Here is a 56,393-nt window from a genome sequence, read left to right as displayed (position 1 = left end):
GTACCGATTCCTGAACTGGTGCACACCGCTCCGGCGCAATTGCTGGCGCCGCTGACAGATACGGAATTAGGCAAGCATGGTAGTGCGGCTGCGGTATCAGCAGCGGCGCCAGCAACTGATATGGATTTTGATCTGGAAGAACTCGGCAGCGAAGCTTCCTCCAACCAGAATACAGTGTTGTTGTCGGCAGCTTCCCACGAAGCCGGTAAATCCTTGCTCGATGCACTTGATTTCGAATTGGACCATAAGCCAGCGACAGCTCCAGCTCCAGCTCCAGCGGCGAAAGTCGTGGAGAAGAGTGTGCCGGCAGCGATGGAATTCAGCGCGCTGGAATTTCCGGCCGGTGGTCAGCCTTCGAACTACGAACCGGCCCACGCCCATATCGATATTCCAGCTGAAACCAAGCCTGTCAAAGTGCCGCCAGCACCTACGTACGCACAGCATGCGGAACCGATGGTTGCACCGTTGGAATTTAATCTGTCCGGCATGAATCTGGATCTGGACAGCGCACTTCAAGCGCATGCTCCTGCGGCCAGCTTCGCTGCTGCAGCCGCATCTCCAACGATAGCGGCTGAGCCTGCGGTATCAGCTACTACAGCCAATCCTGAAATGGCGACCAAGCTTGACCTGGCCGTGGCATATAAGGAGATCGGTGACAAGGAAGGCGCGCGCGAATTGCTGGAAGAAGTATTGAAGGGTGGTAGCGCGGAGCAGATCGAAGCAGCCAAGTCATTGCTGGCCAAGCTGTAACTAGTACAATACCCCTAGCATTTTGCTTTCGACGGGCGCGGCGTTATGCTGGCGCCCGTTTGTTTTTTAAATTGGAGTTAGCGCTTGAAACGTATCGTTCTGGGTGTGCAGTACGACGGCACGCCTTGGCAAGGATGGCAGACCCAGCCTAGCGGTAAAACCGTGCAGGACAGGCTTGAAGTCGCCCTGCAAAAATTCACGCAGGGCCCGGTCGCTACGACTTGTGCCGGCCGTACCGATTCTGGCGTACATGCGCTGGAGCAGGTGGTGCATTTTGATACAGCCTTGTCGCGTGAAACATTTTCCTGGGTGCGTGGCTTGAACGCTTTCCTGCCGCCATCGATTGCCGTGCGCTGGGCGCATGAGCTACCGGCATCTGCGAGTCGCGAGGCCGAGGATCACGATGCCAGAGATCAATTCCATGCACGCTTTAGCGCTACGGCGCGAACCTACCACTACCTCTTGTATAACAATCCGGTTCGTTCGCCACTGTTGGAGGGCAAGGCAGGTTGGGTATTCCGGCCGCTGGAGCTGGAGTTGATGCGCCAGGCTGCGTCGCATTTGATCGGCACTCACGATTTTTCCGCCTTCCGCGCAGTGGAGTGTCAGGCCAAATCGCCGGTGCGTAGCATGGAACAGATCCGCATCGAGCGGCGTGGCGATCTGATCGTATTCAGCTTGCGCGCCAACGCCTTCTTGCATCACATGGTACGCAATATCATCGGTTCCCTGATTTACGTCGGCAGTGCCAGCAAACCGCCGGAATGGATAGCCGAATTATTGTCGCAACGGGATCGCGGCCGCGCTGCGCCGACTTTCATGCCGGATGGCTTGTATCTGGCGCAAGTGGCCTATGATCCAAAGTGGCAGTTGCCGCAGCAGACGCCTGAGCTGTTGCCGTGGTTTTAGGCGCGTTACGGTTCTGCTGTCAATTTGTTATGTCGTCAAGATGATAATATATTGCGCTTACTGATGTTTTCCTGATTAGACTAAACCCATGAAGCACCGTACCAGAATCAAAATCTGCGGCCTGACCCGCGAGCAGGACGTGCAAGCCGCTATTGCGGCGGGCGCCGATGCGCTTGGTTTTGTGTTCTATCCTAAAAGTCCGCGTTACGTCACGCCACAGCAGGCTGCCAGCCTGATCGCCATGGTGCCGCCGTTCATCACCACGGTTGGCTTGTTTGTTAATTCCGAGCCGGGGCAATTGCAGGAGATCGTGGCACAGGCGCCGGTATCGCTACTGCAGTTCCATGGCGACGAAACCGTGCAGCAAAGCGCCGCGCTGGCGCAATCGGTAAATCGGCCATTTATTCGCGCCATGCGCATTGGTAGTGCTACGGTCGCTGCCGATTTGCTAGAATACGCTCAGGCGTATCGTACCGGCAGCCGTTTGTTTGCCGGGCTGCTGCTGGATACCCTGGTTGAAGCTTATGGCGGCAGTGGAAAGGTATTTGATTGGTCTCTCATCCCAAAAGAACTCGCGCCTCAGGTCGTTTTAAGTGGTGGCTTGAGCGTGCACAATGCGACTGACGCGGTAAAGCGCGTACGTCCCTTTGCGGTCGACATCAGCAGTGGCGTCGAGCAAGAAAAGGGTATCAAGGACGCCGCCAAGATTCGCGCATTTATTGATGCGATACGGCAGGCGGACGCTGAATCCGACGAGATCTAAAGCACTATCTGTGCTTTCAGTCGATCGGTAGCCTCAGCAAACAATACAGAGAGATACCAGAAAGATACGAGAAAGATACGCCATGAAAGAATTCACCCCCCTCGATCAATACGCCGAGCGCCAGCCGCTTGCCAACACCACTTTGCGTCAAAGCGCGCAGTACAAGCTGCCGGACGCCAAAGGCCATTTCGGCATGTACGGCGGCAGTTTTGTTTCGGAAACCCTGACCCTGGCGCTGAGCGAATTGCAGCAGGCCTACGCCAAATATCAAACCGAGCCGCAATTCCTGGCTGAATTTCACAGCGAGCTGAAGCACTATGTCGGCCGTCCCAGCCCGATTTATCACGCCAAGCGCTGGTCCGAGCAGATGGGCGGCGCGCAGATCTATTTCAAGCGCGAGGATTTGAATCACACCGGCGCCCACAAAATCAACAATGTGATTGGCCAGGCATTACTGGCAAAGCGTATGGGCAAGCCGCGTGTGATTGCTGAAACCGGCGCCGGCCAGCATGGCGTGGCAACCGCTACCATTTGCGCTCGCTTCGGTCTGGAATGCGTGGTCTATATGGGCAGCGAAGACGTCAAGCGGCAGATGCAGAACGTGTATCGCATGAATCTGCTGGGGGCCAAGGTGGTGCCGGTCGAGTCCGGTTCGAAGACCTTGAAAGACGCGCTCAACGAAGCCATGCGCGATTGGGTCACCAATGTCGAAGACACTTTCTACATCATCGGCACGGTCGCCGGCCCGCACCCATATCCGATGATGGTGCGCGATTTCCAGTCGGTGATCGGTAATGAGTGCCTGACACAAATGCCGGAAATGACCGGGCGTCAACCTGATTACGTGATTGCCTGTGTCGGCGGCGGTTCGAACGCGATGGGGATTTTTTATCCCTACATCGATCATCACGACGTCGCTCTGGTCGGGGTCGAAGCGGCCGGCGAAGGACTGACCAGCGGCAAGCACTCGGCTTCGCTGACACTTGGTTCGCCGGGCGTGTTGCATGGCAACCGCACCTATCTGCTGCAGGATGCCAATGGCCAGATCATCGAGACGCATTCGATTTCGGCCGGCCTCGATTATCCCGGTGTCGGGCCGGAACACGCATGGCTGAAGGATTCTGGCCGCGCCACTTACGAAACCGTGACCGACGATGAGGCGCTGGCGGCATTCCATACCTGTTGCCGTATCGAAGGGATCATCCCGGCCCTGGAGTCCAGCCATGCCTTGGCATATGCCGCGAAACTGGCAGCAACCCTGCCCAAGGACAAAATTGTGCTGGCCAATTTGTCTGGCCGTGGCGACAAGGACATGCATACCGTCGCCGAGCGTTTGAAACTGGCTTAAAGCCGGCTCAGGACTGGCTAAAAACGTCTAGCCGCAATCCGGCCCGCAGCGGTATCCTCGCTACGGGCCGGCAAACAAAATACAACAGACCCATTTCGATCGATCCTATGTCACGAATCCAGACTACCTTGGCAGCACTCGCCGCCAGCAATAAAAAAGGGCTGATCCCTTTCATTACCGCCGGCGATCCGGCGCCGGAACTGACCGTGCCGCTGATGCATGCGCTGGTCAGGGGCGGTGCCGATATCCTGGAACTAGGGGTGCCGTTTTCCGACCCGATGGCCGAAGGCCCGGTGATCCAGCGCGCTTGCGAGCGAGCGCTCAAATTTGGCGTCAGCTTGCATGATGTATTGGGTTACGTGCGCCAGTTCCGGCAAACCAATAGCAGCACGCCAGTGGTGTTGATGGGCTATGCCAATCCGCTGGAGCGGATGGGTGTCGATGCCTTTATTGCGGCTGCCAAAGAAGCTGGAGTCGATGGCAGCATCGTGGTCGACTATCCGCCGGAGGAGTGTGAAGAGTTTGCCCAGAAAATGCAGGCTAACGGCATGGACCCGATTTTCCTGCTGGCGCCGACCTCGACCGAAGAGCGGATCGCACAGGTGGCCAAGGTCGGCAGCGGATTCACGTATTATGTTTCATTGAAGGGCGTGACCGGCGCCGCCAATATCGATACCGGCGAAGTTGCGGCCAAGGTGGCGGCGATTCGCAAACATGTCAAATTGCCAATCGGCGTCGGTTTCGGCATCCGCGATGCAGCTACTGCCAAGGCGGTGGCGCAAGTGTCGGACGCGGTAGTGATTGGTAGCCGGATTATTCAAGAGCTGGAGAATACGCCGCGTGAGCAGGCTGTGGCTGCGGTGGAGAGCTTTCTGTCAGGGATTCGGAAAGCGCTGGACGAGTAATTTGCATATCGAAATGCCAAGTATTCCCTAAAATAACTAGATTGATTAGCTATTTCGCTGTTTTGGGGATGAAGGTACAATTCGCCAAGAAAAAAATCTGAAGGAGGTCACTCTATGAGTTGGCTAGAAAAATTACTACCCCCACGTATTCAGCGCAGCGACTCGGCAACCCGTAAATCGATCCCTGAGGGATTGTGGGTCAAATGCCCGGCTTGCGAGGCGGTTTTGTATCGCACCGATCTGGAGTCGAACATTCATGTTTGCCCGAAGTGCGATCACCATATGCGGATACGCGCACGGGAACGCCTAGACGCCTTGCTGGACGCCGGCGGACGCTACGAAATCGGCCAGGAAACCCTGCCGATCGATACCCTGAAATTCAAAGACAGTAAAAAATACCCTGATCGCCTGAAAGCGGCGATGGACGCTACCGGTGAAACCGATGCGTTGATCGTTTTGGGCGGCTCGATCATGACGCTGCCGGTGGTCGTGGCGGCGTTTGAGTTTGAGTTCATGGGCGGCTCCATGGGCTCGGTGGTGGGCGAACGTTTTGTGCGCGGCGCGCAAGTTGCGCTGGAGCAAAAAGTGCCGTTCATCTGCATCACCGCCACTGGCGGCGCACGTATGCAAGAGGGCTTGTTGTCCCTGATGCAAATGGCCAAGACCACCTCGATGCTGACCAAGCTGTCAGAGAAGAAATTGCCGTTCATCAGCGTCTTGACCGATCCGACCATGGGCGGCGTTTCTGCTTCTTTCGCTTTCATGGGTGACGTTGTGATCGCCGAACCAAAAGCATTGATCGGTTTTGCCGGACCACGCGTGATTGAAAATACCGTGCGTGAAAAGCTGCCTGAAGGTTTCCAGCGCGCCGAATTCCTGGTCACCAAGGGAGCCGTCGACATGATCGTTGACCGCCGCAAGATGCGTGAGGAAATTGCGCGTTTGCTGGCGCTGTTGCAAGATCAGCCAGTCGAATCCATCGCCTGATGTGAGTTTAGTTAGCTCGGGCCTGAACTGTTATCGGTTCGGGCCTTTTGTTTTTTTAGGTCCGCGCTAAATCTGCAGGGATTTTTGAGCCGGCCATTTTTGGACTACGAGATGCCGAATATCCCGCCTAAGCCGGTCACGCTGGCCGACTGGCTCGCCCTACTTGAGTCACGCCATTTTAAAACCATCGACATGGGCCTGGACCGGGTAGTGCAGGTCAAGGACCGGCTGCAACTGCAATTTGCCTGCCCGGTCATTATGGTTGCCGGCACCAACGGCAAAGGCTCGACCTGCGCCATGCTGGAGTCGATCCTGCTGCGCGCCGGCTACAAGGTCGGCCTGTATATCAAACCGCATTTTCTCGATTTCAATGAGCGCGCGCGCATAGGCGGCGAATCGGCGTCGGATGCCGCCCTGATTGCCAGTTTCGAGGCGGTGGAAGCACAGCGCGGCGAGATTTCCCTAACCTATTTTGAATTCACCACGCTGGCCATCATGCATTTGCTGGCAGCGGCCAAGCTGGATGTGGTGATCCTGGAAGTCGGCCTGGGCGGGCGCCTGGACGCAGTCAATATCGTCGATGCGGATGTCTCCATCGTCACCAGCATCGATATCGACCATACCGATTATCTGGGTGATACCCGCGAGAAAATAGGTTTCGAGAAGGCCGGTATTTTCCGCGCCGGCAAAGCCGCCATCTGCAGTGATCCGGTACCGCCGCAATCACTAATCGATCATGCCAATGCGATCGGCGCCGATCTCTGGTTGCTGGGCCGCGATTTCAACTATACCGGCGACAAGCAGCAATGGAATTACGGCGGCCGAGGTCAGCGTCGCAATGCCTTAGGTTATCCCAGCCTGCGCGGCGCCAACCAGTTGTTGAACGCCTCGGCGGCATTGGCCGCACTGGAGGCGCTGCGCAACCAACTGCCAGTGAGTGCGCAAGAAGTGCGCAGCGGTTTTGTCATGATGGATTTGCCTGGGCGCTTCCAGGTCTTGCCAGGACAGCCGCTGGTGATACTGGACGTCGCGCATAATCCGCATGCAGCAGCGACCCTGGCGCAAAATCTCGACAATATGGGCTTCCATCCCTATACCTATGCGGTATTCGGCGCCATGCTGGACAAGGATATCGAAGGCATTGTCGCGCAATTGAAGACCCGCATCGATCATTGGTGTCTGACGACATTGCCGCTAACGCGTGCCGCCAGTGGCGAACAGTTGAAAGAACGTTTGCTGGAAGCAGGTGTCCATCCTGAGGACGGGCCGGATGCGCAATCTAGCATTACATCCTTCGACTCTCCTGCAGAAGCTTATGCAAATGCACTGAGCAGGGCAGGTGAGAATGATAGAATTGTGGTTTTCGGATCGTTCCTGACTGTAGCTGGCGTAATGGCGGCCAGAAAGTCTGGATTTCACTGACGATTTATGCGCGGGTATAACTCGGTATGACTCGGTATGAGTTATATCCGCCGCTCACTAGCTAGCAAAATATATCGCATGGGTTTGTTCTCTTTTCTTCGCAAAAACAAGCAGCAAACCGACCCTGATCAGGGTGCTTATCGTTCAAAAGCCGATACTGGATTCAATTCCGGTTCCGAGCAAGGCGAACTGCCGCTACGTGCACGCAAAGCCAAGGCAAGCAAGGCCGCTAACCAGTCGAATGAAGCGGTGGATCCGGTCTTGCCTGAAAAGAAGCGCGCCCGGCGTCGCCTGGTGGGGGCGGTAGCCCTGGTGCTGGCGGTAGTCATTGTGTTGCCGATGATCCTCGATTCCGAGCCGAAGCCGCTGGCTGATGATATTGCGATTCAAATTCCTTCGCGGGATAAGTCTGGCAACAACGCGAGCAACAGCGCGGACGCCAGCGCCAGCGCCTCGGCCAAAGCGGCGGCATCGGTCAGCAATAGCAGCGGCCTCGATCGGCAGGAAGAAATAGTCGATCCGGCTGGCAACACCCCGGTTGCGCCTACCCCTGCGCCACCTGCAGCAGTCACCAGCAAACCAGCCGTATCCGGCAATACTGCCGTCACAGCAGCGCCGACGCCTCCGCTAGCTGCAGTTGCGCCGCCTGAGGCTGCGCCTAAATCGGAAGCTAAGCCGGAGTCTAAGCCGAAACCCGAGGCCAAACCAAAACCCGAACAGAAACCTAAGCCTAAGGCAGAGCCAAATCCGGTTGCGGATAAGCATGATGATGCCGCGCGGGCGCTGGCGATTCTGGACGGACGGACCGATACCGCGCCGGCAGCCGACAAGAAACCGGCAAAATTCGTGCTGCAGGTAGCAGCGCTGGCGTCGCAAGACAAGGTCAATGAATTGCAGGGCAAGCTGAAAGAAGCCGGCATTCATTCATATACGCAAAAAGTCCCAACCCAGGCGGGTGATCGTATCCGTATCCGTGTTGGCCCGTTCAGCAGCAAGGAAGAGGCTGAAAGAACGCGTGCCAAACTGAGCAAGCTGGGTCTGAGCGGCAGTTTGATCCCGGGTTGATAGCGAACGGCTTGATTTCGGCCGCATTGGGCGCCATATAGGTCACTGATCAGAAATATGCAAGCAGCGTGACAATTTTCGACTATCTGGTGTTATTCGTACTGATCTGCTCGGTCGTGATCAGCACTTTGCGCGGCTTGGTGAAGGAAATCCTGTCACTGGTGAGTTGGGTCGTAGCCCTGGTGGTGGCGAACGCTTACGGTGAAAATCTGGCAAAATTGCTCCCCGACGTGATTCCCGGGAATGTGGCGCGTTTAATCGTGGCTTTCCTGGCACTGTTTATTGGCGTAAGGTTATTAATGATGTTGTTGAGCATGGCGCTCAACGCCGTGATCAAGGCCAGTGGCCTGGGGCTGGTAGATCATGGGTTGGGAGTCTTGTTCGGGCTGGCGCGGGGCTTGGTGATTGTGCTGGCGGCAGTCTTGGTATGTGGTGCTACGGCAATTCCGCAACAGCCTTTCTGGCGCGATGCGATGCTGAGCCCGCTGGCGGAGACCGCTGCGCGTACCGCCATCCCTTATTTGCCGGGGGAGTTCGCCAGTCACTTGAAATTTTGAATTTGCTTTATAGGACTGTAAGTCCCATTTAATACCGGATTGTTTATTGTTTAGGAGTCCACCATGTGTGGCATAGTCGGCATCGCTTCCCACAACCCCGCCAATCAACTCATTTATGACGCTTTGTTGCTTTTGCAGCACCGCGGTCAGGATGCGGCGGGGATCGCAACCAATCACGGCAACGGCTTCTTCATGCACAAGGCCAACGGCCTGGTGCGCGACGTCTTCCGTACCCGCAACATGCGTTCCTTGCCAGGTAACTTCGGCATCGGCCAGGTGCGTTATCCAACCGCCGGCACCGCCAGCGCGGAAGAGGCGCAACCGTTTTACGTCAATGCGCCGTTCGGCATCATCCTGGCGCACAACGGCAACCTGACCAACGCCGAGCAGCTGAAAATCGAGATGTTCAAAAACGATAGACGGCATATCAACACCGATTCCGATACCGAAGTGCTGCTGAACGTATTGGCCCACGAGATCCAGCAAGCAACGATCGGATATTCGCTCGATCCTGGCGTCTTGTTCAAGGCGGTGGCCAATGTCCACAAGCGGGTGCGAGGTTCTTACGCTGTGGTGGCGCAGATTGCCGGCCACGGTTTGCTGGCTTTCCGCGATCCGTACGGGATTCGTCCGCTGTGCATTGGCCTCAACGAGACCGACAAGGGCACTGAATACGTCATCGCCAGCGAGTCGGTAGCGCTGGAGGGCCTGGGCTTCCGCTTCCTGCGCGACGTCATGCCTGGCGAAGCGATTTTCATCGACATCGATGGCCAGATGTATAACCAGCAATGTGCTGACAATCCGACCCTGAATCCTTGTGCTTTCGAATTCGTTTACCTGGCTCGCCCGGATTCGATCATCGATGGCGCATCGGTGTACGCAACCCGCCTGAAAATGGGTGAATACCTGGCCGACAAGATCAAGCGCGAGTTTTCCAGCGGCGATATCGATGTGGTCATGCCGATCCCTGATTCGTCGCGTCCAGCCGCGATTCAGCTGGCGCTCAAGCTGAATATCGAATACCGCGAAGGTTTCATCAAGAACCGTTACATCGGCCGCACTTTCCTGATGCCAGGGCAGGCGATCCGCAAGAAATCGGTACGTCAGAAACTCAACGCCATCGGCTCCGAGTTCAAGGGCAAGACTGTGTTGCTGGTCGACGACTCGATCGTGCGCGGCACCACCAGCCGTGAAATCGTGCAAATGGCGCGCGATTCCGGCGCCAAGCGCGTGATCTTTGCCTCGGCTGCGCCACCGGTCAAGTTCCCCAACGTTTACGGCATCGACATGCCGACGCGCGGCGAATTGATTGCTTACGGCCGCAGCGATGAAGAAGTCTGCCGCGAAATTACTGCCGATGCATTGGTGTATCAGGATATCGACGCCCTCAAGCGTTCGATTTCCGACGTCAATCCTTTGCTGAGAAATTTCGAAGCTTCCTGCTTTGACGGCAACTACATCACCGGCGATATTTCGCGCGACTACCTCGATCGCATCGAGTTCGCACGCAATAATCCCAAGCCTGAAAGCGAAGATGCGGTGCGTTCGCAGTTGAATCTGAGCCTGGCGCAAGTCGACTGATTGCACCGAGTTGGCTAATTGTGGGACAGGGTTCAAGCGTCGCCCTAGCGTGGCGAATTGCCCTGTCTCCAACTGACTAGAATCAAACATGACTCATAAATACGGCTTCACCACCACCATCCTGCACAGCGATCGGCAGAAAACCATCGAGCATGGCGCGCCGCACAAGCCTATCCACACCTCGGTGACCTGGGGCTATAGCGACGCGCGCCAACTGGCTGAAGTATTCCAGGGCAAGCAGTCGGGTTATCGCTATGGTCGTCAGGGCAATCCGACAGTTGCAGCCCTGGAAGATAAAGTCACCAAGATGGAAGGCGGCCTGGCTACCATCTGTTTCGCTTCTGGCATGGCGGCAATCGGCGCGGTAATACAAGCTTTGTTGCGCGAAGGCGATCACGTGGTGTCGTCGGTATTTTTGTTCGGCAATACCGCCAGCATGTGGCAAACTTTCAGCGGCCAGGGCGGTAAGGTGAGCATGGTCGATGCTACCGATGTGGCGCAGGTGGAAGCTGCATTGACGCCGGCTACGCGTATCGTGTTCGTTGAAACCATCGCCAATCCGCGTACTCAGATTGCAGATCTGAAGCGTATCGGCGAACTGTGCCACGCGCGCGGTATTTTATTCGTGGTCGACAACACCATGACTTCGCCTTATCTGTTCCAGCCCAAGCTGGTTGGCGCTGGCCTGGTAATCAATTCCCTGACCAAATCCATCGGCGGCCATGGCAATGCCTTGGGCGGCGCCGTGACCGACACCGGCCTTTATGACTGGAGCCGCTTTCCTAACATTCTCGATGCCTATAAGCGCAATCCACAGGCGCAATGGGCGTTGGCGCAGATGCGCGCCAAGGGTCTGCGCGACTTTGGCGCTTCACTCGGACCTGAAGCAGCGCATCATATTGCAGTGGGCGCTGAAACCATCGCTTTGCGCATGGAGCGTAGCAGCGCCAGTGCGCTGGCTGTGGCGCAGATGCTGGAAGCCGATCCACGAGTCGCGGCTGTGCATTACCCGGGCCTGGCGTCGCATCCGCAACATGCATTGGCGTCAGAGCTGTTTCGCTCGAACGGCTACCTGTTCAGTTTTGAGTTGAAACAGGATATCGATTGCTTTGATTATCTGAATCGGCTGAAGCTGGCGATTTCCGGCACGCATCTAGGCGACAACCGGACGTTGGTGATTGCGGTCGCGCATACCATTTTCTATGAGATGGGAGCCGAACGCCGCGCTGCCATGGGCATCAGTGAATCGTTGATCCGGGTATCGGTCGGTATCGAAGATACTGCTGACCTGGTGGAAGATTTCAGGCAGGCACTGCAAGCTTGAATTTGCAAGATATGGCGCGGGGTGGGCACTTGGTGTCCACCCCGTTTGCATTTCAGATGGTATTGCGATCCAGCCATTTCGGCACATGAGTCGGCACGAAAGACTTGAAGCGTTGCAGTAAATCTTCGGCTTGCGCTTCCGCCATCAACAACCCCGCCTGTTCGCCCTTCAGGAAACGCTGCGAGACCATGTGTTGGATAAACTGCAGCAAGCCGTCATAAAAGCCGTCGACATTGAGCAAGCCAATCGGTTTCTGGTGAAAGCCCAATTGCGCCCAGGTGAACACTTCGAACAACTCTTCCAGAGTGCCGATGCCGCCCGGCATCGCGATAAAACCGTCCGACAAATCAGCCATCATCGCCTTGCGCTCGTGCATATCCTTGACAATGTGCAATTGTGTCAATCCGTTGTGGCCGAGTTCTTTCTTCAGTAATGCTTCCGGAATCACGCCGGTAGCCTGACCGCCCAGGCGCATCATTTCATCGGCAATGATTCCCATCAGGCCGACGTTGCCGCCGCCATATACCAGCGAAATATTCTGATCAACCATGGCTTGCGCCAAGCCACGTGCTGCTAGGGCATATGCCGGTGTGGCACCGGGAGAAGAACCGCAATAAACGCAGAGGGATTTGATTTCTTGCATGGGGATGGGGAATAGGGAGGATTGATTTGACCGACGCGGTATGACGAGGCGTCGTACCGACATCGGTCAGACGTTGCTTTGCAAATATTTTGCCTTCAACTGTTCGAAGTGCAATAACGTTTCGCCGCGCAGATATGGATGCATGAGCGAGAGAACCTGGTAGCAGCCGCTAGCCAATGCGTGTTCCACCACAGCCTGCTCTGTGTACTGGCGCGGATTCAATACATACTGATATGACAACCAGTAGCTGGCTACCACCACCATATTGGAGGACAAGGCGTCGATCTCGGCCGGGCTGGCCTGCAGCGTTTGATCTTCGTGCAAACCCTGGCATAGTTCTTTGACTACAGCTATCTTGTGGCCGAAGATTTCCTTGAAATGGAGCTCCAGGGTGCGGTTGCGCGACAGCAGGTCGTTAAGGTCGCGATAGAAGAAACGATAACGCCAGATCAGCTGGAACATGTGATGCAGATAATGCCAGACGTCGTGCATGGTGGGGCGCTGCCCTTGCGTCATGGCCAGCATGCGGCTGATTTCCTCTTCAAACGTGACGAAAATCGAATTGACGATATCGTCCTTGTTCCGAAAATGGTAATACAGATTCCCCGGCGAGATTTTCATCTCGTCAGCGATGATGGTGGTGGTGATATTAGGTTCGCCGAACTCATTGAAGAGCCGCAACGACAGATCCATAATTTTTTCGCGAGTACGACGCGGCGCCTTTTGCTCCATGACTTATTTTCTTTCTGATATCCAGTCCGCAATGCTGTTTTACCGATTGGTAAATATGTTTAATGAAGATTGTATATTGCTTCGCACCGATCGTCGTAAATGCATTGCTGGAATGATAGTAATTACATTTTCTTGACAGGTCGCAGATCACTGTTTAGAGACGCACCCATCCGGCCGCTGTTATAAAATGTAGCGCCGGGCCGCGCCCGGTGTCACTCGCAGCAATGCCGTATATTTTTAAAGGTCCGCATGTCAGATTCCCCCCCGCAACGTCCCGATACCCCCTGTGTGGCGGTTTGCTCCACCACTTTTGACGACGTTTGTCGTGGCTGCGGTCGCACCGTGAATGAGGTAGCCCATTGGGTTTTCATGACCGAGGAAGAGAAAACCAAGGTGTGGCAACGAATCACCGCCGAGGGTTACCCGCGTCGGCAGGGTTGAAATAACGCTATACGGCTAACGGTATGATGTAAATCCGCCAACATCTGTTCCGCCATCATCGGCTTTTGACACTATTTTTCCTGTTTTAATGCTAAGGCATACCGTAACTTATTGTATATTCCGGCGTAAAAACTGCCATTTCATGAGAAATTGCAAGCAAAGATTAAAGATAGTAATACTGTGTGATTAAGCAAATTGCTATGTGGCATATGCCTTATAATTCCGCGCAAAATACAGAAGTTGCCGTCGGCTCAACGCCCTAGATTGCTGGCAGAACATAAAATCGATTTGATGGGTGTTGGAGAATGGTGAAATGAAACTCGGGGGAGTTAGGTTTTCAGTTGTATCTGATGCTGCATGGGCGCCAGGACTGGATACGACCGCCGCATGGCAGGCGTGGGCTGGAAAGCCATATGTCATTGAAGGCAGCGGCGATGCCGCCGTTGCCGCCATGCCTGCCATGTTGCGCCGGCGTGCCGGCTCTATGGGCAAAATGGCATTGGAAGCGGCATATCGTTGTCTCGATGGCAGGATTGATGTGCCGACCGTATTTTGTTCTCGCCACGGCGAGTGCGCCCGTTCGACGGAGCTGCTGACGGATCTCGCGCAAGGGCAACCTTTATCTCCCACGTCTTTTAGTTTGTCGGTCCACAATGCTGCTGCCGGGCTGTTTTCGATTGCCCGTCAGGATCCGGCCAGTCACACTGCCTTGGCGGCCGGGCATAGCGGCGTTGAGCATGCAGTGATTGAAGCTTGCGGTTTGCTCGCGGACGGTGCGGCTGAAGTGCTGTTGGTGGTCTATGACGGCATGTTGCCGGAGGTGTTTCACGAGTTTCAGGACTGCCAGGAGCAAGCTTTTGCCTGGGCCTGGTTAATGCGGGAAGCAAGCGCGGAATCCGGCCCCACCTCTAGCTCCACCATTTCGCTGTCCTGGAGTAGCCTGACTGGAGACGAGTCGAGCGTCATGAAACAGGAATTAGACAGTTGTCGGCAGCCAGCGGGCTTGGAAGTGCTGGCTTTTTACCTACGCCAAGATCCCGAGCTGATCCGCACGGTCGATGGGCGCCGCTGGTGCTGGGGGCGTCTTGCTTAGGCGCTTAAATAAGCGCGTAAATCGTTGTTGGCGGGTGCTGGCAACCGGTTTCAGCTTTGTATTGTTTGCACTTGGCGGCCTGATCTTGCGCGTCTTGGTTTTCCCGGTCTTGCATCTGTTTATCCGGGAACGGCAATTGCGTGTGCTGGTGGCGCGACGGGTGATTCGCGCGGCATTTCGCGGTTTTGTCGGATGCATGCGATGGCTGGGCGTACTGAACTATGAGACAAGCGGGCTGGAACGATTGGAGCGGAAAGGTTTGTTGATCCTGGCAAATCATCCGACCTTGATCGATACGGTGTTTCTGATGGCTTTTGTCGAGCGTGCCGATTGCATCGTCAAAGGGCGGCTTTGGGATAACCCGTTTACGCGCGGACCGGTCCGCGCTGCCGGTTACATCAGTAACGACCAAGGCAGCGGATTGATCGAGGATTGTATCATGTCTTTGCAAAGTGGCAACAATCTGATTATTTTCCCCGAGGGCACTCGTACTGCGAGTGATGGTCAGATTAATTTAAAGCGCGGTGCTGCCAATGTAGCTGTGCGCAGCTTGTCGAATGTGACGCCGGTAGTGATCAGTTGCTTTCCGCCAACCTTGGGCAAGGGGAGCCGGTGGTGGCAAGTGCCGCCGGTGGCAGCGCATTTCAGGATTGAAGTAAAAGAGGATATAGATGTCCAAGAGTTTCTGACAACAGCCGGTAGCGAAGTATTGGCAGCCAGGCATTTAACTGCCTATCTGCAAGATTATTTTAGGAAAGAAAGCCAGGGTTATGCAGCAGCTTGAAGAAGAAGTGAAGCAGGTCATCATCGATGTCTTGCAGTTGGAAGATATGACTACGGCCGATATCGTCACCGACGCGCCGTTGTTTGTCGACGGTCTCGGACTCGACTCGATCGACGCGCTGGAATTGGGAGTGGCGATTCAAAAGCGCTATGGCATTTCATTGTCGGCAGATTCGGCTGAGACACGTAATCATTTTGCTTCGGTGCGCACACTTGCTGCGATGATTGCCAGCAACAGAAAGAAATGACGGTGTGAAATGATATTGACCAACTCAATGGGCAAGGAAGAAATTTACCTGTGGCTGGTGAACGTGTTGCATGACATGTTCGAGATCGACAAAGACCAGATAACGCCGCAAGCCAATCTGTATACCGATCTGGATATTGATAGCATCGACGCGGTCGATCTGGTGGTCAAGCTCAAGCAATTGACCGGCAAGCGTTTGCAGCCCGATGTTTTCAAGGCAGTGCGCACGGTGCAAGATGTGGTTGATGCGCTGGCTGCTTTGCTGGCAGAGGCTGAAAAGTAAGGCGCTCAGGGATAACCACACAGGATGCAAAATATCAGGCGTCTTTTGCCCACCGTAGTGACCTCGCTGGTCACTTTGCTCTATCCGCTCGCGATCTGGCTTGGTCACGGGCGCGTCGAGCCACGCCTGCTGGCCTTGTTGCTGGTGCTGGCCGCAGCCACGCGCCTGCCGGCCCTTAAGCTGAGCCGTGCCAGCCGCTGGTGGCTGGCAGGGGCTTTATTACTTGCGGCCGTGGCGATTTGGAACAACGCCTTACTGCCTTTGAAGCTGTATCCCGTGCTGGTCAATCTCGGCATGTTGACGGTCTTTGGTTACAGCCTGTATGCGCCGCCATCGATGATTGAACGCATGGCGCGCCTGAGCGATCCGGCTCTACCTGCCTACGCGGTTGCGTACACCCGCCGGGTTACTCAGGTATGGTGCGGATTCTTTGTCATCAATGGCATGCTGGCCCTGCTGACAGCCGTCTGGGCCTCCGCTGCCGTCTGGTCGCTCTACAACGGCGTGCTGGCTTATGTACTGATGGGCTGCTTGTTTGCCGGTGAATATCTGGTGAGGATCGTCGTCAGGCGCCGCCATCGCCAACTCGCAGTACAAGCTGACGGGCAGTCGGACGGACAACATGTCTAATCCTCCTGATCTGTTGACCTTATTGAGGGAGCTGCCCGGCCAGGAGTTGGAGCGCTCATTCGCATGGCGTGACGGCAAATCTCTCAGCTATGCCTATCTGCTCGCCCAGGTTGCCGCCTGGCGGCGCTTGCTGGCGCGCCAGACCGGCTCGCGTTTCGCCTTGTATTCAAGCGACAGCGCCACCTTTGCCTGTATCTTGTTGGGCGCATGGCAGGCTGACAAGACGATCTATCTGCCGGGTGATGTGTTGCCTGCCACCTGCGCCAATCTTAGCGCGCTGGTAGACGGTTATCTGGGCGAGTTCCCGGCGCAATATGCGCCGTTGACCATCGATAGCGAAGACGGGATTCAGGCAAGCCCGGAATTCAAAGCGCTGCTGCCGGATTTTCCCGGATTGGTCATTTATACCTCAGGCAGTACAGGTGAACCACAAGCAGTACCAAAATTTCTATCTCAACTGGCCAGCGAAGTAGCGTCTTTGGAACAGTTGTTTGGCGACAGGATCGGCGACGCCGATATCGTTGCGACGGTTTCGCACCAGCATATTTACGGCTTGCTATTCAAAGTGCTGTGGCCCTTGACTAAAGGCCGTGCAATACACGCGCAGCAAATCAGTTATCTGGAACAGTTCCAGCCGCAGCGAGGCGATAAACCGGTCATCCTGATCTCCAGTCCCGCCCATCTGAGGCGGTTGCCTGCGGTGTTTGCGCGAGACCAGGCCGCTTCGATACGCGCCATATTTTCGTCCGGCGGTCCGTTGCAGGCAGAAGTAGCCTTTACCGTTGGACGTCTGCTGGGATCGGTTCCGATCGAGGTGTACGGCAGTTCTGAAACCGGCGGTGTGGCCTGGCGTCAGCGGATTGCCGATGCAGATGACAGCTGGCAGGTGATGCCAGCGATTACCTGGCGTGTCGCCTCTAACGACGAGGTACTCGAAATTCGTTCGCCCCATCTGCCGGACGCCGGCTGGCATGCGCTGGCTGATCAGATACAGGTCGTCGACCAGCAGCGTTTTTGCTTGAAGGGGCGCGTTGATCGGATTGTCAAAGTCGAAGAAAAACGTATCTCGCTGGATGCGTTGGAGCGGCAACTGAAAACAATGATGCAGGTAGCGGATGCGCGCGTGTTGTTGGTGGAACAGCCCGAGTCAGAGTTGGAATCACAGCTGAAACCACAGCTGAAACCACAGCAACGGCAGCGGCTTGCCGCTTTCGTAGTGCTATCCGCTGCCGGCTTGAAGATTCTGGCGGCGCAAGGCAAGCTGGCTTTGAATAACATGCTGCGTGACGGTATGGCGCATGCGGTGGAGACGGTTGCGTTGCCGCGCAGCTGGCGCTATCTGGAAACGATGCCGGTGAACGCGCAAGGCAAGACCACACGCGCCGCTTTGCTGGCGCTGTTGGAATCGCCGGCGTCAGGCAGTTCAGAGTTGGCCGGGCGTCCGCTCAAACCCGTCGTGCGTTTGCTGGAGCAAGACACCCATCGCGTATTGTTGGAATTGACCGTGCCGGCCGATCTCTTGTATTTCAACGGCCACTTTGATGGCGCGCCGATTTTGCCTGGCGTGGTGCAACTCGATTGGGCTATCAACTATGGACGCCAATACTTTGCATTGGCGCCGCAATTCCTGGGCATGCTTGGCTTGAAATTTCAACGTGCGATTATGCCGGGCATGGTGGTGCAGTTAGAGTTGCTGCACGAGTTGAAACATGACTCTATGCAAAATCCGCCAAAGAGCAGCTTGGTGTTTCGCATGTTCTCAACGGCAGGGCAGCACGCCAGCGGCCGCATCACGTTTGGAGCCAGCCATGCAGCAAGCTGAATTTATTCCACCATTTATCCCCGCACACAAAACCGGGCAATTCAGGCCGTGCGCAGTGATCCCGGTCTATAACCATGAACATGCCATCGGTGCGGTGCTGGCGGCGGTGCTGGCGCATGATTTGCCGTGCGTACTGGTGGATGACGCCAGTTCGGCCTCGTGCGCAGCGGTACTTGATGGATTGGCAAGCACTCATCCCGGGCAAGTCACCTTGTTGCGCCATGCCGTTAATCGCGGCAAGGGCGGTGCGGTGCTGACTGGCGCCCAGCATGCCGCCGCCGCCGGCTATACCCATGCGCTGCAGATCGATGCCGACGGCCAGCATTGCACCGACGATATTCCGCGGTTTTTGCAACAAGCCGCCGCCAAGCCGCAAAGCTTGATTGCCGGTTGTCCGCAATACGACGACAGTGTCCCGGCTGTACGTTTTTATGCCCGTTATCTGACCCATGTCTGGGTTTGGATTAACACCCTGTCGCTGGACATCAGGGATTCGATGTGCGGCTTCCGGGTCTATCCCTTGCCGTCCCTGATGCGTCTGACGCAACGCAAACAACTGGGCGAGCGGATGGATTTCGATACTGAAGTACTGGTGCGGTTGTACTGGGATGGCGTGCCCGTCGTCAATCTGCCGACCCGCGTGACTTATCCCGCGGACGGCATTTCCCATTTCCGCGCCGGTCTCGATAATCTGCTGATTTCTCGTATGCACGCCACCTTGTTCTTTGGCATGCTCTGGCGCGCGCCGCGTCTGCTGGGGCGCCGCCTGGGGTTAAGCCGAGGTCAATCTTGAGGACGGATCAGCGCCATTGGGCGCAAATCAACGAAGCCAGCTTTGTCGGCGGCATGCGGCTATTGTTCGCGATATACCGGATCGGCGGGCGCTGGCCGTTTCGCCTGGTGCTGTATCCAGTGCTAGCCTGGTATTTACTGAGCAAGCCAGCGGCGCGGCGCGCTTCCATGGCTTATTTGCAACGGCTTTGTGCTTTTAATCCGAGCGTGGCCAGGCTCAACCGGATTCGACCGGACTGGCGCGGGGTGTATCAGCATTTTGTGGCTTTTGCCGAAAATATCCTCGACAAGATGTTGTTGTGGGGCGGCATGTTCAAAACCGCCGAGGTGGTTTCGTTCGGCCGCGAACAGATGCAGGAAAACATGCAGGCGCAGCGTGGTGGCTTGTTGATTTGTGCGCATCTGGGCAATCTTGAATTATGCCGGGTGCTGTCGCGCCAGCACCGCGGACTGCGGATTACGGTGCTGGTGCATACCAAGCACGCCCAGGCGTTTAACCGGCTGCTGGCAAAACTTGATCCGGACAGCCAGTTGAACCTGATGCAAGTAAGCGAGATGACGCCTGCCACCGCCATGCTACTGGCTGAGAAGGTAGGGCGCGGCGAATTTGTGGCGATTGCCGGCGATCGCGTTCCGGTGTCGGCCACGCCACGCGTAGCGCACGCCGCATTTTTGGGGGAGGCAGCGGCCTTTCCGGTTGGCCCTTATGTACTGGCTAGCTTGCTGCAGTGCCCGGTCTACCTATTGTTTTCAATGACAAAGAACGGCCGCTCCGAGTGTCATTTCGAATTGTTTCGCGAAGCGATTCAATTGCCGCGCAAGAGTCGCGATCAAATCCTTCATGAACTGGCCACCGCCTATGCGGCAAGATTGGAGCATTTTTGCCTAAAGGCTCCGTTGCAGTGGTTCAATTTTTACGATTTCTGGCATTTATCCGGGTACCAAGATGCATCTCGCTGAACTGAAAGAGCTGTCTGCACTACCTGCGTCGCAGACACCGCAGGCGCCTCAACCACGCGCCGTCCTATTCGACCAAGGCCGCTTGACGATCGAAGACATTGTCGATATCGCGTCAGGAGCGGCGCAAGTTACCTTGTCCGATGCGCCGGCGTTCCGTGCCGTGATTAGCCGCGGCGCCGATTTCCTCGATCGCCTGCTGCGTGAGGACGGCACCATTTATGGCGTCACCACCGGATATGGCGATTCCTGCACCGTTAACGTCCCGCCCGAACTGATCGCTGAATTGCCGCATCATTTGTACACTTATCACGGCTGCGGTTTGGGCGAGTTGTTTAGTCCTGCGCAAACACGGGCCATTATGGCAGCGCGGCTGGCATCGCTCAGCAAAGGCTACTCCGGCGTTAGCGTCGGCCTGTTGGAACAGATTGCGCGCTTGCTGAAAGAGGATTTGCTGCCACTGATCCCATCCGAAGGATCGGTCGGCGCCAGCGGCGACCTGACGCCGCTTTCCTATCTGGCAGCGGTGCTGTGCGGCGAACGCGAAGTCTGGCGCGACGGTGTCAAGGTCGGCGCAGCCGAGGCTCTGGCGACAGCCGGTATCACGCCACTGCGCCTGCGGCCGAAGGAAGGGCTGGCGATCATGAACGGCACCGCGGTAATGACTGCCCTGGCCTGCCTGGCTTATGACCGCGCGCAATACCTGGTGCGTATCGCCACCCGCATTACCGCCATGGCGAGTTTCGCTCTGGATGGCAATGCTCATCATTTCGACGCCACTTTGTTTGCCGTCAAGCCGCACGCCGGCCAACAGCAAGTGGCCGCCTGGCTGCGCCAGGATTTGCCGGTGGACGACGCGCCGCGCAATCAAAAACGTCTACAGGATCGCTATTCCATCCGTTGCGCGCCGCATGTGATCGGCGTGCTGGCCGATGCCTTGCCTTGGATGCGCGAATCGATTGAAAACGAATTGAATAGCGCCAACGACAATCCGATCATCGACGCTGAAAATGAGCGGGTGCTGCATGGCGGTCATTTTTATGGCGGCCACATTGCATTCGCCATGGATAGCATGAAAAATGCGGTCGCCAATGTCGCCGATTTGCTCGATCGGCAGATGGCTTTGCTGGTCGATAGCCGTTACAACCACGGCTTGCCGGCCAATTTATCCGGCGCCGAAGGGCCCCGCGCCAGCATTAACCACGGCTTGAAGGCTCTGCAAATCAGTGCCTCCGCCTGGACCGCCGAAGCGCTCAAGCAGACCATGCCAGCCTCGGTGTTTTCGCGTTCTACCGAATGCCACAATCAAGATAAGGTCAGCATGGGGACGATTGCCGCCCGTGACTGCCTGCGAGTGCTGCAACTGACCGAACAAGTGGTAGCCGCACTGTTAATCAGCGTGCGCCAGGGTGTCTGGCTACGCAGCCGGCTTGATGGCGCAGCGCAGCCGCAACAGAATCTGCAGCAGATGATGGAATTGCTGGCGGCCGACATTGCGGTGATACAGGAAGACCGCATGCTGGAGCCGGATTTGCGCCGCTTGCTGGAACGCATACGCCTCCAGCAATGGCAGTTGTACGAGTGACGCCATGACTGACTTACATACCAAAGGGCGCTGGTCGGCAGAGGTGGAGTTGCAGGTGCAATTCTTTGACCTCGATCCGATGCAGATTGTCTGGCATGGCAATTACGTCAAGTACCTGGAAGTGGCGCGCTGCGCGCTGTTGGATGCGCTGCGTTACAACTATCCGGAAATGCAGGCGTCCGGCTACTCCTGGCCGATCATCGATTTGCACCTGCGTTATGCTCATCCGGCAACATTCGGGCAGCGCGTCAAGGTGAGCGCCAGCGTCATCGAGTGGGAAAATCGCCTCAAGATAGCCTACGTGATTACCGACAGCGTGAGCGGCCAGCGCCTTAGCCGTGGCACTACGACGCAGGTCGCGGTGGATATGGCGACGCGCGAAATGTGTTTTGCGTCGCCGCCCGTGTTATTTCAAAAATTAGGAATTGAGCAAGTATGAGACGCAATGTAAGGCGAAGTATGAAGCGAAGTTTTGCCGCCGTCCTTTTAGCCGGTACCGCTTTGTCGGCCGCCTTCACGGCGTATGCTGCAGCGCCAGTGGAAAAAATCCAGGCTATGCTGGCGCGGCCGCCAATCTTGTGCGGCCGTTTCGATCAAAGCAAGCAACTGGTCGGCATCAAGAAGCCATTGTTGTCGAACGGCCGGTTTTGCGTGGTAAACGGCAAGGGTGTTCTATGGCGCACTTTGCAACCGTTTCCCAATACGCTACGCCTGAAGCGCGACGAAATCGTACAAATGCAGGGCGATCGGGTTGCCATGCGCATGGACGCCAAGCAAGAACCGGTAGTCCGGATGATTAACGGCGTGCTGTTCTCATTGCTGGCCGGCGATCTCAGTCAACTGGAAACCCTGTTTGAACTGGACGGCAGCGTCCAGGGCAATAGCTGGAAAGTCGGGCTGACAGCGCGCCAACCGGCGTTGGCCAAGGCAATCGGCACATTGGCCCTGACTGGTAGCGCTTACGTCAAGACCGTGACTATCAACGAAGCCAGCGGCGATCACACTGAAATCAGTTTTTCCGGCCTGCAAAGCGGCAGCAGCGCGATGACGGCTGAAGAAGGGGCGGCATTTGAGTGATTTCGGCCGCAGTGGCAGCTTGAAGATCAGTTGGCCGAGGCGCATGGCGCTGATATGGGCCCTGGCGGTTGCCTTGCTGCTGGCGCATGGCGGCTACCTGTGGCTGGTCAAGGGCGTGGTGCCGGATACCGACATCCTGGCCTTGTTGCCAGTCGAGCAGCGCGACCCGGTGCTGCAGCAGGCGTTCACGCATATGGTCGACGCCGCCCAGCAACGCGTGATCGTACTGGTCGGTGCCGACGACTGGGAACATGCCCGCGCCGCTGCCGATGCCTACAGCGCGGTGCTGGCCAAACATCCGGCTCTGCTGCAGAGCGGGGTTCAACTGTCGGCGCAAAACCAGCAAGACTGGCTGGCGCCATCGCAACAGATGCGGCTCAGCTTGCTGACGCCGGCGCAACAAACAGCGCTGCGTACCCAACCCCCGCAATATTGGGTCGACACTGCACTGCAGCAGTTGTACAGCCCGTTTTCCGGGCCCAAGCTGAGCGCCTGGCAAGACGATCCGTTCGGTTTGTTCAGCGGCTGGGTGCAAGCCCGTGCGCAGGAAACGCCGGTGCGTCCGCGCGACGGTTATCTGTTCGTCGAGGACAAGGGGCGTCCTTACATCATGCTGCTAATGAATTTGCGGCAGCCGGCATTCTCGATGGCGACCCAACAGGCATTGTTACCGCTGCTGGAACAGGCTGGCAAGGCAGCGCGGCAGGCGGCGCCGGCGGTCGAGCTGATCAGCGCCGGGGTGGTCCTGCATGCGGGAGCCGGCAGCGCGCAAGCTAGTCGGGAGATGTCGACCATCGGCATCGGCTCGCTATTGGGCGTGGTACTGCTGATGTGGCTGACCTTCCGTTCCTTGCGGCCGATCGGGTTGATCGTGCTGTCTATAGGCATCGGCTGCCTGGCGGCCTTTTCTCTGTGCTGGATGATTTTCGGACAAGTGCATTTGCTGACGCTGGTATTCGGCGCCAGCTTGATCGGCGTGGCCCAGGATTACGGGATTTATTTCTTGTGCAGCCGGGTTTTTGCCGATCAGTCGCTAGGATCCTGGCAATTGCTGCGGCGCCTGTTGCCCGGCCTGGCACTGACCCTGGCCGCTGCGGTGATCGGTTACATCGGCCTGGCGCTGACGCCGTTTCCGGGTTTGCGGCAGATGGCCTTGTTCTCGGTGCTGGGTTTGGTGTTTGCCTGGTTGACGGTGATTTTCTGGTTTCCGACATTGTTAACTGCGGCTACGCTGAAAAGCTCGCCCTTTGCCAGCTGGGTCGGCCGGACTCGACGGCATTGGCCGTTGCTGCGCTTGAATCGGGCGTCGGCGCTGATAGCGCTATTGTTCGGGATTTTTGCCCTGGCCGGCATGATGCGCCTGACTGTGAACGACGATATCCGCTCCCTGCAGACGCCGCCGAAAGCATTGCTGGCGGATCAGATCAAGTTGGGGAAATTACTCGATGCGCCAACGCCGGTGCAGTTCTACCTGGTGCGTGGCGCCAGCGCGGAACAGGTATTGCAGCGCGAGGAAACATTAAGGCAGCGGCTGGAACCGTTGATTGTGAAGCACGTCATCAGCGGTTATCAGGCGATGTCTAACTGGACGCCGTCGTTGCAGGCGCAGGCGGCGAATCGGGCTTTGGTCACGCAGGCCTTGCTTGCTGCAGACGGGCCATTGAAGACGCTGGCGGTGCAGTTGGGTGAAGGCGATGGCTGGGTCGCGCAAATGCGCAGCCGGGCGCTGAGCGCGGCGGCAAGCGCGAATGGTGGTCACGATCTTACCCCGGCTGAATTTCTGAAGAGCGCCGCCAGCGAGCCGTCGCGCCATCTTTGGTTGGGAAAAGTTGAGAGTGCGCAAGGCAGCGTCTACGCCAGCATTGTCGCTTTGCGCGGGCTCAATAATTATGGCAACCTGCCCACCCTGAAGCAGGCTGCCGAGCAATTGGAAGGTGTGTCATGGGTCGACAAGGTCAGCGAAATATCTTCGGTGCTGGGTCACTACCGGCAATATATGGGGTGGGTATTGCTAGGTGCTTACGCCGCAATCTATTTGCTGTTATTTGCACGCTACCGCAGCGCGGCCTGGCGTGTGCTGACGCCGCCGGCCGTCGCCAGCATCGCCACCCTGGCTTTGCTTGGCCTGCTGGCACAGCCTTTGCAGTTGTTTCATGTGTTGGCGCTGATGCTGATTCTCGGCCTCGGCGTGGACTACGGCATTTTCTTGCAAGAACAAGGCATGCAGCGCGATCGCTTCGCTTGGCTCACGGTTAGTTTGTCGGCAGCGAGCGCCTTGCTGTCGTTTGGTTTGCTGGCGTTGTCCGCGACGCCGCCGTTGCATGCATTTGGATTCACGATGTTGATCGGAATTGCGATTGTCTGGTTGATTGCACCTTGTTTTAACCAGGATTTACAACCGGAAAAAGAAGAGAAAAATGCAAACAAGAGTTGAGCAGTGCGATGTTCTGGTGATTGGCGCCGGCCCGGCAGGTTCGGTGGCGGCGGCGTTATTGTTGCAGCAAGGTCGGCAAGTGCTGGTGCTGGAGCGCGAACAGTTTCCGCGTTTTAGCATAGGCGAAAGCCTGCTGCCGCAAAGCATGGAATATCTGCAGCAGGCGGGCATGTTGCAAGCCGTGGTGGAAGCCGGTTTTCAGTACAAGAACGGCGCCGCCTTTGTGCGCGGAGAGCGCTATACCGACTTTGATTTTCGCGACAAGCATTCTGCCGGCTGGGGCACTACTTACCAGGTACAGCGTGCGCATTTCGACCAATTGCTGGCCAATGAAGCCGAACGCCAAGGCGCGCAAGTGCGTTATCAGCACACTGTCACGGCATTCGATGGGAGTGCAGAAAAACCGCGGGTCACCGTGCGTCATGAAGACGGTTCGGAATACATAGTGGAAGCTGGTTTTGTTCTGGACGCCAGCGGTTTCGGAAGGGTATTGTCGCGTCTGCTGGAATTGGAAACACCATCGAATTTTCCGGTGCGCGGCGCTATCTTTACCCACATCGAAGATGGCATCGACGTGCCAGGTTTCGATCGCAACAAGATCCGCATTAGCGTGCATCCGGAACATTGCGATGTCTGGTACTGGCTGATCCCTTTTGCCGGCGGCCGCTGTTCCATTGGCGTGGTCGCCGAAACGGCTTTCCTGGAGCAGTTCAAGGGTAGCGAGAGCGAACGCCTGCAGACGCTGGTAATGCAAGATCCGGCATCGCATAGCTTGCTGAAGAATGCGCGCTGGGATACGCCGGCACGCCAGATCGTTGGTTACTCCTCCAACGTCAAATCGTTGTGGGGCAAGGGCTATGCTTTGCTCGGCAATGCCGGGGAATTCCTGGATCCGGTGTTTTCTTCCGGCGTCACGATCGCCCTCAAGTCCGCCAGCCTGGCCGCCGCCGCCTTGCAGCGCCAGTTCGCCGGAACGGCCGTCGATTGGGAAAATGAATATGCAATTCCGCTGAAAAAAGGCGTCGATACTTTCCGTACCTTTGTTGATTCCTGGTATTCGGGCGGATTCCAGAAAGTCATTTTTTATGAACAACAGCAGCCAGAGATACGTCGCATGATTGCTGCGATCCTGGCAGGCTATGCCTGGGACGACAGCAATCCGTACGTAAAGGAAAGCAAACGGCGCCTGAAGACCTTGGAGGAGATATGCGGTTGAATCTGCCCGGTCGCAGCGGCTGGCAGGGCCTTGGCGACTTGCGGTCTTGCATGCTGTTGGCTGCGCTGGTGCTGGCGTCTTTACTGGCCTCTTGTACAACTACGCCGGCATCGCAAGCGCCGGCGCGGCTGGGGTTGAAACTGGCGCCGGCAGCCTTAGGCGCCAATATCAGTTTGCAACAGCATTTGACGGTCGAACGCAATGGTCGTGTCGATCAGCTTGATGCTGCGCTGGAAATCGATCAACAGCAATTCAATATGGTCGGACTGGCGTTCGGCCAGCGTGTCTTGAGCCTGCATTATGATGGGCAGACTTTGCAGTCCTGGCGTCATCCCATGCTGCCGTCCCAGGTGCGGGCCGAAGATGTGTTGGAAGATACGCAATTGACATTGTGGCCACTGGCAGCAATTCGCCAGGCGCTGCCGGCAGGCTGGGCGATCGAGCAACAAGGATTGCAGCGAACCCTGTCGCTGCAAGGAGAGACGGTGACGGTGATCAACTACAGCACGCCGACGCCGTGGGACGGCAAAGTGGAACTGAATAACCTGCGCTACCATTATCGTTTGACGATCGAGTCGGTCAGCGACACTGCCGTTGACGCCCCGGCTCCATCTGCCACAACCGTACCAACTGCGGCGCCATAAGCATGTTTTATCTCAATCAACTCGGCATGATTTGTCCGCTTGGTGAAAACCACGCCGAGATCAGCCGCCGCCTGTTCGCTGGCGACAGCGGCGTCGTCATGACGCCGCGCTATTCGTCGGGGCGGGCGCCGGAGCAGGATCTGGCGCTGGGTTGCGTGGAGGCGGTTCTGCCGGATATCAGCGGGCTGCCGTTGGACCAGCGCAGCCGCAATAACCAACTGGCACTGGCGGCGCTGGCGCAGATCCGGCCGCAAGTGGATGCGGCCATACAACAGTTTGGCGCGGACCGAGTGGCTATCGTGCTTGGCACCAGCACCTCTGGCATAGCGCAGAGCGAAGCGGCGTTTCGCTATCGGCTGGCGAACGGTGAGTTTCCTGCCGATTTTGGTTATGGACAGCAAGAAATGGCTTCGCCGGCGGCGACCTTAGCGTCGGTGCTGGGCGTGACCGGGCCCGCCTATGTGCATTCCAGCGCCTGTGCGTCGAGCAGCAAGGCTATGGCTAGCGCTGCGCGCTTGATCAAGATGGGCTTATGCGATGCGGTGTTGACCGGCGGGGTTGATTCTCTGTGCGCCTTTACCGTGGCCGGCTTTACCGCACTGGAATCGGTCAGCGTAGCGCGCTGCAATCCGTTCAGCGCCAATCGCAACGGTATTAATATCGGTGAGGGCGCCGCCTTGTTCTTGATGAGCAAGGCTGAGGCCATCGTGAGTTTGCGCGGCTGGGGTGAATCCTCAGACGGTTATCATATTTCAGCGCCGGATCCGTCCGGCGCAGGTGCTCGCAGTGCAATGGAACAAGCTCTGGCGCGCGCCGGTGTGACGCCGCAACAAATCGATTACATCAACTTGCATGGCACGGCTACTGTGCAAAACGACGCCATGGAAGGGCGGGCGGTTGCTGCTATGTTCGCTGACCATGTGGCGCTCAGCTCGACCAAGCCTTTCACCGGCCACGCGCTGGGAGCCGCCGGTGCGGTCGAGGCGGGCTTGTGTTGGCTGGCAATGCAGGACAATAATCCGCAGGGCCGGTTGCCGCCGCATTTGTGGGATGGCGTCAGCGATCCTGGTTTGCCGCAGCTCAATCTGTTGCCCATCGGCGCCCGTCTGGGACAACCTTTGCGTTTGGTTTTGAGTAACTCTTTTGCATTTGGCGGCGCCAATGCAAGTTTGCTGTTGGGGCGTGAATGATGAGTGCGTCGATCATAAATCAGTCGAGGACAAAGCAGTCGAGGACAAATCAGTCGAACACGGTCGAATCCTTGGATATTCGCCGTTTTTTGCCGCATTCCGGCGTCATGGTGTTGCTGGACCGGCTGCTGGAAGTCGGACCGGAAGATTTGTGGGCTGAGGTGACTATCCGGCCCGACAGTATGTTTTGCGACGCCCATGGCGTGCCTGGCTGGGTCGGCGTCGAATATATGGCGCAGGCAATTGCCGCCTACGCTGGGTATGCCGCGCAGTTGTGCAACGATGCGGTGAAAATCGGTTTCTTGCTGGGCACCCGGCGCTACGAAGCCAATTGCCCAAGCTTTGCTATCGGCAGCAAGCTGAAAGTACATGTACACAGAATATTGCAGGCAGACAATGGGATAGGATCGTTCGAATGCCATATCCATTCTGCCGGGCAGCAACTGGCTAGCGCCACCGTTACCGTGTTTCAGCCGGCTGATGCGGCTGTTTTTCTTGAGGGAAGTAGTGAATGACGTTGGAATTGAATATGGCAGAACCCCCAACTACCCGGTTAGACAAAACCGTGCTGGTCACCGGCTCCAGCCGCGGGATCGGCAAGGCCATCGCATTGCGCCTGGCGCGCGACGGTTACGATATTGTCTTGCATTGCCATCAACAGCGTGAGGCAGCCGATGCCGCAGCGCACAGCGTGCGTGAGCTGGGGCTACAAGCGCGCGTCTTGCAATTCGATATAGGCGATCGCCGGGCCAGCGCTAGCGCCTTGCTGGCAGACATCGAGCAACACGGCTGTTATTACGGCGTGGTGTGCAATGCCGGTGTCGCGCGCGACAATGCTTTTCCTGCCATGCCGGGGGAGGATTGGGATCTGGTCCTGAAGACCAACCTGGATGGTTTCTACAATGTCCTCAATCCCCTGGTGATGCCGATGGTGCAGCGCCGCGCACCTGGCCGTATCGTGACTTTGGCTTCGGTGTCGGGATTGATCGGCAACCGCGGCCAGGTCAATTACAGCGCGGCCAAAGCCGGGATTATCGGCGCCACCAAAGCGCTGGCGATCGAGCTGGCCAAACGCAACATCACGGTCAACTGCGTGGCGCCTGGTTTGATAGAAACCGACATGATCGATCAGGTGCCGCTGGATGAAGCGCTCAAGCTGATTCCGGCGCGCCGGGTCGGCAAACCGGAGGAAGTGGCGGCGACGGTGGCTTTCCTGATGCATGCCGATGCCGCATATATCACGCGCCAGGTGATTTCGGTTAACGGAGGCATGGCATGACAGGCACAACAACAGCACGCCGGGTAGTGGTGACCGGCATGTCCGGCATCAGCCCGATCGGTAACGACTGGTGCGCCATTCGCGCTCATCTCGGCAGTTATCGCAACGCCATAGTACGGATGGAAGACTGGGCCGGTTACGACGGCTTGAACACCCAGTTGGGCGCCCCTGCCGCGGAATTCGCCTTGTCCGATCGCTATAACCGCAAAACCATGCGCAGCATGGGACGAGTCGCTTTGATGGCGACCCGCGCTAGCGAACTGGCTCTGATCGATGCCGGCCTGATAGACGATCCGGTGCTGAAAAGCGGCGCCTGCGGAATCGCCTACGGTTCTTCCGCAGGTACGCCGCAGGCGATCGGCGATTTTGGCCGGATGATGGATGAACGCAGTACGCGGGGTATCACCGCTACTACCTATATCAAAATGATGGCGCACACCGCGCCGGTCAATATCGGTGTGTTTTTCGGCATTACCGGGCGCGTGATCACCACTTCCAGCGCCTGCACTTCCGGCAGCCAGGGGATTGGTTACGCATATGAAGCTATCCGTAGTGGCCGCCAGCAAATCATGATCGCCGGCGGCGCCGAAGAATTGTGCGCTACCGAAGCGGCGGTATTCGATACGCTGTTTGCCACCAGCGTGCGCAATGACACGCCGGCCATGACGCCTAGCCCATTTGACAGCAGCCGGGATGGTCTGGTGATAGGTGAAGGCGCGGGCAGTTTGATTCTGGAAGATTTCGAACATGCGCGTGCCAGAGGTGCAAAGATGTACGCCGAAATCGTCGGTTTCGGCACCAATAGCGACGGCTGTCACGTCACCCATCCAAACGCCGATACCATGCAGGTCGCGATGACGCTGGCGCTGGCTGACGCCGCATTGCCGGCAGCAGCGATTGGCTATATCAATGCCCATGGCACCGGCACCGAACAGGGCGATATTGCCGAGTCTTACGCAACTGCGGCTGTATTTGGCCAGCGCACGCCTATCAGTTCACTCAAGAGTTATACCGGGCACACGCTAGGTGCTTGCGGCGCTCTGGAAGCCTGGATCGGTATCGAAATGATGCGTTCCGACTGGTTTGCGCCGACCATCAACCTGAAGCAAGTGGATCCGCTATGTGCTGACCTGGACTACATTGTCGATCAGGGGCGCAGTTTGCAATGCGAATATTTCATGTCGAATAATTTTGCGTTTGGCGGTATCAATACATCCTTGATTTTCAAACGTCTGGATTAGCGCTGCAAATGCCGTCCGCTGTTATTTTTCTGCACAACGCCAATCAGTTGGCGGATGAAGACCGCGACCGTTTTCTTGCCTGTTTAAGTGAAGCGGAGCTGTTGCGTTACCAGCGTTTCCTGCGGCCGCTGCGCCAGCGTGAATTTTTATCAGGCCGGATATTGCTACGCTTTGCCATGTCACGCCTGGCCGGCATTGCGCCTGACGCCGTGCATGTCATCGAGCGTAAAAATCAAGCACCGTTGGTGCAGCTGCCCGTTACCAGCACTGTGCACCCCCGCTTCAGCTTGTCGCATAGCCGCGGCTGGGTTGCTTGTGCCGCCAGCGTTGATTCGGCGCTGGGTCTAGACATAGAGGCGCTGGATACTGAGCGCGACGTGGATGCGATTGGTCGCGCCGCCTTTTCTGATGCCGAAAGCAGTTGGCTATCCAGCCGTCCCGTCGAAAATAAAGTGGCGGACTTCTATACCTTGTGGAGCAGCAAAGAGGCAGTGTTTAAATTAATGTCGGCCCAGGAGGGCGACGCAGCGTCACCTGAGCTGGTAGCCGGTGGGGTACGTTTGCGATCAGGGCCGGGATGGCATGCACGCACATGGTCGCAGCAAGGCTTGGCAATCGCGCTATGCAGCGGCGATCGCTTGCATTCGGTAGCGCAGATCTACCTGCTTGGCGCCACGCCGTCGGCCTGGTCGGAACAGTTAGGCAATGACTGATTCGCCGGGCAACAACGGTTGCCTATTTCCGCGCCCATAGCCAGTTCCAGAACCCAGGCAGGCGCACAACTTGTGCGCTGTCACGTACGCTTCTTGCCAGGGCCGCACGCTCTAGTGCGGCCTTGTCGTCGTAAAACGGCTTGCTTGCAACCGGCAGCTGGACCGCACGCGCGCAATCCATCAGTATTTGCAAATATTCCGCCATGTGATCGGCAGTGTAACTATTTATATCGTGGAAAGTCACCACCACCGGGATACTTCCATCGACCGTCGGCAACTCGCCTGCGGCAATCCGCTCGCGCACGTCAGTCAACAGATGCAACATGTTGGAGCGTCTTCTCAGGCTGAACTTGATGCCATATATCTTGCCGTCGTTCGCGCTCAAATCCGTCAGCAAAATGTGCATGCCATGCTGTTGGTAAACGTCAAAAGTACGCTTGTCGTAGTTCCAGAACGGCGGCCGAACCAGTTTCGGCGCGCTTCCCTGAATGGACGCAATGTCGGCAATGCCATCGTTTAGCGATTGTTCGAATATTTCGGGGCTAAGGGAGCGATGGTTTGCATGACGTGGCGTAGCAGTATGAAAGCCAAGTAAATGCCCTTCATCAATTTCACGCCGCAATATGTTTCGCCCGAAGTCCGTCTCGCCAGCGTCAGACGAACGGGTCTGCACAAAAAAGAGGGCTTTGATGCCGGGTTGCAGTGGATTATGCGTGAGCGTGTTCAGTATGGACAGTGTCGGATTGTCAGTCCTTGGTCTGGCCGGGCCATCGTCGAAAGTCAGCAGAAACCGAATCGGCGCTTGAGATTTTAATCGCTCGGCAGTTTGAGGTGAGACAGGAACCGGTTCAATAGCGCAACCTGTAGCGCCGATCGCCACGAAAATCACGATCAAGCCGGAAATGATCTTTTTGATCTGTCGTGATGAGGTAAAAATTACGTTGTGCAATGGCATTATTGAAACGAGAAGCGAAGACAAGTGGTGGCAGACAGTAGGGCAGTGGGTGACTTTGGGGGCGACGCGCCGCTAATGATACGCCCTCGACCTGCGCTGTTCGCTAGCTGTTACAAACAACAACAATTGCGGTGGCCGTATAGGTAAGCATGGGTGTCAAAAAATATTCTTGAGAGCGCGGAGGCTGTATGAGCAGGCCCTGGCGGTTTCAGGCAGATCGCATGGTCCGTATTTTTGTTGTGCTTAAAAACAACATTTCGCCAAATATTGCAAAATTGTACTTTTTTTGTGGACGGAATTTTATAGAAATGTTAAGTTTTGCGCCCTGACAACTTTCCGAGTTGAAATGTGAACTCTGGGTGATCAGAAGCCAAGGCTGATTCCTGTTGATAGCATCAATTGGGTATCAGCTTGGGTATTAGCTATTTATATCTTATTGTCGATTGCCCCCAAGGGGGAGTTTTGGAGAAGAGCAATTGAAGCAAATTAGAGTGATTCCAATATTGGCCGCGACAGCGTTGCTGTCAGCGCTGGGTGGTTGCGCCACCGAGACTTCCAACGCCTTGCCGGTGCTGAAGGTAGAGACCGCCAACAAGCCATACAATGGCGCGCGTACTCAGATCGCAGTTGGTAAATTTGATAACCGCTCCAGCTATATGCGCGGCATCTTTTCCGACGGCGTCGATCGCCTGGGCGGACAAGCCAAGACCATTCTGATTACCCATCTCCAGCAAACCAATCGCTTCAATGTCCTCGATCGGGACAATATGGAAGAGATCAGGCAAGAGGCTGCTTTGCAGAAGCAAGCCCAGACCCTGAAGGGCGCGGATTTTGTCGTCACCGGCGACGTCACCGAGTTTGGCCGCAAGGAAGTCGGCGACCAGCAGCTGTTCGGTATTCTGGGCCGTGGCAAGACGCAGACTGCGTATGCCAAAGTGAATCTGAATATCGTCAATATCAAAACTTCGGAAGTGGTGTACTCCACCCAAGGTGCTGGCGAATACAACCTGGCTGCGCGCGAGATCATCGGTTTCGGCGGCACCGCCAGTTACGACTCCACGCTGAACGGCAAAGTACTTGACCTGGCGATGCGTGAAGCCATCAACAATCTGGTCGCCGCTATCGATTCCGGCGCTTGGCAACCTAGTAAATAACCACAACTCAGAACGCCAAATATCATGAAGAACAAGTTTGTAAAACGGCATGTCTTGTCAATTTCGTTGCCATTTGCCTTGACCGCTTGCGCGCTGCTGGCAGGCTGCAATACACCACCGAAACCGCTATATCAGTGGGAAAGTTATCAGCCGCAGGTCTATGAGTATTTCAAGGGACAGGCTTCGGTAGAGCAGGTGACAGTTCTGGAGCGCGATCTGCAGAAAATCCGCGCAGCCGGGAATATGCCGCCGCCGGGATATCACGCCCAACTGGGAATGTTATACGCCAGCCTGGGAAAAGAGGAGCAAGTGGTGCAGGAGTTCCAGACAGAGAAAGAGCTGTTTCCGGAGTCATCGGCCTACATGGATTTCCTGATGAGAAAATTCAAAAAATAAGAGGGTGGACATGTTAGAAAAGATTATGAAGTCGTTGGTTTGCATATCGGTCGTACTGCTGGCTGCGGGCTGCGCTGCACCTGTCAAGCAGCTTGACTATACGGCGTTCAAGCAAAGCCGTCCTAAAACCATCCTGATATTGCCGCCATTGAACGAGTCGCCGGACGTCGCGGCAACCTACAGCATGTTGTCGCAGATGAGCTATCCTCTGGCCGAGGCTGGTTATTATGTGTTGCCGGTGGCGTTGGTCGATGAGACGCTCAAGCAAAACGGCATGACCAACGCTGCAGACATTCACACGATTGCGGCGGCCAAGTTGCAGGAAATCTTTGGCGCTGACGCCGCACTGTATGTCACCGTGAGCAAGTACGGTTCCACTTATACAGTGGTGAATAGCGTGGTTGAGGTGAGGGCCAATGCCAAGCTGATCGACTTGAAAAGCGGCGCTCTTCTGTGGTCGGGTACCGCCAGCGCCTCCAGCAATGAAGGAAACAATAATAGCGGCGGCGGTTTAATTGGCGTACTGGTGACGGCAGTCGTCAATCAGATTATCAATAACGTTTCCGACAAGAGCCACGACATTGCCGGCTTGACCAGTCAGCGTTTGTTATCGACTAATCAGCCGAACGGTATCTTGCACGGTCCGCATTCACCGAAATACGGCACCGAATGATGTAATCCGGATTGACCATGCCAAGGTTTGGCATGGTCATGTGGCTTTCAAAATTTCAAACACCCAGCCTGTGTTTTTGCAGTACTTCTGTTTCACACTGGCTGCGGCTGCTTCATATATATCAGAGCTTTTTCAGGCGCTTTGCGTTGGCTGTTGCCCGTGCATGAATCGGATGCAATCCGGTTTGGGCAATATTCGCTAGCGAGGTGTTGAGCTGGGACACCGCTTCCGCCGAGTTGCGCATGGTGTCATGTGCCAGTTTGCTCTGGCGATGTCCTGACTGGTGCAGCGTGCTGCTGCTGGCTACCGACATCAGGTTGGCGGCGCCATCCAGCATGTGTTGAATCGCCAGCCTGGCAACTTCCTGATGCAAGCTCATCATCCGGATTGCCATGGCGTGCGCCGACTCGGTTGCCGCCTCCATTTTTTCCTGGCTCATCAGATTGAATTCATTGCGGTCGCTCACGCTTGGCGCCGGGCCGGCCAGCGCCAGGCGTGCGGTGCGGTGGCCGATCACCTGTGCGGATGCGCTCATCATTTCCCCGGTTTTGAACAGCAGGTCGGTCCAGGCGCTCATTGGGCTGGCGACGACGGAATTGCGGACGCGGTACGATTTCATGGTGATTCCTTGATCGTCTGACGACAGTAAATTAATTTAAACGGTGTTCGGGCCGCAGGACGTCATGCCTGTCTGATACAGGTCGGCAGTAAGTCGTGCAGTTGTTCGAGACGCTTACTCAGTTATAGTCTTGATAGCGCTAACAATACCTCTTTTTATCTACCGGTTGTGGTTTTTATGCCGCATTGCAACATAATTTTGCAATTTAATGGGTTGTTTAATATAAAGGCAATTAAATTGCTCTTTGAGCTGTCCCTATGACGCACTTGGTTAAAATTCCCAAATCTTCATAAATGCGTAACATTGCTTCGGGTAAAATCCAGATATGAAAATTTTGATCAGCAACGACGATGGTTACTTGGCGCCGGGCATCATCGCACTGGCGAATGCGCTGACGCCGATTGCCGAAATCGTAGTGGTGGCGCCGGACAGCAATCGCTCCGGCTCTTCCAATTCGCTGACCCTGGATCGCCCTCTATCCGTGCAACGCGCCGAAAACGGCTTTTATTTTGTTAACGGAACCCCGTCTGATTGTGTGCATATAGCGTTGACCGGCTTGCTTAATTTTCGACCGGATCTGATTGTGTCTGGCATTAATCAGGGCCAAAACATGGGCGATGACACCCTTTATTCCGGCACCGTGGCGGCGGCCACCGAGGGGTTTTTGTTTGGCATTCCCGCCATCGCTTTTTCGCAGTTGCACAAAGGCTGGGATGAGTTGGAGGCGGCAGCCATGGTGGCGCGAGAAATTGTCGAACGCCGTTTCGATAATTTGCCGCAACCTTATCTGCTGAATGTGAATATTCCCAATCTGCCTTACGACCAGTTGAAATCGATAGTGGCAACCCGTTTGGGAAAGCGGCATGAGTCGGAGGCAGTCATCAGGGATAAAGACCCGCATGGCCGCGACATATACTGGATCGGACCGCCAGGCGCCGCGCGCGACGCTGGCGAGGGCACCGATTTCCATGCGACGGCCAACGGCCATGTCTCGATCACTCCCTTGCAAATAGATTTGACGCATGCGGCGCAGTTGGCCGGGCTAAGGAAAGACTTGTCATGACCGACAAGGCCAAGCGTTTCCCGCTGACGCTGTCGTCGCTGGTCGACAAGAAATCCGGCGCTGACCAGAATAAGCGTAGCGTCGCCACCCCGCAGACCGCAACCAAAAACGCAGCTTGGGAAAATGCCCGGTCGACCTCCCGGAATGCTGCTGGCGTGTCGCCAACGGCGCCGGCAAGCAAGCCGCTGTCACGGCCTATGCAAACCGCAAGCCATGTCGAGCGCTCAGGCTCGATGGTGTCCGAAGGGGTGCGCAAAGCCATGGTGGAGCGGGTTGCCAGGCAAGGTGTAAATGACGCCAAAGTGCTGGCCGCGATGGCAGCGGTGCCACGCCATATGTTCATGGAGCCAGGCTTGTCGAGCCAGGCGTACATCGATGCCTCGCTGCCGATCGGCCATCATCAGACAATTTCCCAGCCGTATATCGTGGCGCGCATGATAGAGATCATGCGTGATAACCAGCAAGGCGGCATCTTGAATCGCGTGCTGGAAATCGGCACCGGCTGCGGCTATCAGGCGGCGGTGCTGTCTCTGGTTGCCAAGGAAGTCTATTCGATAGAGCGCATCAAGCCGTTGCATGAACTGGCAAGAAGCAACTTGCGCCCGCTGCGGATTGCCAACATCCGTTTGCATTACGGAGATGGTATGCTTGGGCTGCCACAAGTGGCACCTTTCGACGGTATCATACTGGCTGCAGCCGGCCTCGAAGTGCCGCAAGCTTTACTAGACCAAATGACGATTGGCGGCCGCCTGGTGGCCCCGGTCGGCGCCCGTCATCAAGTACTGCAGCTCATCCAGCGAACAAGTAAATTTGATTGGACCAGTACCACACTGGAAGACTGTCATTTTGTGCCTCTGCGTGCCGGGACAGCTTGAACAGAATTAAATCAATTGTTGCATCTGGTGAAATAAATTGACGAATAAATTGACGAATAATCAGCGACCACGTCGCACATACTAATAAATGTAATGAGAATGAAGAAAACTCGCTTTATAGCTTTAGGATTAATGGTGGGTACGCTTGCCGCATGTACCACTCCGCGCACCCCCGCTCCGGTAGTCGAGCGGCGACCAGGCGGCAACGGCGCAGTAGCTGGCGCAGCCACACCCGATGCACCACGAGCCACTGAAGGACGCGGCTCTTACACTGTGAAGCAAGGCGATACCTTGTATCGGATTGCACTTGAATTCGGTCAAAGTTATCGCGATATCGTGGCTTGGAACAAACTGGAAAATGCGAATGACATCAAGGTTGGCCAAGTGCTGCGGGTGCAGCCCCCGGACGGTGGTTCGGGTTCGGCCGGCGGCGCCCAGATTGGCAATGTAGCCTCTGGCTCGGGAGTGGAAGTAAGGTCGCTGGGGGCGGCAACTCCAACCTCCAGCGCAGTCGCCGGCAATGCCGGCAACAAGAGCGGGCCGCGCGGTGACAAACGCCCGTATTCCGACAGCACACTGGCTGAATTGCAGAAACCTGATGCAGCCTCGTCCAGCGAGGTGTCGAAACCCGCAACGGCGCCGGCCGTGGCCGCACCTGCCGCTACCGCCGCCGCTAGCAGTGCAGCCTCTGCGGCGGCGCCATCGTCCGGCGATGAAGATCGGGTGGACTGGATGTGGCCGGCGGAAGGCAAGCAGGTCGCCTCTTTCGATCAGGGTAAGAAAGGCATCGATATTTCCGGCAAGGCTGGGCAGACTGTGGTTGCCGCAGCTGGCGGCAAGGTGATGTATGCCGGTAGCGGGATTCGCGGTTATGGTAATTTAGTTATCATCAAACATACCAGCAACTTGTTGTCCGCTTACGCGCATAATAAGAGCATCCTGGTAAAAGAGGGACAGACGGTGAGCAAGGGCCAGAAAATTGCTGAAATGGGGAATTCGGACAGCGACGCAGTCAAGCTGCATTTCGAAATTCGCCAGCAAGGCAAACCTGTGGATCCATCGAAATTCTTACCTAATCGATAAATGAGCAAACGGCCGACAGATCATCAGGATGACGAGCTTGACGTCTCATCGGAGCAGCTTGCCGATGATGGGCAAGATGATGTCGATGCTGTCACCGAGCAGGACGCTGACGACGAGGTTGTGGTTGACGGCGTGGTGGTGGTGGTCGATGGCGTCGAGGAGCTGAAGAAGGTCTTGGCAGCCGAGCTTTCGACTGACACCACGCAGCACTATTTGAATCAGATCGGCACCCGGCCGTTGTTGTCGGTCACCGAGGAAGTGCATTTTGCGACCTTGGCGAAACAGGGCAATTTCGAAGCTCGGCAGAAAATGATCGAGCACAATTTGCGCCTGGTAGTCTCGATTGCCAAGCACTATATCAACCGTGGCGTCGCCTTGCTCGATCTGATCGAGGAAGGCAATCTCGGTTTGATGCGCGCGATCGATAAATTCGAGCCTGAGCGCGGCTTCCGTTTCTCTACCTATGCCACCTGGTGGATACGTCAAAGTATCGAGCGCGCCATCATGAATCAGGCGCGCACCGTGCGATTGCCGGTGCACATGGTGCGCGAATTGAACCAGATCCTGCGCGCCAAATATCATCTGGAAGCACAGCACCACGACGGTAAGGACGCCAGCGCCGAAGATATCGCTCATCTGGTCGATAGGCCGGTGGAAGACGTGCAGGACGTGCTGGCCTTGTCCGAGCATGCTGCATCGCTGGATGCGCCGCTGGATCAGGATCCGCTGGCCAGCCTGATGGATTTGCTGCCGAGCGCTACCGAGGAAAATCCCGATTCGCGCGCCGAACAGCAGGAAATGTCGATTCTGGTGCGAGTCTGGCTGGAAAAGCTGACGGACAAGCAGCGCAACGTGATCATGCGTCGTTTTGGCTTGGATAACGACGATCCATCGACGCTGGAAGAGCTGGCGGCCGAAATAGGCGTCACGCGCGAGCGGGTACGGCAAATCCAACAAGAGGCGCTGCTCAAGCTGAAGCGCTTGCTGGGCGCCAAAGGTGTCGGCAAGGACTCCTTTCTCTAAGAGATCGTTGATACGCTGCGGCAGCATTCCTGCCGTACCCCTGCCGCAGATGGCGCTATAATCTCGGACTATTTTCTTTCCATTTGTTGTCCATGACGGGCAACGTATAACTGCTTTCTATGCAACAAGATACTATCGATATCAAATCCCTCGACATGGATGCGCGCGGGATCGGCCATTTGCAAAATGAGGATGGCAGCCAGGGCAAGGTTATTTTTGTCGAGGGTGCTTTGCCGGGCGAACGAGTCAGTTTCCTGTCATATCGCAAGAAGCCGAAATGGGAAGCGGCCACCATGACCGCCTTGCACAACGAGTCGGTATTGCGGGTGAAGCCGAAGTGCGCCGTATTCGGCATGTGCGGGGGCTGCGCCATGCAACACCTGGAACCGACTGCTCAGGTAGCCATCAAACAGCGCGTGCTGGAAGACAATCTGTGGCATATCGGCAAGGTCAAGGCGGAATCCATGCTGCGCCCGATTTATGGGCCGACCTGGGGTTATCGCTACCGGGCCCGCATATCGGTGCGCAATGTGCCTAAAAAAGGCGGGGTGCTGGTCGGTTTTCATGAGAGAAAATCATCTTTCATCACGGACATGAAAGCCTGCGAAATATTGCCGGCGAATGTGTCGGCGATGCTGGTGCCGCTACGCCATCTGATCGCTTCGCTGAGCCTGATTGACCACATTCCACAGATAGAACTGGCGGTAGGCGAGGGGCCGCAAGGCAAGATTACTGCGCTGGTATTGCGCATCATGGCGGCCTTGACGGCTGATGACGAAGTCAAGCTGAAGGCGTTTGCCGACCAGTATCAAGTGAATTGGTGGTTGCAGACTGCAGGCCCGGACAGCGCCTACCCGTTTTATCCGACGCAGGCTGAGCTGTATTACACCTTGCCTGAATTTGGCGTGCGCATGCCTTTCAAGCCTACCGATTTCACCCAGGTGAATCATCAAATCAACCGGGTAATGGTAGCGCGTGCTCTGCGTTTGCTGGATGTGCAGCCGCATGAGCGGGTGGCTGACCTGTTTTGCGGCTTGGGAAATTTCACTCTACCCTTGGCCACTCAAGCGCAGCAAGTGGTCGGCATCGAAGGCAGTCAAGCCTTGATCGACCGTGCCGGCGAAAATTCAGCGGTCAATCAATTGGCCGGCAAGACCACTTTTTATTGCCGCAATCTGTTTGAGGCAAGTGCTGAGGATTTTGTCGCGTTGGGCAAGTTTGACCGGATGCTGATCGATCCGCCGCGCGATGGTGCAGCGGCGGTGTGCGAAGCGATTGTCGGGCTTGCGGAAATTGATAAAACATTGATGCCGAAGCGCATTGTGTATGTCTCATGCAGTCCCTCGACTTTGGCGCGCGACGCCGGTTTGCTGACCGCCGGCGGCTATCGTTTGAGCCAGGCCGGGGTGGTGAATATGTTCCCGCACACTGCCCATGTGGAATCGATTGCGGTGTTCGATCTGCTTTAAGTTGTGCGATGCTATAAATAAAAAAGCCGGCAAAAAGCCGGCTTTTTACATTTTTGGGGTTGCTTAATTCCGATTGCCACCGAAAATGCCCAGCAGGGAAAGCAGGTTGACAAAGATATTGTAGACATCCAGATACAGGCTCAGTGTTGCTGAAATGTAATTTGTCTCGCCGCCATTGATGATGCGTTGCACGTCATACAAGATATAGGCTGAGAAAATCGCGATGGCAATTACCGATACCGCCAGATAGAGCGCCGGCACTTGCAGGAAAACGTTCGCCAAAGAGGCCAGCAGCAGCACTACCACGCCGGCAAACAGCCATTTCCCCATAGCCGAAAAATCGCGTTTGCTGACCGTTGCGATGCTTGCCATCACCACAAAAACGCTGGCAGTGCCACCGAAAGCCATCATGATCAGCGTCGCGCCATTGGAAAAGCCGACCAGCGTGTGGCCGATCAGGCGTGACAGCATCAGGCCCATGAAGAAGGTAAAGCCGAGCAAGAGCAAAACGCCCCAGCCGGTATTTTTGGTCTTTTCAATTGCATAGAAGAAACCAAATGCCACAGCCATGAAGGCCATGAAGCCGATCAGCGGACTGTTTCTAAAGAAACTAAAATCCATCTGTACCCCAAGCCAGGCGCCGGCAATCGTCGGCAGCATGGACAGCGCCAGCAGCCAGTACGTGTTGCGTAGCACGCGGTGCTGCGCGCTTAGTGCGGTGCTGCCCGGTGAGTAGGTCGGTTGCAGATTTTGGTCCATCAGGGACTCCTTTGGAAATTGCGAAAATATTAAACTGTTGCGATCATAGCACTACCAACAGCATCTTTACATCAGACAATAAAGCAGCAAAGTGGTTCTATCGATGGCTTCCACGATCTGCAGCTTGCGTTTTGGCTAGTTTTGACGATGCTACATGGGTGTTTCGTGTTAAAATCAAAGGTTGATTGAACTATTAACCAGTCATTTAAATACGCACTTTAACCCTTTCATTTTATTGGAGTTTTTCAGATGGCAATTGAACGCACCCTGTCGATTATCAAACCGGACGCAGTCGCAAAAAACGTAATCGGTCAAATTTACACCCGTTTTGAAAACGCTGGCTTGAAAATCGTTGCTGCCCGCATGACGCATCTGTCGCGCGCAGAAGCTGAAGGTTTCTACGCGGTTCACCGCGAACGTCCTTTCTTCAAGGATCTGGTTGATTTCATGATCTCCGGCCCAGTGATGATTCAAGCGCTGGAAGGCGAAAATGCAGTGTTGAAGCACCGCGACCTGATGGGCGCAACCGATCCTAAGAAGGCAGAAAAGGGCACTATCCGTGCTGACTTCGCTGATTCGATCGACGCAAACGCAGTGCACGGTTCGGACGCAGTAGAAGCCGCAAAAGTTGAAATCGCTTATTTCTTCCCAGCTGCTTAATTGCTGCCGGTAAGTCAAAACAAGTAAAAACTTGTTGGTAACTTGTTTTGTAAACTGATGTAATTGCTTTAAAAAGCTTGCATAGTTGGGGATAGGGTAAAGCGCCGCGGTTTTGCGTCTCTTGAACTCTGTCCCGCAATTATTTTAAATTGGAAATGCCATGACTGCTCTCACCAACCTGCTGGATCTGGATCCCGCACAACTGACCGCTTATTGCGGTGAGTTGGGTGAGAAGCCGTTTCGCGCAAAACAATTACTGCGCTGGATTCATCAATTCGGCGCACACGATTTCGATGCAATGACAGATCTGGCCAAGTCATTGCGTGACAAACTGGCGACCCGGGCTATTATCGCGGCTCCCGCTGTGATCAGCGACCACACCTCGTCCGACGGCACCCGCAAGTGGCTGCTCGATGTCGGTCAGGGTAATGCGGTGGAGACGGTGTTTATTCCAGAAGAAAATCGCGGCACCTTGTGTATTTCGACGCAGGCCGGCTGCGCAGTAAATTGCCGCTTTTGCTCCACCGGCAAGCAAGGCTTCAGCCGCAATCTGACAGTCGGTGAAATTATCGGCCAGTTGTGGATGGCTGAGTTTGAATTGCGCAAGTCCAAGGGCGTCGAGCCAGGTCATAAAGGCGAGCGCCAGATCACCAACGTGGTGATGATGGGCATGGGCGAACCCTTGCTGAATTACGAACCGACAGTGACTGCGCTGAAGCTGATGCTGGACGATAACGCCTACGGTTTATCGCGCCGCCGCGTGACTTTGTCTACCAGCGGTGTAGTGCCGATGATCGATAAGCTGTCGCAGGATTGTGCGGTGGCGATGGCGGTATCGCTGCATGCGTCCAACGACACTTTGCGCGATGGCCTGGTGCCGCTGAACAAGAAATATCCGTTGCGTGACCTGATGGCTGCCTGCAAGCGTTATCTGGAGTTCGCGCCGCGCGATTTCATTACTTTTGAATACTGCATGCTGGATGACGTCAACGATACCGACGCCCACGCACGCGAGTTGATCGCCTTGGTGCAAGGCCATGCCGGCAGCCCCGCGGTGCCATGCAAATTCAATCTGATCCCGTTCAATCCTTTCCCCGAATCCGGATTGAAGCGTTCGAACAATCCACGCATTAAAGCCTTCGCCCAGATCTTGATGGACGCCGGCATCGTCACCACCGTGCGCAAGACGCGCGGCGATGACATCGATGCGGCTTGCGGCCAGCTTGCCGGCGAAGTGCAGGACCGGACACGGGTGCAAGAGCGCATGCAAAAAATGACTGAATATCAGCAGAAGTTCGGGAAGAATTTTGGCCGCATCATCGAGGTGTCTCAGTGACAGAACAAGTGAGTAGCAAGCTAGGGGGCTGGCGCGGCCGGCTGATGTTCGCTGCAGCGGCATTGTCGCTATTGACTGGCTTGAGTGCTTGCACCAATCCGCCGCGCAGCAGCGACAGTGACGGCGGTTCACGCAAGGAACTGGCTACCAGTTCCGATCAGACAGAAGCGCAACGCCGTGCCGGCATTCGTTTGCAACTGGCGGTTGGTTATTACGAACAGCGTCAGCTGGAGGTCGCGCTGGACGAGATCAAACAGGCTTTGGCTGCAGATCCTGAGCTGGCGGATGCGTATAGCGTGCGCGGCCTGATCTACATGGATATGAGCGAAAACCGGTTGGCTGACGATAATTTCCAGCGCGCCTTGCGGCTTTCCCCGAATAATCCGGATTACGCCAATAACTATGGCTGGTTCTTGTGTCAGAACGGGCGGGCAAAAGAATCGATTACCCATTTCGAAACCGCACTGAAAAGCCGAAATTATCAGTCGCCGGCAAAGGCACTGACGAACGCTGGTGTTTGCAGTCTCAAATTCAACGATACCGCGGCGGCGCAACGTTACCTGTCGCAAGCCTTTCAGTTTGACGCCAGCAATCCTCTGACGAATGCCAAGCTGGCGCAGCTGGCGTATGACCGCAACGATTATGAACGGGCTCGGTTTTATATTGGTCTCGTATTGAAAACCGATGTGCAAAATGCAGAAGCATTATGGACAGCAATCAAAGTGGAGCGAAAGTTGGGTGACACAGCTGCAGAAGCAAGTTTGGTGACGCAATTACGTCGTCGTTTTGCCGGCTCCCCGGAGTTCGCGGCCTATCAGCGCGGGGCGTTCAATGAGTGAGTCCCAGCAGCTGAAAGCAGCAGATGTCGAGCCGGAAAACTTGGAAAGTGCAGCTCTCGAAGCCGCCGCCAGCCCGCTTTCGTTAGGTGCGCAATTGGCCAGCAAGCGCGAGCAGTTGGGCTGGTCGGTGCCGGATGTGGCTAGTCATCTGAAGCTGGCGCCGCGTCAGATCGACGCCATGGAAGCCGATAATTATGCTGCTCTGCCAACCATGGTGATGACGCGCGGTTTTATCCGTTCCTACGCAAAATTGCTGGGTCTGGATGCGAACGCTTTGCTCGCAACCATTTCGCCTGCGGTTGCCGCGCAATCGGCTAGCAGCCCAGTCCATAGCCAATTGTCAACACCTTTCGCCGAGTCTCGTTTCAGTTTGATGGGGCGCAATAAATTTGCCTATAAATGGCTGGTAGTCCTGGCCGTGCTGTTATTGCTGCTGGCAGTAGCGATACGACTCGATGTGCTACCCGGCTTGCAAGCCAAGCTGCAGTCGCTGACTGAAAAATCGGCTGCCACGGCTACTGCCACTGCCGCCGCGGCAAGCGTCGAAGATAATGCGAGCCTGCCAGCTGCAGCCAATGTAGAGGCTGCCGATACGGCGGCTAACGCTGCTTTGACTGCCGCTCCCGCTTCTGTTCCAGCTTCTGCTGCCGCTGTCGCTGACCCCGTGCCTGCAGGTGTTGCAGCCGTGTCTGAGGTGGCTGTAAAGGCTGCGCCAGCCAACCCGGTAGCGGCCAGCGGCGGCGAGCTGAGCTTGAGCTTCCGCCAGGATTCATGGGTCGAAATCAAGCGTGCCGATAATACGGTACTGATCTCGCGCCTGGTCAAGGCGGGCAGCAAGGAAGCGGTCGACATGTCGCAGCCGGTCAATATCATTATCGGCAATCTTGCCGGTGTCGACGCTACGCTGCGCGGCGCGCCGCTGGATCTGAAGGCCGGTTCCAAAACCAATGTGGCCAGATTGAATTTGAAATAAGCGCGATGGAAAGAGAGAAACCCATGCCGCACACGAATCTGCCGATAGGCTCAGGTCCTAGCGTGCGACGCCTTAGCCGCGGCGCTGTGATCAGTTATGGCGAACGCAAAATCATGGTTGGCGGCGGTGCGCCGGTGGTGGTGCAGTCGATGACCAATACCGATACCGCTGATGCGATCGGCACCGCGATCCAGATCAAGGATCTGGCGCGCGCCGGTTCCGAGCTGGTGCGCATTACGGTGAATAATCCGGAGGCCGCTGCGGCAGTTCCGGCGATCCGTGAGCAGCTGGACAAGATGGGCATAGATGTGCCGCTGGTTGGAGATTTTCACTACAACGGCCATACCTTGTTGAACGATTATCCGGAGTGCGCCCAGGCCTTGTCGAAGTACCGGATCAATCCGGGCAATGTCGGCAAAGGCGCCAAGCGCGACACCCAGTACGCGCAGATGATTGAAGTCGCCTGCAAGTATGACAAGCCGGTACGGATCGGCGTCAATTGGGGTAGCCTGGATCAGGCGCTGCTGGCGCGCATCATGGATGAGAATGCTTTGCGTAGCCAGCCGTGGCCGGCGCAGGCAGTAATGTATGAAGCCTTGGTTACCTCGGCGATAGAGAATGCGCAAAGAGCGGAAGAGCTGGGCCTGGCCGCTGATCGCATCATCTTGTCGTGCAAGGTATCCGGGGTTCAGGATCTGATCGCCGTGTACCGCGAACTGGCACGGCGCTGCGATTATCCGCTGCATCTTGGCTTGACTGAAGCCGGCATGGGCAGCAAGGGCATTGTCGCTTCGACTGCGGCCTTGTCGGTGTTGCTGCAAGAGGGCATCGGCGACACCATACGCATTTCGCTGACGCCGGAGCCGGGTGGCGATCGCACCAGGGAAGTGATTGTCGGCCAGGAGATTTTGCAAACAATGGGCTTGCGCAAGTTCGCGCCTATGGTGATTGCCTGCCCTGGTTGCGGTCGCACCACCTCGACCGTGTTCCAGGATCTGGCGGACAAGATCCAGACCTATTTGCGCGATCAGATGCCGCTATGGAAAAAAGCCTATCCCGGCGTCGAAGGCATGAACGTGGCGGTGATGGGCTGTATCGTGAATGGTCCTGGCGAATCGAAACACGCCAATATCGGCATCAGTTTACCTGGCACCGGCGAATCGCCGGCGGCGCCGGTGTTCATCGATGGCGAGAAAAAACTGACGCTGCGCGGCGAGCGGATTGCCGAAGAGTTTCAAGCGGTGGTGCTGGATTATGTGAAGAGCCATTATGGCCAGCCAGCAGCCTGACTTGAATAAAATTAATCATTACCTGTGTATTGAAAAGAATGTCAGAAAATAAGAAAGCCGAAAAAATCGTTGGCGTAAAAGGTATGAACGATATCCTGCCGGCCGATGCAGCCCTGTGGGAATTGTTTGAAAATACGGTGGAGTCGGTGCTGAAGAGCTACGGTTTCCAAAAGATCCGTACGCCTATCGTCGAGTCTACCGCCTTGTTTGCGCGCGGCCTGGGTGCGGTCACCGATATCGTCGAAAAGGAAATGTATTCATTCACCGATTCGATGAACGGCGACAACCTGACTCTGCGCCCGGAAAGCACCGCTGGCGTGGTGCGTGCGGCGATCGAACATAATCTGACTTACGATGGCCCGAAACGGCTCTGGTACAGCGGCCCGATGTTCCGCCACGAGCGGCCGCAGCGCGGCCGTTATCGGCAGTTTCATCAGGTCGGCGCCGAAGCTCTCGGCTTTACCGGCCCGGATATCGATGCCGAGCTGATCATGCTGTGTCAACGCTTGTGGGACGATCTCGGCTTGCAGGATGTGAAGCTGCAACTGAATTCGATTGGCGATGCGGAAGAACGCAATCGTCATCGCGCCGACCTGATCGCGTACTTTGAACAGCATCAGGCTTTGCTGGACACTGACGCACAACGGCGCTTGCATAGCAACCCGCTGCGGATTCTGGATACCAAGAATCCGACCATGCAGGAAATGGTCAACGGTGCGCCGCGGTTGCTCGACTATCTGGGCGAGGAGTCGCTCGCTCACTTCGAGGGCGTGCAAAAGATCCTGAATCACAACAATATTCCTTTCACCATTAACCCACGCCTGGTGCGCGGCATGGATTACTACAACCGCACCGTGTTTGAGTGGGTCACCGATCAACTCGGCGCGCAAGGTACGGTGTGTGCCGGCGGTCGCTACGATACGCTGGTGGAAATGTTTGGCGGCAAGCCGACCCCGTCTTGCGGTTTCGCTATGGGTATCGAGCGTTTGCTGGAGCTGATGCGCGCGAACGGCGAACAAGCTGTGCGTAACGAATGCGATGTCTATCTGGTGCATCAGGGCGAGGCGGCGCAACTGCAATCATTCGTGCTGGCTGAGCGTTTGCGCAATGCCGGACTGGATGTTGTGCTACATTGCGCCTCGGCCAACGCCGGCGGCAGCTTTAAATCGCAGATGAAGCGCGCAGACGCCAGCGGTGCCGCATACGCCATCATTATCGGCGAAGACGAAGTGGCTAACCACACTGCGACCGTCAAGACGCTGCGCGCTGATGGCGACGGCGATGTCGAAAAAGCTAGTGCCGGCAATCAAAGTGTCGTACCTTTCGATGCGGTAAGCGATTATCTGGTCGATCAGATAGTTGGTGCTGGTGACGATCATGATCACGGCGATCATGAACATATTCACTATCATCACTAAATTCACCACCAGATTCACCATTAAATTCATCACTAAAAACTAAAATCATATGGCATTCGATCTCGACGAACAGGAACAACTGGCAACGCTTAAGGATTGGTGGAATAAATACGGCAATCTGACGACCTGGGTGCTGATTATCGCCCTGGCCGCCTACGCCGGTTGGTCCGGCTGGAATTATTATCAGCTCAACCAGTCGTTGCAGGCATCGCAGCTTTACGACGAACAGCAAAAAGCCGTGGCGAGCAAGGACAACGCCAAGGTACAGCGTGCGGCCGCTGACATACAGCAGAAATTCAGCCGCACCGCGTATGCCGGCATGGCTGCTTTGTCGGCCGCCAAAGTGGCTTTCGACGCTAACGATCTGAATGCCGCGAAAGAGCAGTTGCAATGGGTGGTTGACCATGGCCGCGACGAAGACTACAAGGCGTTGGCCAGAATCCGGCTGGCCGGCATCTTGCTCGATCAGAAGGCGTATGACGATGGTTTGAAAGTGCTGGCGGTGGATCTGCCTGCACCTTTCGCCAGCGCAGCGGCTGATCGCAAGGGCGACATTCTGGTAGCGCAAAACAAGTTGGATGAAGCGCGGGCCGCTTATCAATTGGCTTTGGATAAGATGGAAAGCAAGAATCCTGGTAAGGAATTGATTCAATTGAAACTTGATGCGATTGGCGGGGCTCCCGTCAAAGCCGCGGCCTGATAATTCGAAAAAAGGAAGAATATGCGTGTGAAGACTATGCGAGCGGTTGCCTGTGCCGGTGCTTTGTTGATATTGGGCGGCTGCTCCTTGTTCAGCGGCAAGAAACCAAGTAATCCGCCTGCGCCTTTGGTCGAGTTTACGCAAAGCCTCAAAGTGCAGCCGGTCTGGAAACAGTCAATTGGCAGCGCCTCCATCTTCGCTTTCTCGCCTGTCGTTGCCGGCGGTAGCGTGTATGCTGCAGCAGCAGACGGCACTTTGGCGCGTATCGACGCCGCTAACGGCTCAGTTGCCTGGCGCATTAACGCCGGCATGCATTTGACTGGCGGCGCTGGCAGCGACGGCAGCACTGTTGCAGTGGCGGGTGAAAAAGGTATTGTGCTGGCGTTTGACGCCCAAGGCAAAAAACGCTGGCAGGCACAGGCTTCCAGCGAGATTTTGTCGGCGCCGGCGGTCGGCCAGGGCCTGGTGATCGTACGCAGCCAGGATAATCGGATTGCCGCTTACGATGCAGAAACCGGCGAGCGCCGCTGGACCGTGCTGCGCACCTTGCCGCCGCTGACTTTGCGTTCGGCGCCTGGCATCCTGATTGTTCCGCAGGCATCTTTCCTATCCTTGCCGGGTGGCCGTCTGTCGGCGCTGAATCTGACCAATGGCGGCCCTTGGTGGGAAATGGCGATCGGCGATCCACGCGGCACCACCGAGCTGGAACGGGTGGCTGACGCTTCCGGCACGCCGGTGATTGTCGGTCGTGATGTCTGTGCGGTCGCCTATCAGGGCCGGGTTGGATGTTTTGACGCAGGCAGCGGTGCTGCGCATTGGGTCAAGCCATTCTCCAGTGACGTCGGCGTCGGCAGCGACGGCCATAACGTGTATGCGGCCGATGAACATGGCGCAGTATCTGCGTTCACCGTCGAGAACGGTGCGGTAGTATGGCAAAACAAGAAGCTCGCCAATCGCGTGCTGACTACGCCTGCGGTATTGGATAAGGCGATAGTCGTGGGTGATTTTGAAGGATATATTCACTTCTTGTCACGTGAAGACGGCGCACTGATAGCACGAATTCGTGCAGACAGCAGCCCGGTACTGCCGAATCCGGTGGTAGCAGGCTCTAATGTGATTTTTCAAACCAAAGCAGGAACCTTGATCGCTATTGCGACAGAGTAATAAACTTAGTGAAGCAAACTTAATGAAGCCAGTAATCGCACTTGTAGGACGTCCCAATGTCGGCAAATCGACGTTATTTAATCGCCTGACGCGTTCCCGTGACGCGTTGGTCGCCGATTTGCCAGGCTTGACCCGCGATCGCCACTACGGCGAAGGGCGGGTCGGCGAACGGCCATTCCTGGTGATCGATACTGGCGGTTTCGAGCCGGTTGCCAAAGACGGCATCATGCATGAAATGGCGAAGCAGACCAAGCAGGCAGTGGCGGAAGCCGATGTGGTGATCTTTATCGTCGACGGCCGTCAAGGTTTGACGCCGCACGACAAGACCATCACCGATTTCCTGCGCAAATCCGGCCGCTCCGTGATGCTGGTGGTGAATAAATCCGAGGGCATGAAGTACACCTCTGTCACCGCCGAATTCTATGAGCTCGGCATGGGCGATCCCTACGTTATTTCCGCCGCCCATGGCGACGGCGTCGCCGATCTGGTGGAAGAGTCGCTGAATCTGGCGTTTGCGCAACGACCGCCGGAAGTGGAAGAGCCGGAGAGTAAAGATCGCGGCATCAAGATCGCCATCGTCGGTCGTCCTAATGTCGGCAAATCGACGCTGGTGAATACCTTGCTGGGCGAAGAGCGCGTGATTGCCTTCGACATGCCCGGCACTACCCGCGATTCGATCGAGATTCCATTTGAGCGCGACGGCAAAAAATACACCTTGATCGATACCGCCGGTATCCGTCGCCGCGGCAAAGTTTTCGAGGCCATCGAGAAATTTTCCGTGGTCAAGACTTTGCAGTCTATTTCGGAAGCCAATGTGGTGTTGCTGTTACTTGATGCCCAGCAGGATATCTCCGAACAGGATGCGCACATCGCCGGCTTCGTGCTGGAGACTGGGCGCGCACTGGTGGTCGGTGTCAACAAATGGGACGGACTGACCAGCGACCGCCGCGATGAAATCAAGATGGATATGGATCGCAAACTGAATTTCCTTTCATTTGCGAAATTCCATTTTATTTCGGCGCTGAAGTCGACCGGCATCACGCCTTTGATGAAATCGATAGATTCCGCATATGCAGCGGCCATGTCCAATCTGACTACGCCAAAGCTGACACGCGCCTTGATCGAAGCGGTAGAGCATCAGCAACCGCGGCGCAAGGGTTCGATCCGTCCGAAGCTGCGTTATGCCCACCAAGGCGGTATGAATCCGCCTATCGTCGTCATCCACGGCAACGCCTTGGAATCGATCGAAGATAACTATAAGCGTTATCTGGAAAAACATTTTCGAGAAACTTTTTCGCTGGTTGGGACTCCATTACGCATCGAGTTCAGATCCAGTCGGAACCCTTACGCGCGCCCGGAAAAATAATTTTTTAAAAACACTTTTTTCCTGAGCAGTAAATCCGAAAATCGTTTACATTCGTAAAACACCCACCGAGTCATTCGCAGAGTTGATTCTCTATTTAATGTGCATTTGACTTCTAATCACAACAACACAGTGGAGTAGCCATGAGTAATAAAGGGCAATTGTTACAAGACCCGTTTTTGAACGCCTTGCGTAAAGAGCACGTCCCCGTTTCCATCTATCTGGTCAACGGCATCAAGCTTCAAGGCCATATCGAATCGTTCGATCAATACGTCGTTTTACTGCGTAATACCGTTACCCAAATGGTATACAAACACGCCATCTCAACCGTAGTTCCTGCACGCGCTGTCAATCTGAATCTTGAAACTGAAGCAGAATAACTATTCGCCATCGGCGAGGGTTGTAACTACACGAATGTACCCATGCGCGCAGCGCTAGTCGGAGTGGACTTCGGTAAAGGTGACTTTGCCGCAAGTCTCGAAGAACTGTCTTTGCTGGCCAAGTCTGCCGGCGCGATCCCGCTTATCACGATTACCGGCAAGCGCAGCAGTCCTGACGCCGCCTTGTTTGTCGGTTCCGGCAAAGCACAGGAAATAGCCGATGCGGTGTTTGATGATGAACTTGAAATCGTCATTTTCAATCATGCCTTGTCGCCAGCCCAGCAACGCAATCTTGAACGCGTGCTAAAAGTAAGAGTTCTGGATCGTACCAGTCTCATACTCGACATCTTTGCCCAAAGAGCCAAAAGCCATGAAGGTAAAGTGCAGGTGGAGCTTGCACAGTTGCAACATCTGGCGACGCGGCTGATTCGCGGTTGGACTCACTTGGAACGGCAAAAGGGTGGTATCGGTTTGCGCGGTCCCGGCGAAACCCAGCTTGAAACCGACCGTCGTTTGTTAGGCGATCGGGTCAAGGCTCTGCGCGCCAGGCTAGATAAGTTGCATCGGCAACATGCAACGCAGCGGCGCGCTCGCGGACGCAGTGCAACTATTTCGATTTCGCTGGTGGGCTACACCAATGCCGGCAAATCGACCTTATTCAACGCGCTGGCGAAAGCCGGTGTGTATGCCGCGGATCAATTGTTCGCTACGCTGGACACCACATCCAGGCGAGTGTATCTGGGCGAGGCTGGCAGTGTGGTGATTTCCGATACGGTCGGATTCATTCGTGAATTGCCGCATCAGCTGGTTGCTGCATTCAGGGCAACACTGGAAGAAACCATCCATGCCGATCTGCTATTGCATGTAGTCGATGCGGCCAGTCCGGCCCGCATGGAGCAGATCGAGCAGGTAAATCTGGTATTGAAAGAAATCGGCGCCGACCATATTCCACAAATTTTGGTGTGGAACAAGATCGACGTAGCAGAACTGGAGCCGGCAGTCGAACGTGATGAGTATGATAAAATTCAACGAGTTTTTGTTAGCGCGCAAAAGGGCATAGGTCTGGATTTATTACGGCAGGCCATCGCCGAATTCGTGACCGGCAATCCGGTGGCAACGGCATATTCGCTACCCGCAGTTGAAAATACGCAGCAGGTGTAAAACGGTTCTAAAGTTTCAGTGTGTCAGTTAAGTAAGCGCCTCTAACGAGCATTCCAACCTATTTGTTTTATTTACTTAAAGATAACGATCGAATGCTTGGTACCTTATTCAAAAAACTTGGTTTGAAATTTTCGTTGAACGACCCGCAATGGGGCCGGAATTCGCAAAATGACAACAAGCAAAATAACGATGGCAAAAAGCCAAATAACGGCCCTCCGGATCTGGACAAGCTGTGGCAGGATTTCAACCAGCGCCTGACGCGTCTGCTGGGCAATAAAAACGGCGGCGGCGATCCTAGCGGCGGCGGCTTCAATCCGGGCATGAAGGGCGCCGGTGTCGGCGTCGGCGCGATTGCTGGCGTGGTGGTCTTGTTGTGGCTGGCGAGCGGTTTCTTTACCGTGCAAGAAGGCCAGACTGGCGTCGTGATGACTTTTGGTAAACTCAGCCATTCGACCACTCCCGGTTTCAACTGGCGCTGGCCTTACCCGATTCAAAGCCATGAAATCGTCAACGTCTCCCAGGTGCGTACGGTCGAGATCGGCTATCGCGCCAACGCCAAGAACAAGCAACCGAAAGAAGCGTTGATGCTGACTGATGATGAAAACATCATCGACATCCAGTTTGCCGTCCAATACACACTGAAAAGCGCGTCCGACTGGATTTTCAATGTTCGCGATCCGGAAGAAACCGTGCGTCAGGTGGCGGAAACCTCGATTCGTGAAATCGTCGGTAAAAACAAGATGGACTTCGTGCTGTACGAAGGCCGTGAAAAAGTGGCGCTGGATACCAGTCAGCTGATGCAGCAAATCCTCGATCGCTACAAGGCTGGCGTGCAAATTACCAATGTCACGATGCAAGGCGTACAGCCGCCGGAACAGGTGCAAGCTGCGTTCGACGATGCGGTGAAAGCCGGCCAGGATCGCGAACGTCAGAAAAATGAAGGCCAGGCTTACGCTAACGACGTGATTCCAAAGGCACGCGGCGCGGCGTCGCGCTTGCTGCAGGAAGCGGAAGCGTACAGTGCCCGCGTTACCGCTAATGCCGAGGGTGATGCCTCACGCTTCAAACAGGTTCTGACTGAATATCAGAAAGCGCCTGCCGTGACGCGCGACCGGATGTATCTGGATACCATGCAACAAATTTTTGCAAATACGACAAAAGTAATGGTTGATGCTAAAAGCGGGAGTAATTTATTGTATTTGCCATTGGATAAGCTGATTTCACAATCGGTGGCTACCGCCGCATCAGGCGTCGGTGCCGGCAGCCCAGGAATAATCCCGCCGTCAGTAATGAAGGACGGCGCCAGCACGATCGAAACGCGGCCGCAGCCGGATGATCGTTCGCGTGATAGCCGCGACTCCCGTGATCGGGAGGGCAGATAATGAACCGTCTTATCTCTTTGTTGATATTTGTCTTCGTCGCACTATGGCTGGTGTTTTCGACCATCTTTGTGGTTGACCAGCGCCAGTACGCCATCTTGTTCGCTTTTGGTGAAGTGAAGCAGGTGATCAACCAGCCCGGCTTGCATTTCAAATTGCCGCCGCCGTTTCAGAACGTGTTGTTCCTGGATAAGCGGGTTCTGACCATCGATCCACCCGATACAGACCGTTTTATTACAGCGGAAAAAATGAACATTCTGATCGACGCCTTTGTGAAGTGGCGGATTACCGATCCGAAGCTGTATTTCGTCAGTTTCGGCGGCGATGAAAAGCGTGCTCAAGACCGCATGTCGCAGATCGTCAAAGCGGCGTTGAATGACGAAATCACCAAGCGCACTGTACGTGAAGTGATCTCCGGCCAGCGCGGCAAGGTGATGGATTCGATTCGTCAAAAGGTGCAAGATGAATCCCAGCAGATCGGCGTTGAGATCATTGATGTTCGCCTGAAGCGGGTGGATTATGTCGACCAGATCAATGCCTCGGTGTACGACCGCATGAAGTCAGAGCGTCTGCGGGTTGCCAATGAATTGCGTTCGACCGGTTCTGCCGATTCGGAAAAGATTCGTGCCGATGCCGACAAGCAGCGTACGGTGATTCTGGCCGAAGCTTATCGCGATGCTGAAAAGATGCGCGGTGAGGGCGATGCCAAAGCTTCGCAGATTTATGCCCAGGCATTTGGTCAGAATCCAGAGTTTTACAAGTTTTATCGCAGCCTTGAAGCTTACCGCGCCAGCTTCAAGACGCGCCAGGACTTGATGGTGATTGATCCGAATTCGGAGTTCTTTAAATATTTCCGCAGTCCGGCCGGCGGCGGGGCAAGCGCTCCCGCCAAAAAGTAATTCGGCAGGTAAGCCGGCAAGTAAGCCAGTCGTTGTAATAAGTGAATAGTTGTCTGGGAATGGCGCCCTCGTTAGAGGCGCCATTCCTTATTTTCGACGGCCGCTCATATTTGTTTCTGCTGTGCCAGAGTCAGGTACAGGTTTTGTTAATGATTTGTTCCGCTGACAATTTTACTTTGTCAGCGGAAAGTATTTTTTTGATTCATTTTTCCTATGCCAAATTGGCTTCTCCCTGAAAATATCGCCGACGTCTTGCCCTCCGAAGCGCGCAAGATTGAAGATCTGCGTCGTCTGATACTGGATAATTTCCGCTTGTATGGCTATGAACTGGTCATGCCGCCGATGCTGGAATATCTGGAATCCTTGCTGGCCGGCGCCGGCCAGGACACCGATCTGCGCACCTTCAAGCTGGTCGATCAATTGTCCGGCCGCACCCTTGGCATTCGCGCCGACATGACCACCCAGGTGGCGCGCATCGACGCCCATTTGCTGAATCGCGAATCTGTCACCCGCCTGTGCTATGTCGGCAGCGTCTTGCATACCCGCCAGATCGGCTTGCACGCCACTCGCGAGCCGCTGCAGATCGGTGCGGAAATCTACGGTCATCTCGGCCTCGAAGCCGATGCTGAAATCCAGGAACTGGCGCTGGCGACCCTGGCCTTGGCCGGGATCACGCAAGTACGCCTGGATTTGTGTCATGTTGGCATCTTGCGCACGATTATCGGCGGCGATGAGGCTGCCAAAGTGGACGAGAGTGAACTGGTCGCCTTGCTGGAAGCCAAGGATCTGCCTGGCTTGCGCACCATCAGCATCGCTTACAAGCCGCAAACCCGCGCCGCCTTGCTGGCGTTGCCAGGTTTGTATGGCGACGCCAGCGTGTTGCAGCAAGCGCGGCAGCTGCTGCCAGCTCTGCCGGCCATTGCCAAGGCGCTGGATGAACTGGAAACTCTGGCAGAAGCAGCAGGGAAAGATTGCGTTACCGTCGATTTAGCCGATTTACGCGGGTATCATTACGAAAGTGGCCTGATTTTCGCCGCCTATGTCCCTGGTCTGCCGAACGCTATACTGCGCGGCGGCCGTTATGACGTCGGCGCGGCATTTGGCCGTTCGCGTCCGGCCACCGGTTTTTCGATGGATTTGCGCGAACTGGCAAGACTGATTCCGGTAGCGATCCGCAAGCGTGCGATTCATGCGCCTTGGGGAATAGAAGCAGGTTTGAAGGAAAAGATCGTTGAATTGCGCAAGGCTGGGGAAGTTGTGATCCAGAGTCTGCCCGGTCATGAAAACGATCAAGACGAGTTCGATTGCGACCGCGCGGTTGTACTCGAAAATGGAAACTGGATTATCAAA

General features: G+C 55.9%; 58 protein-coding genes (1 of these 58 running past the window's edge). 53 read left to right on the top strand and 5 right to left on the bottom strand.

The genetic code is table 11. The features are described 5' to 3' along the window. From VNZ60_RS03795 to VNZ60_RS03745, 11 genes are all read left to right on the top strand, one after another. Positions 1–750, top strand: the 3' portion of a protein-coding gene (locus VNZ60_RS03795) for a motility hub landmark protein FimV (RefSeq protein ID WP_325657092.1). It extends 2,250 nt beyond the left edge of the window; only the last 750 of its 3,000 coding nucleotides appear in the window; its start codon lies beyond the left edge, outside the window; it ends in the stop codon at positions 748–750. An 84-nt stretch (positions 751–834) separates the two neighbouring features. After that, a complete protein-coding gene (truA, locus tag VNZ60_RS03790; protein ID WP_325657091.1) occupies positions 835–1,659 on the top strand; it encodes a tRNA pseudouridine(38-40) synthase TruA in 825 nt (274 codons plus the stop codon). An 88-nt stretch (positions 1,660–1,747) separates the two neighbouring features. Continuing rightward, a complete protein-coding gene (locus tag VNZ60_RS03785; protein WP_325657090.1) occupies positions 1,748–2,422 on the top strand; it encodes a phosphoribosylanthranilate isomerase in 675 nt (224 codons plus the stop codon). Between the two features lie 82 nt (positions 2,423–2,504). Further along, complete coding sequence (trpB, locus tag VNZ60_RS03780; RefSeq protein WP_325657089.1) at positions 2,505–3,770, top strand: tryptophan synthase subunit beta; 1,266 nt, start codon at positions 2,505–2,507, stop codon at positions 3,768–3,770. 107 nt (positions 3,771–3,877) lie between these two features. Beyond that, entirely contained in the window at positions 3,878–4,675 is a 798-nt protein-coding gene (gene trpA, locus VNZ60_RS03775) for a tryptophan synthase subunit alpha (RefSeq protein ID WP_325657088.1), read from the top strand. 114 nt (positions 4,676–4,789) lie between these two features. Further along, the gene (gene accD / locus VNZ60_RS03770) at positions 4,790–5,662 is read left to right on the top strand and encodes an acetyl-CoA carboxylase, carboxyltransferase subunit beta (RefSeq protein ID WP_325657087.1); all 873 of its coding nucleotides are present in this window, start codon (positions 4,790–4,792) and stop codon (positions 5,660–5,662) included. A 111-nt stretch (positions 5,663–5,773) separates the two neighbouring features. Continuing rightward, entirely contained in the window at positions 5,774–7,084 is a 1,311-nt protein-coding gene (gene folC / locus VNZ60_RS03765; protein WP_325657086.1) for a bifunctional tetrahydrofolate synthase/dihydrofolate synthase, read from the top strand. Positions 7,085–7,162: 78 nt separating this feature from the next. Then, positions 7,163–8,149, top strand: coding sequence for an SPOR domain-containing protein (locus VNZ60_RS03760; protein WP_325657085.1), 987 nt, complete (start codon positions 7,163–7,165; stop codon positions 8,147–8,149). A 68-nt stretch (positions 8,150–8,217) separates the two neighbouring features. Beyond that, positions 8,218–8,706, top strand: coding sequence for a CvpA family protein (locus VNZ60_RS03755; protein WP_325657084.1), 489 nt, complete (start codon positions 8,218–8,220; stop codon positions 8,704–8,706). 63 nt (positions 8,707–8,769) lie between these two features. Continuing rightward, the gene (purF, locus tag VNZ60_RS03750) at positions 8,770–10,287 is read left to right on the top strand and encodes an amidophosphoribosyltransferase (protein ID WP_325657083.1); all 1,518 of its coding nucleotides are present in this window, start codon (positions 8,770–8,772) and stop codon (positions 10,285–10,287) included. An 88-nt stretch (positions 10,288–10,375) separates the two neighbouring features. After that, complete coding sequence (locus VNZ60_RS03745; RefSeq protein ID WP_325657082.1) at positions 10,376–11,611, top strand: cystathionine gamma-synthase family protein; 1,236 nt, start codon at positions 10,376–10,378, stop codon at positions 11,609–11,611. Between the two features lie 52 nt (positions 11,612–11,663). Here the strand turns inward: VNZ60_RS03745 and VNZ60_RS03740 are convergent, their stop codons facing one another. Together VNZ60_RS03740 and VNZ60_RS03735 are read right to left on the bottom strand one after the other, a co-directional pair. Continuing rightward, positions 11,664–12,245 carry an LOG family protein gene (locus VNZ60_RS03740; protein ID WP_325657136.1) on the bottom strand — a complete coding sequence of 194 codons (582 nt, stop codon included), beginning with the start codon at positions 12,243–12,245 and terminating at the stop codon, positions 11,664–11,666. A gap of 75 nt (positions 12,246–12,320) precedes the next feature. Then, on the bottom strand, positions 12,321–12,986 hold the full coding sequence (locus tag VNZ60_RS03735; RefSeq protein ID WP_325657081.1) for a TetR/AcrR family transcriptional regulator: 666 nt from the start codon (positions 12,984–12,986) through the stop codon (positions 12,321–12,323). Between the two features lie 249 nt (positions 12,987–13,235). Here VNZ60_RS03735 and VNZ60_RS03730 point away from each other — a divergent pair, with 249 nt between their 5' ends. The 20 genes from VNZ60_RS03730 (at position 13,236) to VNZ60_RS03635 (ending at position 31,413) form a co-directional block, all read left to right on the top strand. Further along, positions 13,236–13,427, top strand: a complete 192-nt coding sequence (locus VNZ60_RS03730; RefSeq protein WP_325657080.1) for a DUF1289 domain-containing protein — start codon at positions 13,236–13,238, stop codon at positions 13,425–13,427. Between the two features lie 313 nt (positions 13,428–13,740). Then, entirely contained in the window at positions 13,741–14,520 is a 780-nt protein-coding gene (locus VNZ60_RS03725; protein WP_325657079.1) for a beta-ketoacyl synthase chain length factor, read from the top strand. After that, a complete protein-coding gene (locus VNZ60_RS03720) occupies positions 14,486–15,304 on the top strand; it encodes a lysophospholipid acyltransferase family protein (protein ID WP_325657078.1) in 819 nt (272 codons plus the stop codon). The genes VNZ60_RS03725 and VNZ60_RS03720 overlap by 35 nt, the downstream gene beginning before the upstream one ends. Further along, positions 15,291–15,551 (top strand): phosphopantetheine-binding protein, encoded by a 261-nt coding sequence (locus tag VNZ60_RS03715; RefSeq protein WP_325657077.1) that lies wholly within the window; start codon positions 15,291–15,293, stop codon positions 15,549–15,551. The genes VNZ60_RS03720 and VNZ60_RS03715 overlap by 14 nt, the downstream gene beginning before the upstream one ends. 9 nt (positions 15,552–15,560) lie before the next feature. Continuing rightward, a complete protein-coding gene (locus tag VNZ60_RS03710; RefSeq protein WP_325657076.1) occupies positions 15,561–15,833 on the top strand; it encodes an acyl carrier protein in 273 nt (90 codons plus the stop codon). Positions 15,834–15,857: 24 nt separating this feature from the next. Next, on the top strand, positions 15,858–16,463 hold the full coding sequence (locus tag VNZ60_RS03705) for a COG4648 family protein (protein WP_325657075.1): 606 nt from the start codon (positions 15,858–15,860) through the stop codon (positions 16,461–16,463). Beyond that, positions 16,456–18,285 carry an ApeI family dehydratase gene (locus VNZ60_RS03700; protein WP_325657074.1) on the top strand — a complete coding sequence of 610 codons (1,830 nt, stop codon included), beginning with the start codon at positions 16,456–16,458 and terminating at the stop codon, positions 18,283–18,285. The genes VNZ60_RS03705 and VNZ60_RS03700 overlap by 8 nt, the downstream gene beginning before the upstream one ends. Then, positions 18,272–19,078 (top strand): glycosyltransferase family 2 protein, encoded by an 807-nt coding sequence (locus tag VNZ60_RS03695; RefSeq protein WP_325657073.1) that lies wholly within the window; start codon positions 18,272–18,274, stop codon positions 19,076–19,078. Before VNZ60_RS03700 ends, VNZ60_RS03695 begins: the two co-directional genes overlap by 14 nt. A 53-nt stretch (positions 19,079–19,131) precedes the next feature. Further along, entirely contained in the window at positions 19,132–20,037 is a 906-nt protein-coding gene (locus VNZ60_RS03690; protein WP_414648769.1) for an LpxL/LpxP family acyltransferase, read from the top strand. Then, entirely contained in the window at positions 20,024–21,619 is a 1,596-nt protein-coding gene (locus VNZ60_RS03685) for an HAL/PAL/TAL family ammonia-lyase (protein WP_325657072.1), read from the top strand. Before VNZ60_RS03690 ends, VNZ60_RS03685 begins: the two co-directional genes overlap by 14 nt. A 4-nt stretch (positions 21,620–21,623) precedes the next feature. Next, a complete protein-coding gene (locus tag VNZ60_RS03680; protein WP_325657071.1) occupies positions 21,624–22,058 on the top strand; it encodes an acyl-CoA thioesterase in 435 nt (144 codons plus the stop codon). A 20-nt stretch (positions 22,059–22,078) separates the two neighbouring features. Next, positions 22,079–22,696, top strand: a complete 618-nt coding sequence (locus tag VNZ60_RS03675) for an outer membrane lipoprotein carrier protein LolA (protein WP_325657070.1) — start codon at positions 22,079–22,081, stop codon at positions 22,694–22,696. Between the two features lie 43 nt (positions 22,697–22,739). Then, positions 22,740–25,130, top strand: a complete 2,391-nt coding sequence (locus tag VNZ60_RS03670) for an MMPL family transporter (RefSeq protein WP_325657069.1) — start codon at positions 22,740–22,742, stop codon at positions 25,128–25,130. Beyond that, positions 25,114–26,346, top strand: coding sequence for an NAD(P)/FAD-dependent oxidoreductase (locus tag VNZ60_RS03665; RefSeq protein WP_325657068.1), 1,233 nt, complete (start codon positions 25,114–25,116; stop codon positions 26,344–26,346). The genes VNZ60_RS03670 and VNZ60_RS03665 overlap by 17 nt, the downstream gene beginning before the upstream one ends. Next, positions 26,337–26,990, top strand: a complete 654-nt coding sequence (locus VNZ60_RS03660; protein ID WP_325657067.1) for a DUF3261 domain-containing protein — start codon at positions 26,337–26,339, stop codon at positions 26,988–26,990. Before VNZ60_RS03665 ends, VNZ60_RS03660 begins: the two co-directional genes overlap by 10 nt. 2 nt (positions 26,991–26,992) lie before the next feature. Then, complete coding sequence (locus tag VNZ60_RS03655; protein WP_325657066.1) at positions 26,993–28,180, top strand: beta-ketoacyl-ACP synthase; 1,188 nt, start codon at positions 26,993–26,995, stop codon at positions 28,178–28,180. A gap of 71 nt (positions 28,181–28,251) precedes the next feature. Beyond that, a complete protein-coding gene (locus VNZ60_RS03650; RefSeq protein ID WP_325657065.1) occupies positions 28,252–28,695 on the top strand; it encodes a hotdog family protein in 444 nt (147 codons plus the stop codon). Positions 28,696–28,709: 14 nt separating this feature from the next. Then, on the top strand, positions 28,710–29,459 hold the full coding sequence (gene fabG, locus VNZ60_RS03645; RefSeq protein ID WP_325657064.1) for a 3-oxoacyl-ACP reductase FabG: 750 nt from the start codon (positions 28,710–28,712) through the stop codon (positions 29,457–29,459). Further along, positions 29,456–30,700, top strand: coding sequence for a beta-ketoacyl-ACP synthase (locus VNZ60_RS03640; RefSeq protein WP_325657063.1), 1,245 nt, complete (start codon positions 29,456–29,458; stop codon positions 30,698–30,700). The genes fabG and VNZ60_RS03640 overlap by 4 nt, the downstream gene beginning before the upstream one ends. 8 nt (positions 30,701–30,708) lie before the next feature. Then, the gene (locus VNZ60_RS03635; RefSeq protein WP_325657062.1) at positions 30,709–31,413 is read left to right on the top strand and encodes a 4'-phosphopantetheinyl transferase family protein; all 705 of its coding nucleotides are present in this window, start codon (positions 30,709–30,711) and stop codon (positions 31,411–31,413) included. Between the two features lie 22 nt (positions 31,414–31,435). Here the strand turns inward: VNZ60_RS03635 and VNZ60_RS03630 are convergent, their stop codons facing one another. Further along, the gene (locus tag VNZ60_RS03630; protein ID WP_325657061.1) at positions 31,436–32,368 is read right to left on the bottom strand and encodes a polysaccharide deacetylase family protein; all 933 of its coding nucleotides are present in this window, start codon (positions 32,366–32,368) and stop codon (positions 31,436–31,438) included. Between the two features lie 476 nt (positions 32,369–32,844). Here VNZ60_RS03630 and VNZ60_RS03625 point away from each other — a divergent pair, with 476 nt between their 5' ends. Genes VNZ60_RS03625 through VNZ60_RS03615 form a run of 3 tightly spaced genes read left to right on the top strand, consistent with a single transcriptional unit; the run spans position 32,845 to position 34,591 of the window. Continuing rightward, positions 32,845–33,522, top strand: a complete 678-nt coding sequence (locus tag VNZ60_RS03625) for a CsgG/HfaB family protein (protein ID WP_325657060.1) — start codon at positions 32,845–32,847, stop codon at positions 33,520–33,522. A gap of 24 nt (positions 33,523–33,546) precedes the next feature. Next, positions 33,547–33,918, top strand: a complete 372-nt coding sequence (locus VNZ60_RS03620) for a DUF4810 domain-containing protein (RefSeq protein WP_325657059.1) — start codon at positions 33,547–33,549, stop codon at positions 33,916–33,918. A gap of 10 nt (positions 33,919–33,928) precedes the next feature. After that, positions 33,929–34,591, top strand: a complete 663-nt coding sequence (locus VNZ60_RS03615; protein WP_325657058.1) for a DUF799 domain-containing protein — start codon at positions 33,929–33,931, stop codon at positions 34,589–34,591. Between the two features lie 121 nt (positions 34,592–34,712). On the opposite strand, the gene VNZ60_RS03610 is transcribed toward VNZ60_RS03615, so the two are convergent. Next, positions 34,713–35,210, bottom strand: a complete 498-nt coding sequence (locus tag VNZ60_RS03610) for a polyhydroxyalkanoate granule-associated phasin (protein ID WP_325657057.1) — start codon at positions 35,208–35,210, stop codon at positions 34,713–34,715. A gap of 325 nt (positions 35,211–35,535) precedes the next feature. Here VNZ60_RS03610 and surE point away from each other — a divergent pair, with 325 nt between their 5' ends. The 5 genes from surE (at position 35,536) to rlmD (ending at position 40,723) form a co-directional block, all read left to right on the top strand. Beyond that, positions 35,536–36,273, top strand: a complete 738-nt coding sequence (gene surE, locus VNZ60_RS03605; RefSeq protein WP_325657056.1) for a 5'/3'-nucleotidase SurE — start codon at positions 35,536–35,538, stop codon at positions 36,271–36,273. Continuing rightward, a complete protein-coding gene (locus VNZ60_RS03600) occupies positions 36,270–37,148 on the top strand; it encodes a protein-L-isoaspartate(D-aspartate) O-methyltransferase (RefSeq protein WP_325657055.1) in 879 nt (292 codons plus the stop codon). Before surE ends, VNZ60_RS03600 begins: the two co-directional genes overlap by 4 nt. A 99-nt stretch (positions 37,149–37,247) precedes the next feature. Next, the gene (locus tag VNZ60_RS03595; RefSeq protein ID WP_325657054.1) at positions 37,248–38,231 is read left to right on the top strand and encodes a peptidoglycan DD-metalloendopeptidase family protein; all 984 of its coding nucleotides are present in this window, start codon (positions 37,248–37,250) and stop codon (positions 38,229–38,231) included. Beyond that, positions 38,232–39,254 carry an RNA polymerase sigma factor RpoS gene (rpoS, locus tag VNZ60_RS03590; protein WP_325657053.1) on the top strand — a complete coding sequence of 341 codons (1,023 nt, stop codon included), beginning with the start codon at positions 38,232–38,234 and terminating at the stop codon, positions 39,252–39,254. A 119-nt stretch (positions 39,255–39,373) separates the two neighbouring features. Continuing rightward, a complete protein-coding gene (rlmD, locus tag VNZ60_RS03585) occupies positions 39,374–40,723 on the top strand; it encodes a 23S rRNA (uracil(1939)-C(5))-methyltransferase RlmD (protein ID WP_325657052.1) in 1,350 nt (449 codons plus the stop codon). Positions 40,724–40,786: 63 nt separating this feature from the next. Here rlmD and VNZ60_RS03580 read toward each other — a convergent pair whose 3' ends face one another. After that, positions 40,787–41,482: a Bax inhibitor-1/YccA family protein gene (locus VNZ60_RS03580; protein ID WP_325657051.1), complete on the bottom strand. Its 696-nt coding sequence runs from the start codon at positions 41,480–41,482 to the stop codon at positions 40,787–40,789. 249 nt (positions 41,483–41,731) lie between these two features. Here VNZ60_RS03580 and ndk point away from each other — a divergent pair, with 249 nt between their 5' ends. The 14 genes from ndk to VNZ60_RS03510 form a co-directional block, all read left to right on the top strand. Then, on the top strand, positions 41,732–42,142 hold the full coding sequence (gene ndk, locus VNZ60_RS03575) for a nucleoside-diphosphate kinase (RefSeq protein ID WP_092358121.1): 411 nt from the start codon (positions 41,732–41,734) through the stop codon (positions 42,140–42,142). Positions 42,143–42,302: 160 nt separating this feature from the next. Further along, the gene (rlmN, locus tag VNZ60_RS03570) at positions 42,303–43,478 is read left to right on the top strand and encodes a dual-specificity RNA methyltransferase RlmN (RefSeq protein ID WP_325657050.1); all 1,176 of its coding nucleotides are present in this window, start codon (positions 42,303–42,305) and stop codon (positions 43,476–43,478) included. Then, positions 43,475–44,317: a type IV pilus biogenesis/stability protein PilW gene (gene pilW / locus VNZ60_RS03565; protein WP_325657049.1), complete on the top strand. Its 843-nt coding sequence runs from the start codon at positions 43,475–43,477 to the stop codon at positions 44,315–44,317. The genes rlmN and pilW overlap by 4 nt, the downstream gene beginning before the upstream one ends. Beyond that, entirely contained in the window at positions 44,310–45,290 is a 981-nt protein-coding gene (locus VNZ60_RS03560; RefSeq protein ID WP_325657048.1) for a helix-turn-helix domain-containing protein, read from the top strand. The genes pilW and VNZ60_RS03560 overlap by 8 nt, the downstream gene beginning before the upstream one ends. Before the next feature lie 23 nt (positions 45,291–45,313). Further along, positions 45,314–46,579 carry a flavodoxin-dependent (E)-4-hydroxy-3-methylbut-2-enyl-diphosphate synthase gene (gene ispG, locus VNZ60_RS03555; protein WP_325657047.1) on the top strand — a complete coding sequence of 422 codons (1,266 nt, stop codon included), beginning with the start codon at positions 45,314–45,316 and terminating at the stop codon, positions 46,577–46,579. Between the two features lie 38 nt (positions 46,580–46,617). Beyond that, positions 46,618–47,997, top strand: coding sequence for a histidine--tRNA ligase (gene hisS, locus VNZ60_RS03550; RefSeq protein ID WP_325657046.1), 1,380 nt, complete (start codon positions 46,618–46,620; stop codon positions 47,995–47,997). A 49-nt stretch (positions 47,998–48,046) separates the two neighbouring features. Further along, positions 48,047–48,697 (top strand): tetratricopeptide repeat protein, encoded by a 651-nt coding sequence (locus VNZ60_RS03545; RefSeq protein WP_325657045.1) that lies wholly within the window; start codon positions 48,047–48,049, stop codon positions 48,695–48,697. 21 nt (positions 48,698–48,718) lie between these two features. Next, on the top strand, positions 48,719–49,861 hold the full coding sequence (bamB, locus tag VNZ60_RS03540) for an outer membrane protein assembly factor BamB (protein WP_325657044.1): 1,143 nt from the start codon (positions 48,719–48,721) through the stop codon (positions 49,859–49,861). A 22-nt stretch (positions 49,862–49,883) separates the two neighbouring features. Continuing rightward, complete coding sequence (gene der / locus VNZ60_RS03535) at positions 49,884–51,227, top strand: ribosome biogenesis GTPase Der (protein WP_325657043.1); 1,344 nt, start codon at positions 49,884–49,886, stop codon at positions 51,225–51,227. Positions 51,228–51,367: 140 nt separating this feature from the next. Then, positions 51,368–51,604 (top strand): RNA chaperone Hfq, encoded by a 237-nt coding sequence (gene hfq / locus VNZ60_RS03530; RefSeq protein WP_211463703.1) that lies wholly within the window; start codon positions 51,368–51,370, stop codon positions 51,602–51,604. Positions 51,605–51,646: 42 nt separating this feature from the next. After that, positions 51,647–52,765 (top strand): GTPase HflX, encoded by a 1,119-nt coding sequence (hflX, locus tag VNZ60_RS03525; RefSeq protein WP_325657042.1) that lies wholly within the window; start codon positions 51,647–51,649, stop codon positions 52,763–52,765. Between the two features lie 92 nt (positions 52,766–52,857). After that, on the top strand, positions 52,858–54,147 hold the full coding sequence (gene hflK, locus VNZ60_RS03520) for an FtsH protease activity modulator HflK (protein ID WP_325657041.1): 1,290 nt from the start codon (positions 52,858–52,860) through the stop codon (positions 54,145–54,147). Beyond that, on the top strand, positions 54,147–55,043 hold the full coding sequence (gene hflC, locus VNZ60_RS03515) for a protease modulator HflC (RefSeq protein WP_325657040.1): 897 nt from the start codon (positions 54,147–54,149) through the stop codon (positions 55,041–55,043). Before hflK ends, hflC begins: the two co-directional genes overlap by 1 nt. Positions 55,044–55,256: 213 nt before the next feature. After that, positions 55,257–56,393, top strand: a 1,137-nt coding sequence (locus tag VNZ60_RS03510; protein WP_325657039.1) for an ATP phosphoribosyltransferase regulatory subunit, incomplete at its 3' end; no start/stop codon positions are given.

The organism is Collimonas sp. (assembly GCF_035566375.1).
In the GTDB taxonomy this organism is placed as follows: Bacteria; Pseudomonadota; Gammaproteobacteria; order Burkholderiales; family Burkholderiaceae_D; genus Collimonas.
This window is presented reverse-complemented; position numbering and strand designations above follow the sequence as displayed.

What these genes read in the sequence shown, in the direction of transcription:
- surE (WP_325657056.1), top strand. Translation starts at nt 35,536, where the DNA reads ATGAAAATTTTGATCAGCAACGACGATGGTTACTTGGCGCCGGGCATC.
- VNZ60_RS03725 (WP_325657079.1), top strand. Translation starts at nt 13,741, where the DNA reads ATGAAACTCGGGGGAGTTAGGTTTTCAGTTGTATCTGATGCTGCATGG.
- hflK (WP_325657041.1), top strand. Translation starts at nt 52,858, where the DNA reads ATGCTTGGTACCTTATTCAAAAAACTTGGTTTGAAATTTTCGTTGAAC.
- VNZ60_RS03695 (WP_325657073.1), top strand. Translation starts at nt 18,272, where the DNA reads ATGCAGCAAGCTGAATTTATTCCACCATTTATCCCCGCACACAAAACC.
- rlmD (WP_325657052.1), top strand. Translation starts at nt 39,374, where the DNA reads ATGCAACAAGATACTATCGATATCAAATCCCTCGACATGGATGCGCGC.
- VNZ60_RS03610 (WP_325657057.1), bottom strand. Translation starts at nt 35,210, where the DNA reads ATGAAATCGTACCGCGTCCGCAATTCCGTCGTCGCCAGCCCAATGAGC.
- rpoS (WP_325657053.1), top strand. Translation starts at nt 38,232, where the DNA reads ATGAGCAAACGGCCGACAGATCATCAGGATGACGAGCTTGACGTCTCA.
- purF (WP_325657083.1), top strand. Translation starts at nt 8,770, where the DNA reads ATGTGTGGCATAGTCGGCATCGCTTCCCACAACCCCGCCAATCAACTC.
- VNZ60_RS03705 (WP_325657075.1), top strand. Translation starts at nt 15,858, where the DNA reads ATGCAAAATATCAGGCGTCTTTTGCCCACCGTAGTGACCTCGCTGGTC.
- hflX (WP_325657042.1), top strand. Translation starts at nt 51,647, where the DNA reads ATGCGCGCAGCGCTAGTCGGAGTGGACTTCGGTAAAGGTGACTTTGCC.
- VNZ60_RS03680 (WP_325657071.1), top strand. Translation starts at nt 21,624, where the DNA reads ATGACTGACTTACATACCAAAGGGCGCTGGTCGGCAGAGGTGGAGTTG.
- VNZ60_RS03760 (WP_325657085.1), top strand. Translation starts at nt 7,163, where the DNA reads ATGGGTTTGTTCTCTTTTCTTCGCAAAAACAAGCAGCAAACCGACCCT.
- VNZ60_RS03560 (WP_325657048.1), top strand. Translation starts at nt 44,310, where the DNA reads ATGAGTGAGTCCCAGCAGCTGAAAGCAGCAGATGTCGAGCCGGAAAAC.
- folC (WP_325657086.1), top strand. Translation starts at nt 5,774, where the DNA reads ATGCCGAATATCCCGCCTAAGCCGGTCACGCTGGCCGACTGGCTCGCC.
- VNZ60_RS03675 (WP_325657070.1), top strand. Translation starts at nt 22,079, where the DNA reads ATGAAGCGAAGTTTTGCCGCCGTCCTTTTAGCCGGTACCGCTTTGTCG.
- rlmN (WP_325657050.1), top strand. Translation starts at nt 42,303, where the DNA reads ATGACTGCTCTCACCAACCTGCTGGATCTGGATCCCGCACAACTGACC.
- VNZ60_RS03620 (WP_325657059.1), top strand. Translation starts at nt 33,547, where the DNA reads ATGAAGAACAAGTTTGTAAAACGGCATGTCTTGTCAATTTCGTTGCCA.
- der (WP_325657043.1), top strand. Translation starts at nt 49,884, where the DNA reads ATGAAGCCAGTAATCGCACTTGTAGGACGTCCCAATGTCGGCAAATCG.
- VNZ60_RS03630 (WP_325657061.1), bottom strand. Translation starts at nt 32,368, where the DNA reads ATGCCATTGCACAACGTAATTTTTACCTCATCACGACAGATCAAAAAG.
- VNZ60_RS03580 (WP_325657051.1), bottom strand. Translation starts at nt 41,482, where the DNA reads ATGGACCAAAATCTGCAACCGACCTACTCACCGGGCAGCACCGCACTA.
- VNZ60_RS03595 (WP_325657054.1), top strand. Translation starts at nt 37,248, where the DNA reads ATGAAGAAAACTCGCTTTATAGCTTTAGGATTAATGGTGGGTACGCTT.
- VNZ60_RS03730 (WP_325657080.1), top strand. Translation starts at nt 13,236, where the DNA reads ATGTCAGATTCCCCCCCGCAACGTCCCGATACCCCCTGTGTGGCGGTT.
- trpB (WP_325657089.1), top strand. Translation starts at nt 2,505, where the DNA reads ATGAAAGAATTCACCCCCCTCGATCAATACGCCGAGCGCCAGCCGCTT.
- VNZ60_RS03715 (WP_325657077.1), top strand. Translation starts at nt 15,291, where the DNA reads ATGCAGCAGCTTGAAGAAGAAGTGAAGCAGGTCATCATCGATGTCTTG.
- VNZ60_RS03710 (WP_325657076.1), top strand. Translation starts at nt 15,561, where the DNA reads ATGATATTGACCAACTCAATGGGCAAGGAAGAAATTTACCTGTGGCTG.
- VNZ60_RS03785 (WP_325657090.1), top strand. Translation starts at nt 1,748, where the DNA reads ATGAAGCACCGTACCAGAATCAAAATCTGCGGCCTGACCCGCGAGCAG.
- VNZ60_RS03635 (WP_325657062.1), top strand. Translation starts at nt 30,709, where the DNA reads ATGCCGTCCGCTGTTATTTTTCTGCACAACGCCAATCAGTTGGCGGAT.
- VNZ60_RS03745 (WP_325657082.1), top strand. Translation starts at nt 10,376, where the DNA reads ATGACTCATAAATACGGCTTCACCACCACCATCCTGCACAGCGATCGG.
- ndk (WP_092358121.1), top strand. Translation starts at nt 41,732, where the DNA reads ATGGCAATTGAACGCACCCTGTCGATTATCAAACCGGACGCAGTCGCA.
- trpA (WP_325657088.1), top strand. Translation starts at nt 3,878, where the DNA reads ATGTCACGAATCCAGACTACCTTGGCAGCACTCGCCGCCAGCAATAAA.
- VNZ60_RS03665 (WP_325657068.1), top strand. Translation starts at nt 25,114, where the DNA reads ATGCAAACAAGAGTTGAGCAGTGCGATGTTCTGGTGATTGGCGCCGGC.
- VNZ60_RS03735 (WP_325657081.1), bottom strand. Translation starts at nt 12,986, where the DNA reads ATGGAGCAAAAGGCGCCGCGTCGTACTCGCGAAAAAATTATGGATCTG.
- VNZ60_RS03600 (WP_325657055.1), top strand. Translation starts at nt 36,270, where the DNA reads ATGACCGACAAGGCCAAGCGTTTCCCGCTGACGCTGTCGTCGCTGGTC.
- hflC (WP_325657040.1), top strand. Translation starts at nt 54,147, where the DNA reads ATGAACCGTCTTATCTCTTTGTTGATATTTGTCTTCGTCGCACTATGG.
- bamB (WP_325657044.1), top strand. Translation starts at nt 48,719, where the DNA reads ATGCGTGTGAAGACTATGCGAGCGGTTGCCTGTGCCGGTGCTTTGTTG.
- VNZ60_RS03685 (WP_325657072.1), top strand. Translation starts at nt 20,024, where the DNA reads ATGCATCTCGCTGAACTGAAAGAGCTGTCTGCACTACCTGCGTCGCAG.
- VNZ60_RS03655 (WP_325657066.1), top strand. Translation starts at nt 26,993, where the DNA reads ATGTTTTATCTCAATCAACTCGGCATGATTTGTCCGCTTGGTGAAAAC.
- VNZ60_RS03545 (WP_325657045.1), top strand. Translation starts at nt 48,047, where the DNA reads ATGGCATTCGATCTCGACGAACAGGAACAACTGGCAACGCTTAAGGAT.
- fabG (WP_325657064.1), top strand. Translation starts at nt 28,710, where the DNA reads ATGGCAGAACCCCCAACTACCCGGTTAGACAAAACCGTGCTGGTCACC.
- hfq (WP_211463703.1), top strand. Translation starts at nt 51,368, where the DNA reads ATGAGTAATAAAGGGCAATTGTTACAAGACCCGTTTTTGAACGCCTTG.
- accD (WP_325657087.1), top strand. Translation starts at nt 4,790, where the DNA reads ATGAGTTGGCTAGAAAAATTACTACCCCCACGTATTCAGCGCAGCGAC.
- VNZ60_RS03670 (WP_325657069.1), top strand. Translation starts at nt 22,740, where the DNA reads ATGGCGCTGATATGGGCCCTGGCGGTTGCCTTGCTGCTGGCGCATGGC.
- VNZ60_RS03700 (WP_325657074.1), top strand. Translation starts at nt 16,456, where the DNA reads ATGTCTAATCCTCCTGATCTGTTGACCTTATTGAGGGAGCTGCCCGGC.
- hisS (WP_325657046.1), top strand. Translation starts at nt 46,618, where the DNA reads ATGTCAGAAAATAAGAAAGCCGAAAAAATCGTTGGCGTAAAAGGTATG.
- VNZ60_RS03640 (WP_325657063.1), top strand. Translation starts at nt 29,456, where the DNA reads ATGACAGGCACAACAACAGCACGCCGGGTAGTGGTGACCGGCATGTCC.
- VNZ60_RS03690 (WP_414648769.1), top strand. Translation starts at nt 19,132, where the DNA reads ATGCGGCTATTGTTCGCGATATACCGGATCGGCGGGCGCTGGCCGTTT.
- VNZ60_RS03660 (WP_325657067.1), top strand. Translation starts at nt 26,337, where the DNA reads ATGCGGTTGAATCTGCCCGGTCGCAGCGGCTGGCAGGGCCTTGGCGAC.
- VNZ60_RS03615 (WP_325657058.1), top strand. Translation starts at nt 33,929, where the DNA reads ATGTTAGAAAAGATTATGAAGTCGTTGGTTTGCATATCGGTCGTACTG.
- VNZ60_RS03720 (WP_325657078.1), top strand. Translation starts at nt 14,486, where the DNA reads ATGGGCGCCGCTGGTGCTGGGGGCGTCTTGCTTAGGCGCTTAAATAAG.
- ispG (WP_325657047.1), top strand. Translation starts at nt 45,314, where the DNA reads ATGCCGCACACGAATCTGCCGATAGGCTCAGGTCCTAGCGTGCGACGC.